Raw genomic sequence first — 42,123 nt, 5'->3', positions numbered from 1 at the left:
CGGTTGTCGGTGGATGAGACGCGGGTGCTGGCCCGGCAGTGGGCCGCCTACGCCGACCCCGACGCCGACGACCGCGGGTACGTCGAGTCCGGCGACCGCGAACACCTCGAGCTCTCACGCATGGCTGACGGGTACCACCTGCAGGGGCAGCTCACGATCGAGCACGGCCAGACGTTGAAGGCCGCGTTGGCCGCGGTCACGCCGGTGCCGGCGGTCGACGACGACCGCACCCCCACCCAGCGCCGCGCCCACGCCCTCGCGGACCTGGCCGCGCTCACCCTGCACCGCGGACTGGTCGGGACCGGCCGGGCAGTGCGACCCCGGGTGACCGTGCTGGTCGACGAGCCGACCTTCCGCGCCCGCGCCGCCGCCGCACTGGCCCGACCCCCGCACGGCACGCCGCCCGCGCAGAAGCAGGGCACGTTGCTACTCGAGAAGGCTGCCCACGCCGACGGCCACGACACCGCTCCCAGCACCCCGCCGGCGGTGACCGCGGCGATGCTCACCGGTCAAACGGTCGCCGGTGGGCCGCAGTACGAGGACCGCACCCCCGTCCCCCGCGCGCTGCTGGACCGGATCGCGTGCGACAGCGAGATCAACCGCATCATCTTCGGACCCCACGCAGAGGTCCTGGACGTCGGACGCGCCGAACGCACCTTCACCCGACACCTACGCGCTGCGATCACCGCCCGCGACAAGCACTGCCAATACCCCACCTGCACCGCACCACCACCGGTGTGCGAAGCCCACCACGTCCAGCACTGGGCCCGCGACCACGGCGCCACCAAGGTCGACAACGGAATACTCCTGTGCACCTACCACCACAGCCTCATCCACCGCCGCGCAATACAGATCCACCGCCACGGAACGCGCTGGACATTCCACGACACCCACGGAACCCAGATCGAACCCGAACGCGACCGGAATGGGACACGGCGACCATTCGGACGCAGGACGACGAACGCATGACTGGGGGCGAGGTGTCGCGATGGGTCGGCACCGAGGTCGCGACTCGTCGGGACGATGTGCGGCACGGGCCACCCCGGCTGCGCGGGCCCACGCGCGCCGCGGCTCACCCCACGATCACGTCCGGTGCGGCAGCGTGAGGATCTCGGCACCGTCCTCGGTGATCGCCACCGTGTGCTCGCTGTGCGCGGTCCGGCAGCCGGTCGCACTGCGCAGCGTCCAGCCGTCCCGGTCGGTCACCAGGTCGGCCGTGTCCGCCATGACCCACGGCTCGAGCGCCAGCAGCAGGCCGGGACGCAGACGGTACCCGCGACCCGGCCGCCCGGTGTTCGGCACGTGCGGGTCCTGGTGCATCGTGGACCCGACGCCGTGACCGCCGAACTCGGTGTTGATGGGGTACCCGGCGCCGCTGAGCACCGACCCGATCGCGTGCGAGACGTCACCGATGCGGGCCCCCGGACCGGCCGCGGCGATCCCGGCCTCGAGCGCGCGCTCGGTCGCCCTGATCATCGCCACGCTGCCCGATGGCGCGACGTCCCCCACGGTGAAGCTGATCGCCGAGTCGGCGACGACCCCGCCGAGGGACACGGCCAGGTCGAGCGTCAGCAGGTCGCCGTCGGCCAGCGAGTAGTCGTACGGCCGCCCATGGAGCACGGCGTCGTTCACCGACGTGCAGATGTAGTGACCGAAGGGTCCCCGGCCGAACGACGGGGCGTAGTCGACGTAGCAGGACACCGCCCCCGCGTCGAGGATCATCTCGCGGGCCCACCGGTCGATGTTCCGGAGGTTCGTGCCCACCTCGCTGCGGCTCCTCAGCGTCTGCAGGATGTCGGCGACCAGCCGGCCCGTGGCCCTGGCGCGTGGCAGCTCCGTGGGAGCCAGGATCTCGATCATCGGACTTCTCTCGTAGCCAATAAGTATCCCGGCCATGTTATCCCGGTACTAGGGTCGGGGCCATGGTCCGGTTGCCGCTCAGCCCCGCAGAGGTCCACCGCGGCCAGCGCCTGGGCGCCCTGCTGCGACGCGCCCGCGGCGACCGCTCGATGCTGACCACCGCGCTCGACGCCGGGGTCTCCCCCGAGACGCTGCGCAAGATCGAGTCCGGTCGCGTCGCCACGCCCGCCTTCCCCACCATCGCCGCGATCGCCGGGGTCCTCGGGGTGTCGCTCGATGCCGTCTGGGCGGAGATCAACCAACCGGACGACACCGTCGAGCTCACGGCGTCGGGCCGCGACACCGCCGGGCGGCCGGCCTCGTAGGGCCGCCCGCGCCGGTCCCCGCCGGCACGGCCAGGCCGAGACGTCGGCGACCGCACTCAGTCCCGGGTCCAGTCCCCCGACTTCCCGCCCGACTTGGCCAGCAGCCGGACGTCGGCGATCGACGTGCCCTTGTCCATACCCTTGACCATGTCGACGACGGCCAGGGCCGCGACGCTGACAGCGGTGAGCGCCTCCATCTCCACGCCGGTCCGGTCCGCGGTGCGCACGGTGGCGGTGATCGCGACGCCGTCGTCGGCGACCTCCAGGTCCACGGTCACGCCGTGCACCCCGATCACGTGGGCCAGGGGCAGCAGCTCCGCGGTCCGCTTGGCGCCGCTGATGCCCGCGATACGGGCGACGGCGAGGACGTCACCCTTCGGCACGTCGCCGGCCCGCAGCGCGGCGACGACGTGCGGGGCGCACCGCACCGAGCCCGCCGCCGTGGCGGACCGGACGGTCGGCACCTTGGCGGTCACGTCGACCATGCGGGCGTGACCGGCGGCGTCGAGGTGGGTGAAGGTCATCGGTCGACTCGCATGACGCGGACCCTATCGCCGGGCCGGACCTCCTCGACGTCGGCGGGCACGACGGCGAGCGCCTGCGCGCGTGCGAGCCCGCCCACCAGGTGCGACCCCGAGCCGCCGCCCACCGCGCGGCGCACCCGGTCGCCGTCGGGACCGGCGTGGATCGTCACCGGCATGTACTGCTCGCGACCCGGGGGCGTGCGCCAGGCGTCGTCGACCACGGCCGACCCGGGCTCGGCGACAGCGGCCGCCAGCCCGCGCAGGCGCTGCAGCACCGGGCGCACGAACACGTGGAAGGACACGAACGCGCTGACCGGGTTGCCGGGCAGGGCGAGGACCGGTGTGCCGCCCGGCAGCCGGCCCAGACCCTGCGGCTTGCCGGGTTGCATCGCGACCGCGACGAACTCCATCCCCGCCTGCTCGGCAAGCACCTCCTTGACCACGTCGTACGCGCCCATGCTCACCCCGCCGGAGGAGACGACGGCGTCGACGCGGTCACCGTCGGGGGCGCCGTCCCAGGTCGACAGCAGGGACCGGAGCGTGGCGGCGTCGTCGGGCACGGCCCCCAGGCGGACGACGTCGCACCCGGCGGCACGCACGAGCGCGGCGAGCAGGAAGGAGTTGGAGTCCGGGATCTGCCCGCGCCGCAGCGGCTCCCCCGGGCCGACCAGCTCGCTGCCGGTCGACAGCACCGCCACGCGCGGCCGCCGGTGCACTGCGAGAGTCGCGCGGCCGACCGACGCGGCGGCCGACACCTGCGCGGCACCGAGCAGCGTCCCGGCGTCCAGCACGCCGTCCCCCGCGGCCAGGTCCTCGCCCACCCGGCGGATGTGGACGCCCGCCCGCGCCGACGAGCGGATCCGGACCTCGACCGTCCCGGCGTCGGTCGCCTCGACCGGGACGATCGCGTCCGCGCCGGGCGGCACCGGCGCACCCGTCATGATCCGCGCGGCCGCGCCGACGGTCACCTGCGGCTCGGCGTCGCTGCCGGCGGCCAGGTCGGCCAGCACCCGCAGCGTCACGGGCTGCTCGGGGCTGGCGTCGACGACGTCGTCTGCGCGTACCGCGTAGCCGTCCATCGCGGAGTTGTCCCACCGCGGCAGGGCAGTGGGCGCGCGGACGTCCTCGGCGAGGACGTACCCGTCGGCGTCCTCGAGGGCCACCCGGATCACGGGCAGCGGACGGACCAGCGCCAGTGCGGCCCTCTGGTGCTCGGGGACGGTGCGCACGCGGGACCTCCACACGGGTCGGGACGTCGGACGGACAGGCAGGGGCAATCGGGGGCGGGGGGCGGCGGGTCACGCCGCCGGGGGGTGGACGCTCAGTACGTGGGCAGGGACGGGTCGACGTCGGCCACCCACGCGAGCACGCCGCCGTCGACGTGCCGCACGTCGCGGTAGCCCGCACCCAGCAGCGCTCGGGCGGCCTGCTCGGAACGGACCCCGCTGCGGCAGTGCAGGACGAGCGGCACGTCGCGGGGCAGCTCCGCGCGCCCGTCCAGCACCGTGGCGAGCGGAGCCGGCACGGCCCCCGGGATGGCGACCACCGTCCGCTCGCCCGGCTCGCGCACGTCGACGAGCAGGAAGTCGTCCGCCCCGCGGCCCCGGGCGCCGAGCCGCTCGGCGAGCTCGCCCGCCGTGACGGTGGGCACCGGCGCGGGCGCCGGGCAGGACGCACCGTCCGACGAGGCGCCGTCCGACGACGCACCGTCCGACCGGGACACGTCGTCTGCTGCGCTCACCCCGTCCCCGTCGCCCACGTCCTGCCCCGCGGCCCACCGCTGCGGGTCACCGACGAGCGGGACCTGCGACCACCGGGCGGCCAACGCGTCCAGGACCAGCACGCGGCCCAGCAGCGGCTCACCGGTCCCGGTGATGAGCTTGACCGCCTCAGTCGCCATGACGGAGCCGACCTGACCGCACAGGGCACCGAGCACGCCGCCCTCGGCGCAGGAGGGGACGCTGCCCGGTGGAGGTGCGGCTGGGAACAGGTCGCGCAGCTGGACCGGCGCGACGCCGTCGGGCGGGCTGCCCCAGAACACCGACACCTGCGCGTCGAACCGGAACACCGAGCCCCACACCAGCGGCAGGCCGAGCCGGACGCATGCGTCGTTGACCGCGTACCGGGCGGGGAAGTTGTCCGTGCCGTCGATCACCAGGTCGTACCCGGCGAGCACCGCGTCGGCGTCGTCGGCCGTGATGCGCCCCCGGTGCACGACGACGTCCAGCGCCGGGTCCAGCGCGTGCACGGCGTCGCGCGCACTGTCGACCTTGGGACGGCCGACGTCGGCCGTGGTGTGCAGCACCTGGCGCTGGAGGTTGCTGAGCTCGACGACGTCGTCGTCGACGACGCCGATCCGGCCGATGCCGGCCGCGGCGAGGTAGGCGAGCACGGGAGCGCCCAGCCCACCGGCACCGATCACGCACACGCGGGCGGCGGCGAGCCGCCGTTGGCCCAGCTCCCCCAGCTGCGGGAGCAGCAGGTGACGCGACCAACGCTGCACCTGCGCGGGGGTCAACGGCGGGCCGGGCTCGACGAGCGGGGGCAGCGGCACCACGCCAGCGTAGACCGCGGACCGTCGCACGCCGGGCACCAGGCCCGGCCCGCCCGACCCGGGAGCCGCCCCACCCGGGAGCCGCCCGGCCCAGGCCCGCTCAGGCCGTCGTCGGCCCGTCCCCGTCCCCGATCTCCATCGGCAGCGACGGCGCCAGGCGCCGCAGCGACGTGAACGCGGGCACCATCGCGTCGTACAGCTCGCTGAACACCGGCAGCAGGGACGCGTACACGGCGGCCGCGGACGGCTGCGGGCGGACGGTGTACTCGATGTCCACCATGTCGGCCACGACGTCGATCGACTCGATCAGCCCGAGGGCCTCCATGCCCAGCAGCGCCGCACCGAACCCGGACCCCTCCTGGCCGTGCGCGAACTCGATCTCCATCCCCAGGGCGTCGGCCAGCATCTGGCGCCACAGCGGGCTCCGCATCACGCCCCCGGTGGCCCGCACCCGGGACACCTCCAGACCGGCCGCGCGCATCGAGCCCAGCACCAGCGCGAGCTGCAGGCACACGCCCTCCAGCGACGCCCGGATCAGGTGCTCGCGCCGGTGGCCGCGGGTCAGCCCGACGTACGCCCCACGCGGGAGCGAGCTCCAGTGCGGGGCCCGCTCGCTGAGCAGGTACGGAAGCATGAGCAGGCCGCCGGACCCCACCGGCGCCCGCGCCGCCAGGGCGAGCAGCTCCTCCTCCGCGCCGTCGCCCAGGTCGGGCGCGAGCGCGTCGCCGGCCCACCCCAGCACGACGCCGCCGTTGTTGATCGCCCCGCCCACGACCCAGCGGGTCGGGGTGAGCGCGTAGCAGAAGACGCCGCCCAGCGGGTCGACGGCCGGCTGCTCGACGGCGACCCGCAGGGCGCCGCTGGTCCCGATCGAGCAGGCCGCGACCCCGGGCCGGACCGCGCCGACGCCGAGGTTGGCGAGCGGGCCGTCGGACGCGCCGACCACCACGGGCGTCGTCGGCGGCAGGCCGGTCGCGCCGGCGCCATCGGGCGTCAGGCCCGGCAGGACGTGCGTGGTCGGCACCAGCTCGGGGAGCTGCTCGGGCAGGATGCCGGCCTCGGCGAGCGCCTCGCCGTCCCACTGGAGGGTGAACATGTTCATCAGTCCGGTGGCCGAGGCGATCGAGTGGTCGACCACCAGCGCACCGCACAGGCGCAGCAGCACGTACTCCTTGATGCCCACCCAGAATCCGACCCGCTCGCACAGCTTGGGCTCCTGCTCGTGGAACCACACGAGCTTGGGCAGCGGCGACATGGGGTGCAGCGGCGTCCCGGTCCGTCGGTGCAGGGCCAGACCGCCGGGTGCCGCACGCAGCCGCTGCGCCTGGACGCTCGAGCGCGTGTCCGCCCAGGTGACGACCTCGGTGAGCGGCTGCATGGTCGGCGACAGGCCGATCAGGCTGTGCATCGCGGCGCTGAAGGACAGCGCGGCGACCGGCCGCCCGTCGAGGTCGTCGACGACCCGGCGGACGGCCTCGAGCACCGCGGCGAGGATCTCCTGCGGGTCCTGCACCGCGTGCCCGGGGTGGGGCTCGTACAGCTCGTAGCCGGCGGAGTGCGAGGCCAGCAGATCCCCCGCGGTGTCGAACGCCACCGCCTTGGTGCTCGTGGTGCCGATGTCCACGCCGACGACGACCGGCCGCTGCTCCGTGCTCACGCGCGGCCCCCTCAGGCGACGACGAAGATGACGGAGACCAGGGCGAACGCCAGCACCGACTCCAGGGCCTGCTGGACCGTCCAGGTCTTCAGCGTGGTCTTGACGTCCATGTCCATGAGGCGGCCCACGAGCCAGAACCCGGAGTCGTTGACGTGGCTGGCGAACACGGAGCCGGCCGCTGTGGCGAGGACGATGCACGCGATCTGCAGCCCGGTGTAGTCCCCGGCCGCGACCGCGGGAGCCATCAGGCCGGCCGCCGTGACGAGGGCGACCGTCGCCGAGCCCTGCGCGAGCCGCAGCACCACCGCGATGACGTACGCCGCGACGATGACCGGCAGGCCGATGGACTCCAGCGACGTCGACAGGGCGTCGCCGATCCCCGAGGACCGCAGCACGCCGCCGAACATCCCGCCGGCGCCCGTGATGAGGATGACGGACGCGACCGGCCCGATCGAGGAGTCCAGGACCTTCTCCAGCGCGGACCCGGACTCACCCCGCCGCGTGCCGAGCACGATCGCGGCGACGAGCACCGAGATGAGCAGGGCCACGCCCGAGGTGCCGATCAACGTCAGCGCCTGCACCCACGTCGCCTCGCCGTCGACCGCTCCCGCGGTCTCGGCGGCGTCCAGCCCCGTGTTCATGAAGATCAGGACGAGCGGGAGCAGCAGCACTGCCACGACCGTGCCGACGGACGGCGGGTTGTGCGGCTGGTCCTCGTCGATGGAGCCGAACAGGCTGGGGACCCGCAGCGGGTACGCCTTGCCCACGCGCTTGCCCCACAGGTAACCGGACACGTACCAGACCGGCAGCGCCAGGACGATGCCGACCAGCAGCACCAGACCCAGGTTCGCGTCGTACAGCTCGGTGGCGGCGACCGGCCCGGGGTGCGGCGGGACGAAGACGTGCATCACCGAGAAGGCGGCCGCGGCGGGGATCCCGTACAGCAGGACGTTGTCGCCGCCCAGGCGACGGGCGACAGCGAAGATGATCGGGAGCATGACGATCAGCCCGGCGTCGAAGAAGATCGGGAAGCCGAGCAGCAGGGAGGCCAGGCCGAGCGCGAACGAGGCCCGCTTCTCACCGAACACCGAGACGAGCTTCTCGGCCATCACCCGGGCGCCACCGCTGTGCTCGACCAGCTTGCCGAGCATCGCACCGAGGCCGATGAGCAGGGCGACCGACCCGAGCGTCCCCCCGAACCCCGAGATGAGGGTCGGGAAGATCAGCCCGAGCGGGATGCCGGTGGCCAGCGCCGTCAGGAGCGAGACCACGATGAGGGTGAGGAACGCGTGCAGCTTGAACCTGATGACCAGCACCAGGATGAGCGCGATCGCGGCAGCCGCGATCGCCAGCAGGGGCCCGGCCCCGAGTGTCTGGGTGAAGTCGTCCACGGAGGTCTCCGTCGTGTCGTGGGGCCGCGCCGGCGCGGTGGCTCGGTCGGGCGGGGGTGACCGCCCGCCACCCGACCGCTCGCCACCGTGAGACTGTCACGTCCGGGTGGTCCGCGTCCGCGCCCGCGCCCGGCGTGGCGCGCTCAGCGCTGCAACCTCAGCGTGCGCCCGTCGCGCCCGACCGGCAGCGGGTCCGCGATCTCGCCCACGAACCGGCCGTCCTCGGTGTCCCGGAACCCGAGCAGCGCCCAGCGTCCCGGCTGCTCCTCCACGAGCCGGGCGGCGTACAGGCTGGCGTGGTCGAACGGCGTCGCGGCGTCGAGGTCCCACGGACCCGTGAGCGACTCGCCCGGCGCCACCCACACGCCGCCGCGGGCCCAGCCGGCGCGACGGTCCGGCGCCATCCGGTCCGGCCAGCACGAGAACACCAGGACCGGCAGTCCGTCCACGACCACGGCCTGCGGGACCTCGAGCTGGCCGAAGCCCGCCGGGACGCTGAGCGGCGGCTGCACCGCCCACGCGTCCAGGTCCGGGCTGGTCGCGTGACCGATCACGCTGCGGCCGGCGGGATCGCCGTCGGGCACCCGGGCGGTGAGCAGCATGTGCCAGCCGGCGCCGTCGGGGTCGGCGAACACGAACGGGTCGCGCCATGCCTCGTCGATCCACGCCGTGGTGTCCAGCTTCTCGTACCACCGCGGGTCGGCCTCCAGCAGCGGGCCGTCGCCGACCCGGTGCCAGGTGGTCAGGTCGTCCGACCGCGCCATCCCGACCCGCTGGACGAGCCCGCCCTCGGCCCGCCCCACCCCGGTGTAGAACATCCGCCAGGAGCCGTCCGGCGCACGCACCACGGATCCGGTCCAGGTCGCCTGGTCGTCCCAGGCGGGGCTGTCCGCGGCGACCAGCGCATCGGGCAGCAGCTCCCAGGTGCGCAGGTCCGTCGACCGCGCGTGGCCCACCGACGCCCGCAGGTGGCGACGGTCGGGATCGTGCAGCGCGCGCGAGGCGCGCAGGAAGAACAGGTGGTGATGGGTGCCGTCGTGAGCTCCCCAGCTGTCCCAGACCCAGTGGTCGGCAAGCCTCAACATGTGGTCCCCTAACCCTTGACGCCGCTCGAGGCGATGCTGCTGACGAAGGCCCGCTGGAAGGCCAGGAACATGACCAGCACCGGCAGCGTGATGAGCGAGGTGTAGGCCATGACCTCTCCCCAGGCGGGATTGACCTGGAAGAAGTACTGCATCCCGACCATCACCGGCCGCAGGTCTTCCTGCTGGACCACCATGAGCGGCCACAGGTACTGGTTCCAGGCCGGCAGGAAGGTCAGGATCGCGACGGTGGCGAACGCCGGTCCGGACAGCGGGACGATGATCCGCCGGTAGATGGTGAACCAGCCCGCACCGTCGATCCGGGCCGCCTCGTCGAACGACCGCGGGATCGTGGAGAAGTACTGCGTGAACAGGAAGATCGAGAACGCGTTCGCGATGAACGGCACGATCTGCACGTGGTAGGAGTTCAGCCAGCCGAAGTCGTACATCGGCAGGCCGTTCTCGAGCACGACCGTCGGCAGCTTCGAGACCCAGTAGACCATCGGGATCGCGATGGTCTCGAAGGGCACGATGAGGGTCGCGATGATCATCGTCAGGACCACCTTGCGGCCGGTCCACTCCAGCCGTGACAGGGCGAACCCGGCCATGCTGTTGACGACCAGGCCGAGCCCGACGATCAGGGTCGTGACGAGCACGGAGTTGAGCACGAACCGGACGACCGGCACCCGGTCGAAGACGTCGACGTAGTTCTGCCCGCTGATGTCGCCCACCGGCAGGAACGCCTGCGGCGACCCGATGTCGCTGAGGATCTGCGCGTCCGGCTTGAGGCTCGAGACGAACATGAACACCAGCGGGAACAGGAAGAACAGGGCGAGCAGCACCATGGGCACGTAGCCCACGAGCAGCCGGCGGCGCCGACGGGTCGCGGCCGCGTCGGCGTCGCCACCGTGCCTGCGCTCGCGGGCCGCACCCTGCCGGGCGGCGATGGACGTGGACATGGTCAGTCCTTCTCTCGGGTCAGGAAGCGCTGGACCAGTGCGATCACGAGCACGATGACGAAGAAGATGAGCGAGATCGCGGCGCCGTAGCCGGTCTCCTGCTCGCGGTAGCCCTTGCGCACCGCGTGGAAGACCAGGGTCGTGGTGGCGTTGCGGGGACCGCCCTGCGTCATGACGTCGATCTGCACGAACAGGCCCAGGGCGGCGATGGTGATGGTCACGAGGATGAACACCATGGTCGAGCGCAGGCCGGGCCAGGTGACGTCCTTGAACTGCTGCCAGGCGTTGGCGCCGTCCATCCGCGCGGCCTCGTAGAGCTCCTCCGGGATCGTCTGCAGCCCGGAGAGCCAGATGATCATGTGGAAGCCGACGGCCTGCCAGATCGAGAGCACGATGATCGCCCCGAGCGCGGTGCTGGGGTTGCCGAGCCAGTCCGTGCCCTGGAACGCCCCGAAGGTCAGCGTGTCGATCATCGAGTTGATGAGGCCGTCTCCCTGGTACATGAAGTCCCAGAGGATGGAGATCACCACGATCGACGTGACGACCGGGACGAAGAAGATGACCCGGAACCAGGTCACCCCGCGCAGCTTCTGGTTGACCAGGATCGCCATGAACAGCGCCAGGGCGGCCTGCACCGGCACGACGACGGCGGCGAACACGAAGGTGTTGATGAACGACCGCACGAACGTGGGGTCGCTGGTGAACGCGCGCACGAAGTTGTCCAGCCCGACGAACCGGGGCGGGTTGGGCGAGATCAGCCGCGCGTTGGTGAAGGACAGCCCGAATGCGAGCAGCACCGGGATGACCAGGAACAGCACGAGCAGGAAGGCCGCTGGCGCGACCATGGCGTAGGCGGAGCGGGAGCCGCCGCGGGCGGCGGCGGCACCGCGCCGCCTCCGGCGGGACGGCGGCGGGCTGCCCGGCAGCGACTGCGGGGCGACCTGCTGGGTGGGAATGGCCATCGTGCACATCCGTTCCGGCGGCCGGGCCGCGCCGGGCCCGGGCAGACGTCGTCCGGCCGCAGCCGCACGCCGTCCGCGCCGGGGGTGTCGCCGCCCGGCCACCGCTCGAGACGTCGGCTAGAAGCCGTACCCGTCGTTGGACTGGATGTTGGTGTCGATCTCCTGGACGGCGTCGTCCAGCGTCGACTGGACGTCCGCGCCGTTCATGATGTCCTTCGCGGCGCGCTCGAAGACGCTCGAGATCACCGGGTAGGCGGGCGTCGGGGGCCGCTCGACCGCGAACTCCTGGGAGAGCTCGACGAACGGCTGCAGCGGGTCGCCCTCGCCGAACATCTCGGACAGCTCCTCGGCCTCGGCCGTCGCGGGGATGACCACCTGGTTGTCGGCGAACTGCGCGATGTACTCGGGCTTGAAGCTGAACTCCAGGTACTCCCGGGCGCCGTCGGCCGCGTCGCACGAGTCGGAGATCCCCCACTGCCACGACGCGCCGCCGATCTTGGGGCCCTCGCCGAAGTCCGGCGGCGGGAGGATCAGCAGGTCGTCCCCGACCGCGTCGAGGGAGTCCATCGCGTTCCACACGCCGGTGTAGCTGAGCGCCACCTCGTCGTTGTTGAACTCCTCGTTGCCGATGGTCCCGGAGTCGCTCGCCAGGCCGCGCTCGAACAGGCTCTGGAACCAGTCGAAGAACTCCACCGCCTCCGGGCCGTTGAGCGCGCCGTCGGCGGTGAGGAAGGTGTCCCGGTCGATGAGGTCGCCACCGGCGCTCTGCAGCATGGGCGAGTACGCGTAGGGCCACCACTCACCGGTGTCCTCGGCGCCGATGTCGAGCGGCGTCGCGTAGCCGGCGTCCTGCAGGGTGACCAGGGCGGCGTCGAACTCGTCGACCGTCCACGGCTCGTCGACGGTCGGGACGCGGATGCCGTTCTCGGTGAGCACGGACTCGCGGGCGAACACGGACAGCGCGGCGTCCCAGTAGCCGGCCGAGTACACCTCGTCCTGGTAGCGGCCCACCGCGGTCGGCAGCAGGCTGTCGATGATCTCGTCGGAGATGCCGAGCGGCTGGATGTACCCGGCCCAGGCCCAGTTGGGGACGATCGGACCGTCCATGTCGAGCAGGCACGGCAGGTCACCGGCCGCCGCCCCGGCGACGATCGCGTCGTTGTACGCGCCCTGCGGGAACGACTCCATGACGACCTCGTACTGGTCCTGCGAGGCGTTGAAGTCGGCGATGATCTGCTCGTAGACGGCGAGCTCGGCCTCGTTGCCGGCCGAGTGCGTCCACATGGTGAGCTCGGTGGTGCCGTCACCGCCGGCGTCACCGCCCCCGCCGTCGTCGTTCTGACCGGCCTGACCACAGGCTGCGAGCACCGTCGCGGAGGCGGCGGCCATCGCTAGCATGGTGAGGGAGGACTTGCGGCTCATCGTGATTCCTCTCGTGGAGGCCCGACTGGCAGGTCGGGCCTTCGGGTTGGTGGGCGTCTGTCGACGCCCGTCTGCTGTGTCAGTCCCCGTCGTCGGTCGGCGTGTCGTGTCAGGCCGGCGGCGGGGCGACGGAGTCCCGGCGGACGAGCGGGCAGGGCATCAGCACCACGTCGTCGTCCGCGGGAGGGTCACGGAGGCCCAGCAGGGTCTCCATCGCCCAGCGACCCATCGCGTAGTGGGGCAGGGCGACCGTGGTGAGCGGTGGGTCGAGGGCTGCGGCGACGAGATCCTGGTCGTCGAAGCCCACGATCGAGAGGTCCCGGGGGATCTCGAGCCCGCGATGGCGCGCGGCGCGGTAGGCGCCCATCGCCACGCGGTCGTTGAAGCAGAACAGCGCGGTGGGGCGGTGGCCCCGGGGCAGGTCGAGCAGGACACCGGCGGCCTGCGCCCCGCCGGCTGCGGTCGCCACCGGCACCCGGACCACCAGCTGCGGGTCCGGCTCGATCCCGGCCCCCCGGAGCACCTCGCAGTACCCCTCCCAGCGCAGCCGGGACGCGATGGGCCGGGGGTGATCGTCGGAGGCGAGGTAGCCGATCTGGCGGTGCCCCTGCTCGACGAGCTCGCGGACCGCCGCCACCGCACCCCCGTGGTCGTCCGGGACGACCGCGGGAAACCCGCCCGCGGACGGGCGCGCGTCCAGGAACACCGTCCCGGCGGGCAGACCCGCCGGCGGCTCGACCACCTGGTGCCACATGCACGCGTACACCAGGCCGTCGACCTGGTGGGCGAGCAGGGCGTCGATCGATGCACGCTCGACGGCGGGATCAGAGCCGGTGTTGACGAGGAAGAGCAGGAACCCGCGCTCGCGGGCGACGTCCTGGGCCGCCTCGATCATGCGGACCGCGTACGGGGTGGTGGCGATCTGGTCCGACACGAGGCCGATGGTGTGGGTGCGGCGGGTGCGCAGCCCCCGGGCGAGCGAGTTCGGTGCGTAGCCGATCTCCGCGGCGACGCGGTGCACCCGTTCCCGCGTGGCCGCCGGGATGCGCGCCTGGGTCTTGCCGCTCAGGACGAGGGAGACGGTCGCCGTGGAGACGCCCGCCTCCCGTGCCACGTCCTTGATGCCGACCCGCGCCATCGCGACTCCCGAGAGCTTGGTAAACCGTTTGAGCAGGGTTCGATCGTGGCGCGGATCACACGACGGTGTCAACGGTCGTGATGCAACCGTGTCCCGCGGCGGGGCAGCGCGGACCCGCGCGGCCGCCGCGGCTTGCCTTCCGGGTCCATCGGGGTTGGACTGCGACCACGACCGACGACCACCCGCAGGGAGAAGTGAGCGAGCAGTGAGCGAGCAGTGACGCAGGCAGCGAGCAGCACCGGCAGCGCAGACACCGGGCCTCCCGTGCCCGGTCCGGAGCCGGCGGACGGTGGCTCGGTCGACGCCGTCGTCGACGCGCTACGTCGCGCCGTCCCCGACGGGCGCGTGGGCGTCGCGTTCTCCGGCGGCGTCGACTCCTCCGTGCTGCTCGCGCTCGCGGTCCGCGCGCTGGGGGCCGCCCGGGTGGTCGCCGTCCTCGGCGTGTCACCCAGCCTGGCTCAGGACGAGCGGGCGGCGGCGCACGACGTGGCCCGCGCCGTGGGGGCGCCCGTGGTCGAGGTCCGCACGCTCGAGGGCGACAACCCCGACTACCGGCGCAACGGGCCCGACCGCTGCTACTTCTGCAAGGACGAGCTGTTCGCGACCATCGGCCGCGACGTGGTCCGGGCGCACGGCCTCACCGCGGTGGCCTACGGCGAGAACGCCGACGACGCGCGCCGCCCGGACCGCCCGGGGTCGCGCGCCGCGAGCGAGCACGCGGTGCTGCGCCCGCTGGCCGACGCCGGGATGGACAAGGCAGCGGTGCGCCGGGTCGCCCGCGCGCTCGGGGTGCCCTCCGCGGACAAGCCGGCCTCACCGTGCCTGGCCTCGCGCATCCCGCACCACCAGGAGGTCACCCCCGAGAAGCTCGCCCAGGTCGAGGTCGCCGAGGCGGAGCTGCGACGACTGGGGCTGGGCGACCTGCGGGTGCGCCACCACGGCGACGTGGCCCGGCTGGAGGTGACGGCCGACCAGATCGCCACCGTGGTGGCCGAGCCGCTGCGCGGGGAGGTGCTGCGGGCGGTGCGGGCCGCGGGCTTCCGGTTCGTCGCGGTGGACCTGGGCGGCATCCAGTCCGGCGCCTTCACGCTGCCGCTGGTGACGGCGCGTGGCTGACGGCTGGGCCCCGCCCGAGTCGCTGGCCGAGTACGCGACGCTGGACCACGACCGGTCGGCACGACGTGGCTTCGCCGAGGCCGTGCTGTGCGAGAGCAAGACCGTCGACCAGGTCGCCGGGATCGCGCGCGACATCGCGGGCCGCGGGACACGCACGCTGTTCACGCGGGTCCCGCCCGAGCAGGTCGACGCGCTGCTGGGTGAGCTGCCGGGAGCGGCCCACGACCGGGACGCGCGTGTCGTGGCCTGGCCCGGTGAGCCGCCCCCGCCGACCGGGGGTCTGGTCGTGGTCGTCGCGGCCGGCACGTCCGACCTGCCGGTCGCGCGCGAGGCCGCGGTCACCGCGCGCCATCTCGGCCGCCCGTGCCGGACGGTCGTCGACGTGGGCGTCGCCGGGCTGCACCGGGTGCTGGGGCAGCTCGACCTGCTCCGCTCCGCACGCGCGATCGTGGTGGTGGCCGGGATGGACGGCGCGCTGCCGGGCGTCGTCGCCGGGCTGGTGCCTGCTCCGGTCGTGGCCGTGCCGACGTCGGTCGGCTACGGCGCCTCCTTCGGCGGGATCGCCGCGCTGCTGACGATGCTCAACGCGTGCGCTCCGGGCGTCGCGGTCGTGAACATCGACAACGGGTACGGCGCCGGGCACCTGGCGGCGCAGATCGCCGCACCGGTGGGTGCCGACGGTGGCCCGGCTGGTGGCACGGCGGGCAGGACAGCCGGGTCCTGACCGCGGCCTACCCCCTTGTGGCCCCGGCACCCGGTCGTGGGGACGACCCCGGGCCTGCGACGTCAGTCTGCACCGTCGTCCGACCCCGGCACCGGCCAGGTGCCGCCCACCACGAGCCCCGCGTGGGCGGCCCCGGCGTGCGCGGCGGACAGCACCTGGCGCACCGGCAGACCGGTGGCGGCGGCGACGGCACGGACGTCGTCGTACTCCGGCATGGCCTGCCGGATGCGGCCGGCCCGGTGCCCGACCTTGACGCGGACGTCGCCGTGGGGCGTCGTCACGTGCACCCAGGCACGCGGCAGGACGTCGCGGCGTACCGCCGTCGAGCGCACACCCAGCGTCGTGGTGTGCTGCAGCACCAGGTCGCCGAGGGGCGCCACGAGATGCGGCTCGGCGAGCACGTGCAGGGTGTGGGCCGGGCGTCCCTTCTTCATGAGGACCGGCGTGAGCCAGGCGTCCGCCGCCCCGGCGGCGAGCAGCGTCGCGACGACGTCGGGCCACAGGCGGGGGTCGAGATCGTCGACGTTGGCCTCGAGCAGGACGTGCTCCTGCGTGCCCCACACGCCCGCGGCCGACCCCGCGGCGTCGTCGGCGATCTTCCGGTCGGAGGGCGATGACGGCGTACCGACGGCGATCCGCACGACGTTCGCCCGTCCGGGCACGTCGCGCGTGCCCGCGCCCACACCGATGCGCTCGACCCGCATCGGCGGCAGGGCCGACGACCGCTCGGCCAGGCCCGTGACGAGCGCGAGGCCCGTCGGCGTCGCGAGCTCGCCGCCGCCGCCGGCCAGCACGTCCCACCCGCGCGACAGCGCCAGCACCGCCGGCGGCGGGACCGGCAGCACGCCGTGGTGGGCGGTGATCGTCCCCGAGCCGAGCGCGACCGGGGACACCAGGGAGGTGGTGACCCCGAGCGCGTGCACCCCCGCGCACGTGCCGACGACGTCCGCGATGGCGTCCAGCGCGCCCACCTCGTGGAAGTGGACGTCCTCGGGCCGGACGCCGTGCACCTGCCCCTCGGCCTCGGCGAGCCGGGCGAACACCTCGAGCGCGGCCGTGCGGACGGGCTCGTCGAGGTCCGCGGCGTGCAGCGCGGCGCGGATGGTGGTCCAGGTCCGGTGCGGCGGGTCGTCGACGAGCACGTCGACATCGACCTTGGTCGCGTGCAGGCCGGCCCGGGTCACGTCGGTGCTGCGCAGCCGGACCGAGCCCGGGACCACCGCCTCGACCGCGGCCTGCAGGGTGGTCAGGGGGACGCCGGCGTCCACGAGCGCACCGAGCAGCATGTCCCCGGCGACCCCGGCCGACGCGTCGATCCACATGAGCCCGGCAGTCATCGTGCGCCCTCCTCGTCCGTGAGCACCGGCGGCGCTCCCCCGCCGGGACGGTCCCCGGGCGTCCCGAGGGTACCGGCGACGACGGACCGAACCGCACCGGCTGGGAAGCCTTTTCCACTAGCCTGAGCGCATGGCAGGACCCGTCACCCTGAGCCAGGTCGCCCGCGAGGCCGGTGTGTCGCTCGCGACCGCATCCCGTGCGATCAACGGCAGTGCGAACCGCACGGTGCGCGACGACCTGCGCGAGCGCGTCCTGGCGACCGCCGAGCGGCTGCGGTACTTCCCCGACGCGAACGCCCAGGCGATGGCGCGTGGGCAGACGACGTCGATCGGCCTGATCGTCCACGACATCGCCGACCCCTACTTCTCGTCCATCGCGGCGGGCGTGTCGCTCGCGGCGGAGCGTGCCGGCCTCGCGGTCACCCTCGCCAGCACGCAGCACACGGCCTCACGCGAGCCGCGGTTCGTCGAGGTGCTCACCCGCCAGCGGGCGCGCGCGATCATCATCGTCGGCGGGCGCCTGGACGACCCCGAGGCCAACGACCGCATGCGCAGCTCGCTGGTGGACTTCCGGCGTTCCGGCGGCTCGGTCGCCCTGGTGGGTCAGCCCCTGCTCGACGTCGACTCCGTCGTCATCGCGAACAGCCAGGGCGCCGCCGCGCTGGCCCGGGCGCTGCACGGGCGCGGGTACCGCCGGTTCGCGGTGCTCGGCGGGCCTGCCAAGCACCTGACCGCGCGGGACCGGCGCACGGGCTTCGCCGGCGCCCTGGAGGAGCTGGGGACGCCGATCGACCCGGCGCTGGTCGTCGAGTGCGACTTCACCCGGGACGGCGGCTACGAGGGGATGCGCGCACTGTTCGCGGGGTCGCCGGACGTCGATGTCGTGTTCGCGGTCAACGACGTCATGGCGGTCGGCGCGATCGCCGCAGCGCGGGCCCTGCGCATCTCGGTGCCCGGTGACGTCGGGATCGCAGGCTTCGACGACATCGTCACCCTGCGTGACATCACGCCCGCGCTCTCGACCGTGCGCATCCCGCTGGTCGACGTCGGCGTCACCGCCACGGAGCTCGCGCTCGCCCCGCCGGCGGCGGACCCGCGACAGGTGCACGTCGAGGGCACCGTGGTGCTGCGCGAGTCGACGCCGGAGCGCGTGGTCTGACGGTCGCACTGCCCCGCGGCGGGCGATGCGCCCTGCGGGTGGGGACGTGCCCGGCACCGGGACCGGGTCGCGATGCTTGACGGCGGCGACCTCGTATCCGTAGGCTCGGGAAAGCGCATTCCTCGACGGAGAGAACTCGGCCGGCCCGGTCCGCCCTCCGTCGGGACGCCTCACCAGTGCCGGTCAACGTTTCGGAGACACACCATGGCCTCGACAGTCCTTCGCATCGCGATGAACGGGATCACCGGTCGGATGGGCTACCGCCAGCACCTGCTGCGGTCGATCGTCCCGATCCGCGAGGCCGGCGGCGTCGAGCTGCCGGACGGCACCCGGGTGCAGGTCGAGCCGATCCTCGTGGGGCGCAACGAGGCCAAGATCCGCGAGATCGCCGCGCAGCACGGCATCGAGCACTGGACCACCGACGCGGACGCCGTCATCGCCGACCCGACGGTCGACATCTACTTCGACGCCCAGGTCACCTCCCGCCGCGCGGCGGCGCTGACCGCGGCGATGAAGGCCGGCAAGCACATCTACACCGAGAAGCCGACCGCCGAGACGCTGGACGAGGCCGTCGAGCTCGCCCGGCTCGCCCGCGACGCGGGCATCACGGCCGGCGTCGTGCACGACAAGCTCTACCTGCCGGGGCTGGTCAAGCTGCGCCGCCTGGTGGACGAGGGCTTCTTCGGGCGGATCCTGTCGCTGCGCGGCGAGTTCGGCTACTGGGTGTTCGAGGGCGACATCCAGCCCGCCCAGCGGCCCAGCTGGAACTACCGCAAGGAAGACGGCGGCGGCATGACGGTCGACATGTTCTGCCACTGGAACTACGTGCTCGAGGGCATCCTCGGGGACGTCAGGTCCGTCGTCGCGAAGACCGCGACCCACATCCCCACTCGCTGGGACGAGCAGGGCAACGCCTACGACGCCACCGCCGACGACGCGTCGTACGGGATCTTCGAGGTCGAGACGCCCGCCGGTGACCCGGTGGTCGCGCAGATCAACTCCTCGTGGGCGGTGCGGGTGTACCGCGACGAGCTCGTCGAGTTCCAGGTGGACGGCACGCACGGGTCGGCGGTGGCGGGGCTCAACAAGTGCGTGGCGCAGCAGCGCGCGCACACCCCGAAGCCGGTGTGGAACCCCGACCTGCCGGTGACCGAGTCGTTCCGCGACCAGTGGCTCGAGGTGCCGGCGAACGGCGACCTCGACAACGGCTTCAAGCTGCAGTGGGAGGAGTTCCTGCGCGACGTCGTCGCCGGCCGCGAGCACCGGTTCGGCCTGCTGTCGGCCGCTCGTGGCGTCCAGCTCGCCGAGCGCGGGCTGCAGTCGTCCGCCGAGGGTCGCCGGATCGAGATCCCCGAGATCTCCCTGTGAGTGCCGGCGCGATCATCGAGGCGTTCTCCCCCGCCGGTCACGGCGCCCACGACGACGTCTCCCGGCTGTCGCTGAACACCGCGACGACCAAGTCGTGGACGCTCGCCGAGGCCGTCGACGGCGCGGTCCGGGCCGGGCTCGGGGCGATCGGCCTCTGGCGTGACCGCGTCGCCGAGGCCGGGCTCGCCGAGGCGGCGGCGCGCGTCGCCGACGCCGGGCTCCGGGTGTCGTCGCTGTGCCGGGGCGGCTTCCTCACCGCGGCCGACGAGTCCGGGCGCGCCGCCGCGCTCGCGGACAACCGCGCCGCCGTGGTCGAGGCGGCGACCCTCGGCACCTCGGAGCTGATCATGGTGGTCGGCGGCCTGCCGGCAGCCAGCGCACCCGGTGGGCCCGCGCTGCCCGACGGCGACCGCGACCTCGTGGCGGCGCGCGGACGCGTCGCCGACCGGATCGCGGACCTCGTGCCGTTCGCCCAGGAGCACGGCGTCCGGCTCGTGCTCGAGCCGCTGCACCCCATGTTCGCCGCCGACCGTGCCGTGATCTCGACGCTCGGACAGGCGCTCGACCTCGCCGAGCCGTTCCCGGCCCAGGCCGTCGGCGTGGTCGTCGACACCTACCACGTGTGGTGGGACCCGGAGCTCGAGTCGCAGATCGCCCGCGCCGGGTCCGACGAGCGGATCGCCTCCTACCAGGTGTGCGACTGGAACCTGCCGCTCGCCGCCGACCCGCTGCTCTCGCGGGGGTACATGGGCGACGGGTACGTCGACTTCGGCGCGATCGGGCGCTGGGTCACCGCCGCCGGGTACACCGGCGACGTCGAGGTGGAGATCTTCAACCAGAGCATCTGGGACACCCAGGGCGACGAGGTGCTGGCGATCGTCAAGGAGCGGTACCTGCGGCACGTGCTGCCCGGTCTGGTGGCGCACGGCTGAGCTGCCGGGCGGACCTGGTGGGGGCTGAGCTGGTCTGCGCTGTCGGGCGGAGGCGTCGAGGTGGTGGCCGGACTCGGCGGATCCGGCGACCGTCCCTCGTCGCACTCCGTAGCTGCTCACACCCGCTGGTCGCATGCTCCGCGGGCTCGTCGGCCGCAGTCATCGAGCCCGCTCACCCGCGCGAGGCGCCCGCGGCGTCCGCACCTCGCTGTCGCTGGTGATCTGGCTGCCACGTCTGTCGACGAAGAGCCAGCGGTTCCTATGGCGCGCGATGGTGGTGTCTCGGCGGCGGGTGAGGTCACGGTGGTGCCGGCACAGCAGTATTCCGTTGTCGGTGCTGGTGGCGCCGTGGTCACGAGCCCAGGGCTGAGGGTGGTGGCCCTCGCACAGGACGGGTGGGGCGGTGCACCCGGGGTAGCGGCAGTGTTCGTCGCGGGCGATGATCGCGGCGCGCAGGTGGTGGGTGGAGGTGCCTCGAGAACGTCCGACGTCGAGGATCTCGGATGCGGGGCCGAAGATGACGCGGTTGATCTCGCTGTCGCAGATGAACCGGTCCAGCAGGGCCCGTGGGACCGGGGTGGCGTCGTCGAACTGGGGCCCGCAGATCGGTGACTGACCGGTCGGCGATGCCGCCGTAGGGCTCGCGTCGATGGCCACCGCGCGGGCGTGCGCTGGTTGGGGTGGTGTGCCGCTGATCAGGCCGCCGGCCGTCCCCTACGGGCAGCGTCCGCCGCCGGTCGCCGGACCTGCTGGCGCGACCGGCGCGACCACCGTTCGGTGTGCCGCTTCCCGTGCTGCTCCCCGTGCCGCGGGCGGTGTCGGTGTCGGACGTGCTGGTGTCCGTGGCGGTGAGGACGGTGTCGGGGACCAGGACGGTGATGCGGGGCCGGACGGGGCGCGGTACCCGCGGTCGTCCGGGTCCGGGTCGGCCGCCGCCGCGCCCCGCGCCGCTCACTCCTCGGCCGGCACCAGCAGTCCCGCGTCCAGCGCGATGGTGGTGTCGAGCGTGACGTAGCCGCGGTCCTCGAACAGCACGGTCACGCGCTCGGCCTCCACGACCGAGACGGTGCCCGGCCCCCACTCGCGGTGCTCCACGGTCTGCCCGGCGCGCAGCGGCGCGTCGTCGACGTCATGGCTCGTGCCCGCGTCACAGCTGTCGCACAGCCCGCACCGCTCGGGCCGGTCCTCGCCGAGCAGCTCGAGCAGCAGGCGCCGGCGGCAGTCGCTCGTGTCGGCGTACGTCCGTACGAGCTCGACCCGCGACCTGTCCATCGCGTGCGCGTGCTCGCGCGCCTCGGCGACCGCGTGCAGCACCGCCGTGACCGGACGCTGACGCCCCTCGCGGTGCTCCGGCTGCAGGACGCCGTCGTGCTCCTCGACCGCGCCGGTGCTGACGAGCGCCCCCAGCGCGCGGGACAGTGACCGCGCCGAGATGCCGGTGCGCTCGGCGAGGTCCTCCCGCGTCCCCGGCCGGTCCCGCGCCGCCTCCAGCACGGTGCGCAGCGTCGCCGGACGAGAGCCACCGCCCGAGCGCAGGTAGTGGTTCAAACCGAAGTCGTCCGGCCGGTAGAACAGCACGGCGAGCGACGGCTCCCCGTCCCGTCCGGCCCGGCCGACCTCCTGGTAGTACGCGTCCAACGACGTCGGCGGGCCGGCGTGCAGGACGAACCGCACGTCCGGGCGGTCGACCCCCATCCCGAAGGCGCTGGTCGCCACCACGAGGTCGGCGTCGCCCTGCAGGAAGCGGTCCTCCGCGTCCTCGCGGGCCTTGCGCGCCAGGCCCGCGTGGTACGTCACCGCGGGACGTCCGGCTCGCGCCAGCGCCTCGGCGAGCTCCTCGACGTGCCGGTGCGTGCGCGCGTAGACGATCCCCGCCCCCGCGGTCGCCACCGCGGCCTCCACCACCGCCGCGTCGCGCTCCTCCGGCGAGGCCGACGCCCGCGCCCCGAGCCAGATGTTGGGCCGGTCGGCATCGTGCACGAGGACACGCGGCGACCTCATCGCGAGCCGGTCGACGACCTCCTGCCGCACCTGGGCGGACGCCGTCGCGGTGACCGCCAGCACCCGGGGACCGCCGAGTCGCTCGACCGCCGCACCGACGTGCAGGTAGTCCGGGCGGAAGTCGTGGCCCCACTCGCTCACGCAGTGCGCCTCGTCCACCACGACCAGACCGACCGTCGCCTCGGCGAGCGTCTCGACCACCGTCGGCCGGACCAGCTGCTCCGGGCCGAGCAGCAGCACGTCCAGCCGCCCGTCGACGGCGTCCTGCAGCGCCTCGCGCTGCCGGCGCGGGGTGAGCGCCGAGCTCACCGCCGCCGCGCGCAGCCCGTCCTCCTCGAGCGCCGCGACCTGGTCGCGCTGCAGCGCGAGGAGCGGAGAGACGACCACCGTGAGCCGGTCGGACGTCAGCGTCGCGACCGCGTACACCGCCGTCTTGCCGGCACCGGACCGCGCCACGAGCAGCGTGTCGGAGTCGGTGAGCCCGCTCAGCGCGTCGACCTGCGCCTCGCGCAGCGCGCTGCCCGCACCGAGCACGGTCCGCACCGCCTGGTCGAGCTCGAGCGGCCGGCGCGTCGGCGTCGTCGTCCCGCCCGTCGTCCCGCCCGTCGTCCCGCCCGTCGTCCCGCCCGTCGCCGCAGCGGTCGCCGTCGTCGTCATCATTCCTCCTGCTCGTCAGCGGCGCCCTCCGCGGCCGACCGGGCAACGCAACACCGGCCCCCCGGCGGCCGCAACCGCTCCCGCGGCTCCGTCCGGTTGCGGGGGTGGGGCACCCCGCCCACCGTGAGGGACATCACCCGCTCGAGCAGGAGGACCACCGTGACCGACGCCAGCGCACCGCGGGACGGCGCGAGCCCCGACCCCACCCGGCCGCCGGCCGCCCGCGAGCCCCACCGCGTCGTGGTCACCGGCGCCGACTCCGGGATCGGTCGGGCGTGCGCGGTGGCGCTGGCCGCCCCCGGACGCCGGGTCGGCATCACCTGGCACGCCGACGAGGCCGGCGCCGAGGCGATCGCCGCGCAGGTCCGCGCGCTCGGCGCCGAGGCGCACGTCCGGCACCTGGACCTCACCGACCCGCCGTCCGGCACGCGCGTGGTGGACGATCTCGCCGCGACGACGGGCGGGCCGGACACCCTGGAGATGTCGTCGGGGACCGGCTCGTCGACCCCGCTGCTCGACATGGACGACGAGACCTGGCGCGAGGTCGTGTCGGTCGACCTGGACGGCGCATTCTGCTGCCTGCAGGCGGGCGCGCGGCACATGGTGCAGGGCGGCGGTGGCCGGGTCGCGGCGATCACGAGCGTGCACGAGCACGCCCCCCGGGTGGGCGCCGCGCCGTACTGCGCGGCCAAGGGCGGACTGGGCCTGCTGGTCAGGACGGCGGCGCTCGAGCTCGCCGACCACGGCATCACCGTCAACGCCGTGGCTCCCGGCGAGATCGCGACCCCCATGACCGGCCAGACGGACGAGTCCGTGCTGGTCGACAAGGACCGCCCCGGCATCCCGGTGGCCCGCCCCGGGGAGGCCCGCGAGGTCGCCGCCGTGGTCCCGTTCCTGTGCTCGGGCGCAGCCGGCTACGTCACCGGGGCCTCCTGGCCCGTCGACGGCGGCATGCTCACCATGGGGCCGATGGCCGGGTCGCACCTGACGTCGCACGACTGGCGCCGCCCGTGACCCCCGGCCCGACCGCGCGGCTGGCGGGCCTGGCCGCGGCCGCCGCAGGTGGCGTCGTGCTGGGCACCGGCATCGCGGCGGTGTCCGCGCTGCGCCAGGACCGTCCGATGCACGCCGTCGGCCGGACGTACCACGCCGTCGTGCGCTGGAGCGGGACCGGGGAGCCGTCCGGAGTCCCGTGGCTCGACGCGCCCCGGGAGCGGCCGGCGCTGGTCCGGTTCTCCCGAGGCGCGGGGCTGCCCGCGTGGGCGCCGGACGTGCAGGGCGTCGCGGTGCGGGTCGTGGAGGACGACGGCGGTCGCACCGACGTGCTGCTCAGCTCGACCGGGCTGCGGGGCGCGGCGCGCTACGGGCTCGTCCCCCGCCGGTCGCCGTTCTCTGGACCGTCGAGCACCCTCATGCCGTTCCGGGGGCCGCGCGGCCCGCTGGTCCTCGCGGTGCAGCCGGCAGCGGCCTCGGCACGCCCGCTGCCGGCCGGCTCGTCCGGGCGGCGGGACGCGGCCACGGCGCTGCCCGGGTCCTCCTGGACGCTGCTGTGGTCCGGCACCACCGGTCCGTGGCGGCCGTTCGCGGTGCTGGACGTGCTGACCGACGCGGGGAGCGACACCGACCGCGGGACCCGGTTCCACCCGATCGGGGCGAGCCCGCCCGGCCTGCCGTCGTACCGGTGGGCCGCCGCCCTGCGCGCTCCTGCCTACCGCGCGGCCCGCCTGCTGGGCCGGCCCGCCGGGTGACCGGTGCCCCGGCGTCCGCTCACGCCGGCGCCGGGCCGAACGCCACCAGGCCGTCCTCGGTGAGCCCGAGGAGCCGGTGGTCGAGGACGATGAGCTGCTCCAGGCCGTCGGCCACGGGTGAGCTCCAGCGCAGTCGACCGTCGTCGAGCCCCCGCGCGGCCAGCACCGTGCGCCGGTCGGCGTCCACCTCCGTCCGCAGCACCAGCCGGCCGTCCGTGTACAGCCCGTAGAGCGACCACGTCGGCACGTCGGCCTGCCAGATGGTCGTCCCCGTGGCCGCGTCCATGGACCGCAGCAGGCCTTCCTCGACCCGCAGCACCCGGCCGTCGATCACCAGCGTGCCGCCGGTGTCGTCGCCGGGCACCGCCCACACGACGTCGCCCGACCCGAGGCGCTGCGCCATGAGCCCCTGGCCGCGCGACCCCTGCACGAGCACGAGGTCGCCGCTCGAGCCGTCATCGGTCCACGGGCGCAGCGGGAACCCGTCGGTGGTGAACGCGCGCCCGGTCGACAGCTCGACCACGTCGGTCCGGCCGATCAGGTCGCGCAGCGGACGCAGCATCACCGCGCCGCGCTGCACGTCCGCCCACGCCGCCGCGGCGGGGCGCCTGGGCTCCCACGCGTGCACGACCTCGCCGTCGCCGGTCAGCACCCAGCCCTCCGCACCGGGGACCACCACGAGCCCGTCGTCGACGAGCACCGGGCTGTACTCGCGGCCGAGGATCCGCGGGTCGGTGTGGAACGTCCACCGCGTGTGCTCGCCGGTCGGGTCGGTGCGGGCCACGCGCAGGCGGCCGTCGGCGAGCGTCTCCTTCACGACGATGTCGGTGCCGAGCGCGTCGATGCTGATCGAGGGGTCCACCGTGCGCTCGGCGAGCACCGTGCCGTCGGCCACGTCGAGCACCAGCAGCCGAGCCGCCCGTGGCTCGATCCGCGACAGGTCGCGCGGGGAGGGACCGAGCTCGTCGACGCTGTGGCACACCACGACGCGCTCGTCCTCGCGGACGCCGACCCCCGCGTCGGGGACCACGCACGTCGCCCTGCCTCCCGTCGTGGCTCCCGTCGGGACCAGCGTCGTGCGCCAGCGCGTCCGGCCCGTGGCGGCATCCAGCGCGGCGACGGCGACGTCCTGCGAGCGCTCCCGGGGCGCCGTCACGCCGACGACCAGGCCGGCGACCGCGGTCAGGCTCGCGCGGACCCCGTCGTCGCTGCGCCACAGCTCGACCAGTGGCGCCGTCACCGGCGCGATCACGCCGGGCACGTCGGCGAGCGCGGTCAGCCGGGCGGTCTCCTGCCGCTCGGAGGCGACCGACGCGGTCCCGACCGCGACGGCGGCCACCACCGCCGCCGCCGCGAGCAGACGCCGTCGCCGGGGCGGCCCGGCCGACCACGGTCCGCGCGCGGCACCCGAACCGCCGGCTCGACCCGCGGCACCGTCGGAGGCGGCCGCACCCGACGCGTCCGGCGCCGCGTCGTGCGGCGTGCCCGCCGACCGCCGGGCGGACCACGCGCCGACCGGCCGGGGCTGCCGGGACTGACGGGACTGCCGGGACTGACGGGACGGCGAGGGCGGCCCGGGGACGAGCGCGGCGTCGTCCGCGTCGACCTCGACCAGGTCGACGGGCTGCATCTCGGGGCTGCGCGCTCCCATGCCCGGACCTTACTGGCCTCGCGCCCGCTCGGCCGTGCGCCCGTCGGTGCCCTAGCGTGATCCCGCGCCGGGCCGGGATGGTCCCGGCGCACCCGACCCCGGAGGCCACGTTGCGCCCGTCCCTCGCCGTCCGTGAGCTGGTCGACGACGCCCTGTGGTCGGTGCACCGTGACGGGGCCGCGGAGGTGCTCCGGGACGACGACCGCGCCCGGTCGGCGACGACACGCGTGGACGACGCCGAGTGGAACGGGGTGCTCCGCGCGCGGCCCGCGCCGGGTCAGACCCCCGACGAGCTCGTGCAGGAGCTGCTGGCCCCCTACGTCAGGACCGCCACCGCGATGCTGTGGCACACCGACGGGGACGTCGATCCCGGGCTCGAGGCCGCCCTGCGCGCGGCGGGGCTCACGGTCGTCGAGCAGGAGCCGGCGATGGTCGCCGACCTCGACCCGATCGCGGTCGCGGTCGAGGCACCGCCCGGCGTCGTCGTCCAGGAGGTGGACGACCTCGTCGGGCTGCGGGCCTGGATGTGCGTGCTGCTCGGCCTGGACCCGCGGGCGGAGGCTGCCGTCCCGGAGCGTGTGCGGCCGCGGCTCAGCGCCCTGGTCGCGGCGCGCGCCGGGGTCGCCCTGCCCGGCGGCGACCGCCACGCCCCGCACCTGCTGGCCACCGCCGACGGGCTGCCGGTGGGCTGCGCCGCGGTGTTCACGTCGGGGCCTGCGGCGGTCGTGGACCACGTCGTCACGGCCCGCCCGTGGCGCGGTCGGGGCATCGGCACCGCGCTCACCCGGGCCGCGATGGCGGCGGGCAGCGCGGCAGGCCACGACCGGGCCGTGCTGACCGCCTCGCCCGACGGCGTGGGCATCCTCCGGGCGCTGGGCTTCACCCCGGTCGGCGACGTGCGGCGGTACCGCTGGTCACCGGGCATGCGCACGCCGGTCCGCTGACGGCCACCCGGACCACCGGTCAGCCGCCGAGCAGACCGCCCAGTCCGCCGCCCCCGCGGTTCGCGCCGCCGGCCTGGTGGCCGCCGTCCACGACGGACTCGCTGGGCTGGACCACCACGTACCCCTGCCCGCGGAACGCCATCTGGAAGGTCTCCCCCGTCCCGCCGCGCACCATCGAGCGCAGGCCCCCGGTGTCGACCCGGATGTCCATGCCGACGCCGGACGTCCACAGCACGACGGCCTGCGGGTCGCCGAAGGTGGGCGCGGAGGCGACGTCGAGCGCGACCGGCTCGCCCTTGGTGGTGACGGCGACGTACCCGGTGCCGCGCAGCGAGACGTTGTAGAGCCCGCCGGTCATGGCCGCGCCGCGTGCCTGCAGCCGGTGGATGTCCCATTCCACGGAGGAGGAGAACGCGAGCACGTTGCTGCCGTTGACCGAGATCTCGTCGTTCTCCAGGTACATGATCTGCACCTCGGCCGCCTGGTCGGCGACGAACAGCTCGCCCTGGCCCGAGCACTGCATCATGTCGACGCCCTCGCCGGTCACGGCCGCCTTGAACATCTTGCCGAGACCGCCGGCGCCCCGGTTCTCGAATCGGATGTCGCCCTGGTAGGCGACCATCGAGCCACTGCGGGCCCACACCGGCCCGTACCCCATCTGGATCTTCAGCAGCTTCTTGCCCTGCAGCGAGAACGGGTCCGGCGAGGCGTTCTCGCGGAAGTCGGTGAACAGGGTCCCGTGGATGGTCATGGTCGGTGTCCCCTCAGGCGTGGCCGGTCGGATGCGGGCGGACGTCCGGTTCTGCGCGTCGGACGGCCGCCACGCGCCGACCCTATCGACGGCGCGGGGAGCCGGGGGCGGTCCCGGTGCCTCGCGTCGCCCACGTCCCGGTGCCAGGGTGGGCCCATGACCGAAGACGCACGCAGCACCGCTCGCCAGGCCGGCCACCACCCCGTGGTGGAGAAGGGCGCGCGGCTCGGGTACGCCGCGAACGGCCTGATCAACCTCGTGATCGGGTGGATCGCGCTGCAGCTGGCCCTGGGGAGCGGGACCGGGGGGGAGCAGGCCAGCGCCAGCGGCGCGCTGCGCACGCTGGCCGAGCAGCCGTTCGGCGCCGTCCTGCTGTGGGTCATCCTCGCCGGCTTCGTGCTGCTGGGTCTGTGGCAGGCGGTGTCCGCCTTCCTCGACGGCGAGACCAAGGAGCGCGTCAAGGCGGCCGCCAAGGCGGTCACCTACCTCGTCCTGGCCGGGCTGACCTGGACGATCGTGGGCAGCTCCGGGGGCGGCTCCGGCGGCGGGTCGGCCGGGCTCACCGCGACGCTCATGCAGCAGCCGTTCGGCCGGGTCCTGGTGGCGCTCGTCGGCGTCGGCGTCGCTGCCGTCGGCGTGTACCACGCCATCAAGGGATGGACCAAGAAGTTCCTGCAGGACCTCCAGGAGCGCCCCGACCACTGGGTCGTCGTGGCCGGCCGCGCCGGCTACATCGCCCGCGGCATCGCCCTGGTCGTGGTCGGCGGGTTGTTCGTGACCGCGGCGTGGACGGCTGACCCGCAGGAGGCGCAGGGGCTCGACGGCGCCCTGCAGGCCATGCTGCAGGTGCCGTTCGGACGCGTGCTGCTCGGGCTGGTGGCGCTCGGGTTCGTCGCGTACGGCGTCTACTCGTTCGCCCGGGCCAAGTACGCCGACATCTGACCCCCGTCACCGGATCGCGTACCCCGCACCGCGGGGCCACAGTGGACCGGTGGCCAACCGACTCGCGACGAGCACCAGCCCGTACCTGCACCAGCACGCCGAGAACCCCGTCGACTGGTTCGAGTGGGGCGAGGAGGCGTTCGCCGAGGCCCGGCGCCGCGACGTGCCGGTGCTGGTCTCGACCGGCTACGCCGCCTGCCACTGGTGCCACGTCATGGCGCACGAGTCGTTCGAGGACCCGGCCGTCGCGGCGTTCATGAACGAGCACTTCGTCAACGTCAAGGTCGACCGCGAGGAGCGGCCGGACGTCGACGCGGTCTACATGGAGGCGACCCAGGCGATGACCGGGGCCGGCGGCTGGCCGATGACCGTCTTCGCGACCCCCGACGGCGACCCCTTCTACTGCGGCACGTACTTCCCGCCCCGGCCGGTGCAGGGCATGCCGTCGTTCCCCCAGGTGCTCGCGGCCATGGCCGCGGCGTGGACGGGCCAGCGCGGCGACGTCGAGTCCAGCGCCGCCGCGATCCGCGAGGCCCTCGCCGAGCGCGGGTCGCTCGCACCGGCGGCGCCGGGCACCGGGACAGGCACCGCCACGAGCACCGGTACGGGCACCGGCACCGGCGGCCCGGCGGGACTCGGCCCCACGGTCGAGCTCCCCGTCGACCCGGCGGCGGTCGAGGCGGCGCTGGCCGGCATCGCCGGGAGCTACGACGCCGAGCGGGGCGGCTTCGGCGGCGCACCGAAGTTCCCGCCGTCGATGGTGCTGGAGTGGCTGCTGCGCCACCACGCCCGCACCGGACGGACCGATGCGCTGGCGATGGCCGAGCGGACCCTGGACGCGATGGCGCGGGGTGGGATGTACGACCAGCTCGGCGGCGGCTTCGCGCGGTACTCGGTCGACGCGTCGTGGACGGTCCCCCACTTCGAGAAGATGCTCTACGACAACGCCCTGCTGCTGCGCGTGTACGCCCACTGGTGGCGGGCCACCGGTGCACCGCTCGCGCACCGCGTCGTCACCGAGACGGCCGACTGGATGCTGCGCGAGCTGCGCACCCCCGCGGGCGGCTTCGCCTCCGCGCTGGACGCCGACAGCGACGGCCACGAGGGCGCGTTCTCGGTGTGGACGCCGGCCCAGCTGGTCGACGTCCTCGGCGCCGACGAGGGCGCCTGGGCCGCCGAGCTCCTGGGCGTCACCACGGCCGGGACGTTCGAGCACGGCAGCTCGGTGCTGCAGCTGCTCGCCGATCCGCCGGAGCACGAGACGGCGCGGTACGCCGGCGTGCGGGCGCGCCTGCTGGCGGCCCGCGAGACCCGGCCACGTCCGGGCCGCGACGACAAGGTCGTCTCGGGCTGGAACGGGCTGGCCGTCGCCGCGCTCGCCGAGGCCGGTGCCCTGCTGGGGCGGACGGACTGGGTGGACGCCGCGGGCGACGCGGCCCGGCTCCTGCTCGATCTGCACGTGCGCGCTCCCGGCACGGCGGCGGGCCGGGAGGGAGCGCGGCTGGTCCGCACCTCGCGGGACGGCGTCGCCGGGTCGGCGGCCGGGGTGCTCGAGGACTACGCCGACGTCGCCGAGGGCCTGCTCGCGCTGTGGTCGGTCACGGGTGAGGCGCGGTGGTGGCGCGGTGCCGGAGCCCTGCTGGGCACCGTGCTCGACCACTTCGGTGACGGTGCGGGCGGCTTCTTCGACACCGCCGACGACGAGACCGACAGCGTGCTGGCGCGCATCCGCCGACCGCGGGACCCCGCCGACGGACCGGTGCCCGCCGGCCAGTCCGCCGCCGCGGGGGCGCTGCTGACGTTCGGGGCGCTGACCGGCTCGCTCGAGCACCGCGAGGCCGCGCTGGCGGCGCTCGCCGAGCCGCTGCGGATCGCGACCCGGTACCCCCGCGCGGCCGGTTGGGCGCTGGCCGTCGCGGAGGCGGTCCTGGACGGTCCCCGGGAGGTCGCCGTCGTCGGGCCGCCGGACGACGAGCGGACCCGCGCGCTGGTCCGGGCCGCCCGGGGGGGCACCGCGCCGGGGCTCGTGGTCGCGGTCGGCCGGCCCCAGCCCGCGGATTGCGACGAGCTGCCCCCGCTGCTGCACGACCGGCCGATGGTCGACGGCGGCGCGGCGGCGTACGTGTGCCGCGGCTCGGTGTGCGACCGGCCGACGACGGATCCCGAGGCGCTCGCCCGGCAGCTCGGGTCCGGCGGGCGTAGCGTCGTGGGCGCCCGAGCCCGCGACCTGTGAAGGAGAGACGATGACCGAGGACACGTCCGTCCCCGTCCCCGAGACGCCCGCCGAGGACCCCGACGCCGCCTACGCCGAGCCGGAGAACGACGACCTGGGCCTGACCGACCGTCAGGACGCCGTGGACGGCCGCGGGTTCGAGCTCGAGGAGGAGCGCCCGTGAGCGCCCACGACACCGGCGGCACCAGGCACTCCGGCGGCCGGGACACGGCCGGCGTGCCGCCCGAGCCCGACATCCCGGCCGACGCCGCCTCGGAGGGCTTGCTGCCGGCCGACCCGGACAACACCGACCCGACGCCGGGGTCCGACAACGACGGCATCGAGCCGGGCTACACCCCGCCGCCGGACCTCCCGCCGTCCCGCCCGTAGCCGCCTCGCAGGGAGCCGTCCCATGGCAGCCGGTCGGCGACGTCGCCGCGCTGCCGGTCGGGCGCCGCGGTCCGGGCCCCGCCCCCGGTAGGGTGCGGCGACGCGTCCCCGCGTCGCCCCACCTCGCCACCGGGCCGCGGCCCGCACCGGCGCCGGGGCAGTCAGCGGCTCCGGCGGGCGACCTGTGCGCACGCGTGGGCCCGCGAGGAGAGAGAGACCCGTGACGAGCACGCCGACGCGCACCCGCACCGAACGCCTCGATTCGCTGCCCTTCACCCCGCAGCACCGCAAGCTGCTGGTGGGCTCCGGTCTGGGGTGGGCGTTCGACGCCATGGACGTCGGCCTGATCTCCTTCGTCATCGCGGCGCTCGGCGTCCAGTGGGGCCTCGACGACGGGCAGCGGTCCTGGATCGCGTCGGCCGGGTTCGTCGGGATGGCGGTCGGCGCGAGCCTCGGCGGGCTGCTCGCAGACCGCATCGGGCGCCGCCAGGTGTTCGCCCTGACGCTGCTCGTGTACGGCCTCGCGACCGGTGCCTCCGCGCTCGCGGCCTCCGTCGGCGTGCTCATCGCGCTGCGCTTCGTCGTCGGGCTCGGGCTCGGCGCCGAGCTGCCGGTCGCGTCCACGCTGGTCAGCGAGTTCGCCCCGCCGCGCATCCGCGGTCGGGTCGTCGTCGCGCTCGAGGCGTTCTGGGCCATCGGCTGGACGCTGTCGGCGCTGATCGGGTACCTCGTCGTCCCCGGCAGCGACGACGGCTGGCGGTGGGCGCTGGCGATCGGCGCCGTGCCGGCGCTGTACGCGGTCGTGGTGCGCCGGGGCCTGCCCGAGTCGGTGCGGTTCCTGGAGTCACGCGGGCGGCACGCCGAGGCCGAGGAGGTCGTCGAGCGCTTCGAGGCCGCAGCCGCCGGCACCCGGCCCGCACGGGCAACCGCGGACGACGCCGCGCGCCCGGCCGTCGTCGACCGGTCCACCGCGCCCGGCCGCGCCCCCCACGGCCGCACCCGCAGCAGCGCCGACGGCCCCACCGACGAGCCCGCGGCCGTCGCCCCGCGGATGGGCGACCTGTGGTCGCGCCGGCTGCGCCGCCGCACCGGGATGCTGTGGCTGGTGTGGTTCGCCGTGAACTTCTCCTACTACGGCGCCTTCATCTGGCTGCCGAGCCTGCTGTTCGACTCCGGCTTCTCGCTCGTGCGCTCCTTCGAGTACACGCTGATCATCACCCTCGCCCAGCTGCCGGGGTACTTCGCCTCCGCCGTGCTGGTCGAGAAGTGGGGCCGCCGCCCGACGCTGGTGACCTTCCTGCTCGGGTCGGCCGCGTCGGCCGGGCTGTTCGCGCAGGCGGACGGCAGCACCCAGGTGCTCGTCGCCGGCATGCTGCTGTCGTTCTTCAACCTCGGGGCCTGGGGGGCGCTGTACGCCGTCACCCCCGAGCTGTACCCGACGCGGCTGCGGGCCACGGGCGCCGGGTCGGCGGCCGCCTTCGGCCGGCTCGCGTCCATCCTCGCGCCGCTCGCCGTGCCGCCGCTGCGCGACCAGGGCGGCACGGGCCTGCTGTTCCTGGTCTTCGCCGTCGTGTTCGTGATCGCCGCCGCGGGCTCGCTCGGCCTGCCCGAGCGCCGCGGCGCGACCCTCGAGGACTGACCCGGCGACGTCGTCCCGCCTCGCCTTGCCGGTGCCCGTGGAGCGGGGCACGCTGAGGCGGCACGCCGCACCGCCCCACGCGGCACCGACCCGAGAGGCGCAGACATGACCAGCCAGGACGACTCCACCACCCCCGACGACGCCCGCCCCACCGACGTCGAGCCCGGAGCGGTCCCCAACACCGAGTCCGGTGCGGGACTGGGTGCCGGCCAGCCGTCGACGTTCGAGCCCGAGGAGGACCCCGACGCGGTCCCCGACGCCCCGTGAGCACCCTCGGCGCGCTGCCGGCGTCCGTCCGCCTCGAGCCGGGCGCCGGCGGCCTGCCGCGGTTGGTGGTCACCGGCCCCGCCGCGTCGGCCGAGATCTACCTGCACGGCGCGCAGGTCACCCGGTGGCAGCCGTCCGGGCACGACGACGTCCTGCGGCTGAGCCGGCAGAGCCGGTTCGCCGAGGGCACCGCGATCCGCGGCGGCGTGCCGATCTGCTTCCCGTGGTTCGGCGCGCTCGACGGGCACCCTGACGCGCCGTCGCACGGGTTCGCCCGGGTGACGCCGTGGACCGTCCACGGCGCGGAGGAGACCGGGGACGACGTCGTCGTGACCCTCGGCCTGACCGACTCCGCGGCCACCCGGGCCTCGCACTGGCCGCACGCGTTCCACGCGACCGCCCGGATCACCGTCGGGGCACAGCTGGCCGTGGCGCTGACCGTTCGCAGCACCGGCGACCGTCCGGTCACGTTCGAGGAGGCGCTGCACGCCTACCTCGGCGTCGGCGACGTCCGCCGGGTCGAGGTGACCGGCCTCGAGGGCGTGCGGTACGTGGACAAGCTCGGCGGGCCCGAGCCGGTCGACCCGGTGCCCGGCCCGGTCCGGCTGACCGGACCCACCGACCGGATCTACCTCGCGCCGAGCGGCCCCACGACCGTCGACGACCCCGTCGGCGGACGCCGGCTGCGGATCACCGGTCAGGGCTCGGGCACCACGGTGCTGTGGAACCCGTGGGCGGCGAAGGCGGCCGAGATGGCGGACCTCGGCGACGACGAGTGGACCGGGATGCTGTGCGTCGAGACGTCCAACGTCGGCCCGGCCGCGGTCCGTCTGGAGCCCGGGGCGAGCCACACGATGACCGCCACGTTCGCTGTCGCACCACGCTGACCCACCCGCGCCGACCGACCCGGCGCTGAGCCACCCGCGCCGGCCGGCCGTCGCGCGCCCCCGCGACCGCCCGGCTAGCGTGGCGACGCCACTGCCGTCCAGCACCGGAGCGCGTCATGCCCCCCACGCTCACCACCGAGGTCGCCGACCGCGTGCATCGCCTGGAGCACGCGCACGTCAACGTGTACCTGGTCGAGGACGGAGGACGGGTGCTCCTGGTCGACACCGGCCTGCCCCGGGCGTGGGACCTCATCGGGCGTGCCCTGCGCGAGCTCGGCCGTCGCCCCGCCGACGTCGCCGCGGTCGCGCTCACCCACGCCCACTTCGACCACACCGGGACCGCCGCCCGCGCGCAGGGACGCCTCGGCGTGTCCGTCTGGGCGCACCCCGACGACTTCTTCATCGCGCGCCACCCGTACCGGTACGCCCACGAGAACCTGCGGGCGGTGTACCCGCTGAGGTACCCGGCCAGCCTCGGCATCCTCGCCGCGATGATGCGGGCCGGGGCGCTGCGCGTGCCCGGCGTCGACGGCCTCGTGCCGTATCCCGGTGAGGGCCCGCTCGACCTGCCCGGCACCCCCCGCGTGGTGCTGACCCCGGGTCACACCGTCGGGCACGTCGCCCTGCACCTGCCCGAGCGCGACGCGGTGATCAGCGGGGACGCGCTCGTGACGCTGGACCCGTACACCGGGCACACCGGTCCGCAGATCGTCGCCGGCGCGGCGACCGCGGACAGCGGCCAGGCGCTCGCCTCGCTCGACCGGCTGGCCACCACCGGCGCGTCCGTGGTGCTGCCCGGGCACGGTGCCCCCTGGAACGCCGGGGTGCGGTCGGCCGTCGAGCTGGCGCGCGAGCGCGGCGCGCACTGACGCGGCGCCGGCCCGACGGGTCGGACCGGTGGCCACCCCGGGGTGCAGCACCGGCGGGAGGTGGGATGATCGACGCGTCACCACCCCGGCCTCCGCGGCCGGGACGACGTGACGGTCCGCAACGGCGCGGCGCAGGGAGCGACCATGGCCACCGACCTCCACACCTTCCCGTCGGGCCCGGTGCCCGTGGCCGACGACGCCCTGCTGGACGAGGTGGCCGCGCTGGCCGCCGACCTCGTCCGGCCGGACCTGCAGTGCGGCATCACGCTGCGCGAGTTCCGCAGCGTGCGGATCGCGGGCAGCAGCGACGTGTCCGCCCGCCGGTGCGAGGCGGTGCAGCAGGCCGAGCGGTTCGGTCCCGGCCTGACCGCCCTGGAGGAGAACCGGGTGGTCGTCGTCGCGCACACCGGCCGGACCCGCCGCTGGCCGGCGTGGCGCGACGCCGCCGTGCACGAGGGGTTCCGCACCGCGGTCGCGCTGCCCACGCCGGTGGGGCGCGGCGTCGACGCCGCGGTGGTGCTCTACGACGCCGCACCGGCGCCGTGGGAGCGCGGCGAGCTGCGCCGGGCCGCCGCGTTCGTGCGACAGGTCGCCCGGGTCGCCGCGCTCGAGATGGAGGTGGGGCGGCTGCACTGCCTGACCGAGGAGCTGTTCGCCGGCGTCTCGGCGCGGGACGCGATCGGTCAGGCGACCGGGATCGTGATGGCGCAGCGCAGCTGCGGACCCGAGGAGGCGCTGGGGGTGCTGCGCCGGGCGGCGGAGCACCGCGGCGTCCAGCTGCGGGACCTGGCAGCGATGATCATCTCGGAGGTGGCACGCGCCGACACGATCCGCTCGTCGATGTTCGACGAGTCACCCGCACCGCGTGAGGTCGTGGGGACCCGGGCGCGCCAGCTGCCCTGACGCATCCCGACCCGTCCCGGTTCGCCGGTCGCACCGCGCAGGGTCGGACCGGGCACGGTCGGGCCCGCCGCGCTCACACCGGTTGCAGGGGGATGTGCGGTCCCTCGGGCAGGTCGATGGCGACCGGGTCACCCGCACGCACGGTGCCACCACGCAGGACCACCGCCATGACGCCCGAGCGGCGCACGACCTGCCCGTCCGGGAGCCGGGTGACCATCTCGCGCATGAGGCCGGGCGCGAGGCCGTCGATCTGCACGCACGGGTTGCGCAGCCCGGTGAGCACGACGGCGGCGTCGGCACCGAGCCGCAGCACCGTCCCGGTCGGCAGGCACAGCAGCGCGATGCCGCGGGTCGTGATGTTCTCCCCCATCCGGCCCGGCGTGACGGCGAAGCCGCGTCCGGCGACCTCCTCGAGCAGCTCCTCGTGCAGGAGGTGGACCTGGCGCAGGTTGGGCGCGTCGGGCTCGCGCGCGGCGTGCGACCGGTGCTTGACGGTCGCCCCGGCGTGGGCGTCGCCCTCGACCCCCCAGTTCTCGACCAGGGTGATGTGGTCGACCACCGGCTTGGTGAACCGGTGCCGGTCGTCGCGGCTGACGGAGACCACGCTGCCGTTCGTACTGCCGGCCGTGCTGCCGGTGCTGATGGTGGTGGTGCTGGGCACGCCGTGAGTCACGGGCACATCCTCCCCCGGCCAGCCGCGCGCCCGCGCCGATGACTCGGCGGCTCGGGTGCGGTCCACCGTGCATGACCGACCCCGGCTCGCTGGGTAGGACCGACCCCGGACCGTTGACCCTCGACGGGGCTGATCTGCTCGCCGACGTCGGCGGCACCTGCGCGGCCGCCACCGCGGAGATCCGGTCGGCCGGCGCGCGGACCGTCGTGTGCGACCTCGCCGACGTGCCGCCGGCCGACCTGGCGGGCGACCTGGCGGGCGTGGACGCGCTGGCGCGGCTGTGCGCCGCAGTCGAGCGGTCCGGCGCCCGCCTGCTGCTGCGCGGTGTGCCGCCCGGCCTGCAAGCGCTGATCCGGCTCGCCGGCCTCACCGACGTGCTGGCGGCCGAGGCGCCGCCGTCGGGCCGAGACGTGCCGGCGCCGCGCTCGGACGTGCCGGCGCCCTGCTCAGACGTCCAGGTGCAGCGGCAGGCCGAAGGCGCGGAAGACGTCCTCCCCGACGAAGTTCGTGATGCTGCTGATGCGCCTCTCGCGGATCTCCAGCAGGTGCACGGCCCACGGCACCAGCCGTCCGGGCGTGCTGCTCGGCTTGTACTGGGCGAAGGCAGGTGAGCCGTTGGCCCGGACGCGCACCATGCGCGACCCGCGGCAGCCGGCTCCCGGCCCCAGGTGCCAGCGCCCGATGTCCTCCGGACCGCTGATCCACAGCGCCCAGGGCGGCATGGACTGCGTCGCGTCCTGGTGCAGCAACGCGACCAGGGCCTCGATGTCGTAGGCCTCGAAGGCCTCGACGTACCGGGCCAGCAGCGCGGCGTGCTCCTCGTCGAGCGGGTCCGGCGCCTCGCCGGCGTCGGCCAGGCGCGTGCTCGCCAGGGTGGCGCGCGCCCGCTGCAGGGCGCTGTTGACCGAGGCGACCGTCGTGCCGAGCAGCTCCGCGACCTCGTCGGCCCGCCACCGCAGCACCTCGCGCAGGATGAGCACGGCGCGCTGCCGCGCGGGCAGGTGCTGGAGCGCCACCACGAAGGCCAGCCGGACCGACTCACGGGCCACCGCGAGCTCCGCCGGGTCGGCCGTCTCGGGCATGATCCGGCCGTCCGGCGCCGGACCGACCCACGTCTGCTCCGGCAGCTGGGCACCGAGCGACGACGCGACCGGCGGGGAGGCCCCCGGGGACAGATCCATCGGCAGGGCGCGGCGCCGGGTCGCCCCCGTGACGTCGAAGCAGACGTTCGTCGCGATCCGGTAGAGCCACGTGCGCAGCGACGAGCGACCGTCGAACCGGTCGACCCCGCGCCAGGCCCGCACCATTACCTCCTGGACCGCGTCGTCGGCGTCGAAGGCGGAGCCGAGCATCCGGTAGCAGAACCCGGTGAGCTCGCGGCGATGGGCCTCGAGCTGCTGCTCCATCTCCCTCGTCACCCGCGGGGGCGTGGCGACGGAGGCTGACGGGGACGCGGGACCGGCCATGCCGGCCTCCCTTCACACGCTCGGGGCGGAGCCCCGCGGAGCGGCAGGCCCCGCGGCACGACGGCGCGACCGGGCAGCTGCGCTGCGCGAGCGTGGCGGCTGGTCAGCCCGGGATCGGCCGTACCGGCATCGTGGCAGCCGCCACCCACACGCCACAACCATCTGCCGCGTCCGCGTACCGGCGCCGCCGGCGACCGCGCGCGAGCGGGCGACCCTGCGCCGTGACCCGCACCCCGGCGGCCGCACTCGTACACTTGTTCGAATGCAGGAGGTCGACTGGTCGCGCTGGCGACGGACGCCCCGCGGGTACGAGCTGATCCCTCCCCGCGGGTGCCCGCGCGGGCACCGCTGGACGGTCGACGGCCCCGGCCGACCCGCGCAGCGATCGGTCACCTGCGGCTGTACGCCGGACCGCCGCCACCTCGTCTGGGTGTGCCCCACCTGCGCGACCTACTGCGCCCAGGGCTGCACCGATGTCCGCGCGTGGGCGACGTCGACCGTGCCCGTCGGTGTCTCACCCGACCGGCGCGCGGCCCTCTAGGGTGCGCGTGGAGCGGCGGTGCGCCTCGACCGCCGTCCGGGTCTCCTCCAGGACGAGGTCGGCGTTGATCTGCGCCCCGGCCATCGCGCCCGCGGCGGCGGCCGCGCCCACCTGCGCGGCCAGGTCCGTCACGTTGCCCGCGACCCAGACGCCGGCGACCTCCGTGCGGCCGGTCGGGTCGCACGCGAGGTGCTGACCCATCCCGCTCGGGTGCTCCTGCGGCACCAGACCGAGACCGGCCAGCACGGCGCCGCGCGCGACCATCCGCGGTGCGACGGCGACCACCTCACGGTCGACGACGCCGCCGTCGGCGAGCCGCAGACCGGTGATCCGTCCCGCTGCGGTCCTGACCGACGCCACGGGCCCCGGCACGACCCGGATGCCGCGCGCGGCGAGCTGCTCGAGGTCGTCGTCGGACGGCGACGGCTGCGCGTGGGTGAGGAGGACGACGTCGGGGCTCCACTGGCGGAACAGCAGCGCCTGGTGCACCGACATCGGCCCGGTGGCCAGGACGCCGATCGCCCGGTCCCGCACCTCCCACCCGTGGCAGTACGGGCAGTGCACGACGCCGTGCCCCCACTGCTCACGCAGCCCCGGCACGTCCGGCAGCTCGTCGACGAGGCCGGTCGTCACCAGCAGCCGGCGCGCCCGCACCGATCGGCCGTCCGCGAGGGACACCGCGAACCGGTCGCCGTCACGTACCGCCCCGGCCACCACGCCCGTCACCACCCCGCCCCCGTACCCGCGCACCTCCTGCCGGCCCCGCTCGAGCAGCTCGGCCGGCGGCGTCCCCTCCCGGCCGAGCAGGCCGTGCACCGCGTCCGCCGGCGCGTTGCGCGGTTGACCCGCGTCCACCACGACGACGGACCGCCGGGCCCGGGCGAGCATCAACGCCCCGTTCAGTCCGGCCGCTCCCCCGCCGATCACCACCACGTCGCACGCCTGCTCCAGCCGATCGGTCACCATGACCACCACCTCCGCCGCCGACCCTGCACCCGTTCCGCCATGCCGCGCAAACATCCTTGCCGCAGTGGCAAATTCGGCGGATGGACGCCGACCTCTCCGACACCCTGACCACCGTCGGGCCGCGGCTGCGCGCGCTGCGCCAGGCGCGCGGCACCACGCTGACCGACGTCTCGGCCCTGACCGGGGTCTCGGTCAGCACCCTGTCCCGGCTCGAGTCCGGGTCACGTCGGCCGACGCTGGAGCTGCTGCTCCCGCTGGCCCGTGCCTACGGCGTCACGCTGGACGAGCTCGTGGACGCCCCACCGACCGGGGACCCCCGCGTCCACCTGCGGCCGGTCACCCGTCACGGCATGACCGTGGTGCCGCTGACGCGCCGACCCGGCGGCATCCAGGCGTACAAGCACGTGCTCGCGGCCGGGGCCCGCGGGCCCGAGCCCGACCCGCAGACCCACGAGGGGTACGAGTGGCTGTACGTCCTGGACGGGCGGCTGCGCGTCGTGCTCGGCGAGCACGACCTCGTGCTGTCCCCCGGTGAGGCGGCCGAGTTCGACACCCGGACGCCGCACTGGTTCGGGCCCGTCGGCGACGAGCCGGTGGAGTTCCTCAGCCTGTTCGGCCGGCAGGGCGAGCGGGCGCACCTGCGGGCGCGCCCCCGCGCGCGCCGCGCCGACGGGTGACCGCGCCCCCGGGTCCGGTCGGAGGCGGCGCCGTGCGACCTCGGTCGGGCGGTCAGTCCGCCGGCCGGCGCCCCGCATAGCGTTCGATGGAGTCCACCGCGTCGAGGAACCAGTAGTCGCCCCACATGACCGACTCGTCGACGCCGAGGTCCTTGCGCTCGTGGTAGACGCCGTGCTTGAGGACCCCCTCCCAGTCCTCGTCCGGGTCGGCCAGGAACTGCGGGTCACCGAGGGCGAGGACGGTCCGCACCGCGTGGTCGGCGTACACGCGGGACCGCGCCGGGTCCTGCACCAGGCCGGCCAGCTGCCACAGGCCACCCGCGGCGGCCGCTGCGGCCGAGCTCTCCCACGGGCGCGGCGGGTCCGGCTCCTCCCAGTCGTTGGGCGGCACCAGGGCCGTCCGGGTCCGCTCCACCCAGAAGTCGGCGGTCGCCTGCGCGGTCGCCAGGAAGCGGCGGTCCCCGGTGAAGCGGTACACCGTGCCGAAGCCGTACAGCGCCCAGGCCTGCCCCCGCGCCCACGAGCCCGCGTCGGACCAGCCCTGCTGGGTGGTCTGGGCCACGAACCGTCCCGTGGCCAGGTCGAACATCGCCTCGTGGGATGCCGACCCGTCACCGCGCACGAGGTGACGCCGGGTGGTCAGGCAGTGCTGCACCGCGACCCGGGCGAGATCCTCGTCGCCGGTCTGCGCAGCGGCGTACAGGGCCAGGTGGATGTTCATCATGATGTCGATGAACAGCGAGTCCGGCCGCCGGAAGCTCGGCATGTAGCCGCCCACGGGGCGGTAGCGGCTCGCCGTCGTCCGGCCTGCCGCGACCAGCACGTCGTTCAGCCGCGGGTCCCCGGTGAGCTCGTACCAGCGCCGGTAGGTGGACCAGAACAGGAACCCGAGGTCGTGCACGGTGTCGTCGGCGGTGCGGTGCTCGATCAGCGTGGAGTAGTGCTCGGCCTTCGCACGGAACCGGTCCCGTGCGGCCGCGTCACCGGCGCGCTCGGACAGCATCCACAGCTGTCCGCCGAGGAACCCCTCGCACCAGTTGGTCCACGCCTCGCCGTCGACCACCCAGCGGCCGCCGCGCGTGTACAGGGGGAAGGCGTCCGGGTGGCGCTCGGTGAGGGCGTCCACCTTCGCGGCCGCCGTCGCCCACGCACGCGTGGCGACCCCGGCGAACGCCGGGTCCACGCGCAGGTCGTGCGGGAGCACGACCGGCAGCATCGTCGGCAGCACCTGCGTCACCCCGCCGTCGACGTCAGCAGGCCGCGGACGTACGCGGCCTGCCCCGCGTGCTGCAGGTCGTCGCTCAGCACGCTGACCAGCCGGACCCCGAGGGTGACCGGCGGGTCGTAGGACGCGTCCACCACCCGGTCCAGGTCCTCGTCGGTGACCGC

Annotated in this window: 41 protein-coding genes (1 of these 41 running past the window's edge); 20 read left to right on the top strand and 21 right to left on the bottom strand. The window is 74.8% G+C overall.

The genetic code is table 11. The features are described 5' to 3' along the window. Positions 1-969: HNH endonuclease signature motif containing protein (locus Q0840_RS05480; RefSeq protein ID WP_298457203.1), on the top strand; the 969-nt coding region annotated here is incomplete at its 5' end. 114 nt (positions 970-1,083) lie between these two features. On the opposite strand, the gene map is transcribed toward Q0840_RS05480, so the two are convergent. Further along, positions 1,084-1,860 carry a type I methionyl aminopeptidase gene (gene map, locus Q0840_RS05475; RefSeq protein WP_298457200.1) on the bottom strand — a complete coding sequence of 259 codons (777 nt, stop codon included), beginning with the start codon at positions 1,858-1,860 and terminating at the stop codon, positions 1,084-1,086. A gap of 62 nt (positions 1,861-1,922) precedes the next feature. Between map and Q0840_RS05470 the strand changes: the two genes are divergently transcribed. Beyond that, positions 1,923-2,225, top strand: coding sequence for a helix-turn-helix domain-containing protein (locus tag Q0840_RS05470; protein WP_298457198.1), 303 nt, complete (start codon positions 1,923-1,925; stop codon positions 2,223-2,225). Between the two features lie 56 nt (positions 2,226-2,281). Here the strand turns inward: Q0840_RS05470 and moaC are convergent, their stop codons facing one another. From moaC to Q0840_RS05420, 10 genes are all read right to left on the bottom strand, one after another. After that, positions 2,282-2,749, bottom strand: a complete 468-nt coding sequence (gene moaC, locus Q0840_RS05465) for a cyclic pyranopterin monophosphate synthase MoaC (RefSeq protein ID WP_298457196.1) — start codon at positions 2,747-2,749, stop codon at positions 2,282-2,284. Then, the gene (gene glp / locus Q0840_RS05460) at positions 2,746-3,978 is read right to left on the bottom strand and encodes a gephyrin-like molybdotransferase Glp (protein WP_298457194.1); all 1,233 of its coding nucleotides are present in this window, start codon (positions 3,976-3,978) and stop codon (positions 2,746-2,748) included. The genes moaC and glp overlap by 4 nt, the downstream gene beginning before the upstream one ends. A gap of 92 nt (positions 3,979-4,070) precedes the next feature. Then, positions 4,071-5,303 carry a ThiF family adenylyltransferase gene (locus tag Q0840_RS05455; RefSeq protein ID WP_298457192.1) on the bottom strand — a complete coding sequence of 411 codons (1,233 nt, stop codon included), beginning with the start codon at positions 5,301-5,303 and terminating at the stop codon, positions 4,071-4,073. 100 nt (positions 5,304-5,403) lie between these two features. Then, positions 5,404-6,960, bottom strand: coding sequence for a gluconokinase (locus tag Q0840_RS05450; protein ID WP_298457190.1), 1,557 nt, complete (start codon positions 6,958-6,960; stop codon positions 5,404-5,406). Between the two features lie 11 nt (positions 6,961-6,971). Further along, positions 6,972-8,351 (bottom strand): GntP family permease, encoded by a 1,380-nt coding sequence (locus Q0840_RS05445; protein WP_298457187.1) that lies wholly within the window; start codon positions 8,349-8,351, stop codon positions 6,972-6,974. A gap of 143 nt (positions 8,352-8,494) precedes the next feature. Then, the gene (locus Q0840_RS05440) at positions 8,495-9,436 is read right to left on the bottom strand and encodes a glycoside hydrolase family 68 protein (RefSeq protein WP_298457185.1); all 942 of its coding nucleotides are present in this window, start codon (positions 9,434-9,436) and stop codon (positions 8,495-8,497) included. 8 nt (positions 9,437-9,444) lie between these two features. Continuing rightward, positions 9,445-10,278: a carbohydrate ABC transporter permease gene (locus Q0840_RS05435; RefSeq protein WP_298457258.1), complete on the bottom strand. Its 834-nt coding sequence runs from the start codon at positions 10,276-10,278 to the stop codon at positions 9,445-9,447. Positions 10,279-10,394: 116 nt separating this feature from the next. Beyond that, positions 10,395-11,354 carry a carbohydrate ABC transporter permease gene (locus Q0840_RS05430; protein ID WP_367183071.1) on the bottom strand — a complete coding sequence of 320 codons (960 nt, stop codon included), beginning with the start codon at positions 11,352-11,354 and terminating at the stop codon, positions 10,395-10,397. A gap of 117 nt (positions 11,355-11,471) precedes the next feature. Beyond that, complete coding sequence (locus Q0840_RS05425; protein WP_298457179.1) at positions 11,472-12,776, bottom strand: extracellular solute-binding protein; 1,305 nt, start codon at positions 12,774-12,776, stop codon at positions 11,472-11,474. 109 nt (positions 12,777-12,885) lie between these two features. After that, positions 12,886-13,914, bottom strand: a complete 1,029-nt coding sequence (locus Q0840_RS05420) for a LacI family DNA-binding transcriptional regulator (RefSeq protein ID WP_298457176.1) — start codon at positions 13,912-13,914, stop codon at positions 12,886-12,888. 264 nt (positions 13,915-14,178) lie between these two features. Here Q0840_RS05420 and larE point away from each other — a divergent pair, with 264 nt between their 5' ends. Both larE and larB read left to right on the top strand, forming a co-directional pair. Then, positions 14,179-15,030 (top strand): ATP-dependent sacrificial sulfur transferase LarE, encoded by an 852-nt coding sequence (gene larE, locus Q0840_RS05415; protein ID WP_298457173.1) that lies wholly within the window; start codon positions 14,179-14,181, stop codon positions 15,028-15,030. Beyond that, positions 15,023-15,754 (top strand): nickel pincer cofactor biosynthesis protein LarB, encoded by a 732-nt coding sequence (gene larB, locus Q0840_RS05410; RefSeq protein WP_298457170.1) that lies wholly within the window; start codon positions 15,023-15,025, stop codon positions 15,752-15,754. The genes larE and larB overlap by 8 nt, the downstream gene beginning before the upstream one ends. A gap of 62 nt (positions 15,755-15,816) precedes the next feature. On the opposite strand, the gene larC is transcribed toward larB, so the two are convergent. Continuing rightward, entirely contained in the window at positions 15,817-17,091 is a 1,275-nt protein-coding gene (gene larC / locus Q0840_RS05405; protein ID WP_298457167.1) for a nickel pincer cofactor biosynthesis protein LarC, read from the bottom strand. A 130-nt stretch (positions 17,092-17,221) separates the two neighbouring features. Here larC and Q0840_RS05400 point away from each other — a divergent pair, with 130 nt between their 5' ends. The 3 genes from Q0840_RS05400 (at position 17,222) to Q0840_RS05390 (ending at position 20,550) form a co-directional block, all read left to right on the top strand. Continuing rightward, positions 17,222-18,250: a LacI family DNA-binding transcriptional regulator gene (locus tag Q0840_RS05400; RefSeq protein WP_298457164.1), complete on the top strand. Its 1,029-nt coding sequence runs from the start codon at positions 17,222-17,224 to the stop codon at positions 18,248-18,250. 204 nt (positions 18,251-18,454) lie between these two features. Beyond that, positions 18,455-19,618: a Gfo/Idh/MocA family protein gene (locus Q0840_RS05395; RefSeq protein ID WP_298457162.1), complete on the top strand. Its 1,164-nt coding sequence runs from the start codon at positions 18,455-18,457 to the stop codon at positions 19,616-19,618. Beyond that, entirely contained in the window at positions 19,615-20,550 is a 936-nt protein-coding gene (locus tag Q0840_RS05390) for a sugar phosphate isomerase/epimerase (protein WP_298457160.1), read from the top strand. The genes Q0840_RS05395 and Q0840_RS05390 overlap by 4 nt, the downstream gene beginning before the upstream one ends. A 159-nt stretch (positions 20,551-20,709) precedes the next feature. Here Q0840_RS05390 and Q0840_RS05385 read toward each other — a convergent pair whose 3' ends face one another. Together Q0840_RS05385 and Q0840_RS05380 are read right to left on the bottom strand one after the other, a co-directional pair. Further along, a complete protein-coding gene (locus tag Q0840_RS05385; RefSeq protein ID WP_298457157.1) occupies positions 20,710-21,207 on the bottom strand; it encodes an HNH endonuclease signature motif containing protein in 498 nt (165 codons plus the stop codon). A gap of 294 nt (positions 21,208-21,501) precedes the next feature. Next, a complete protein-coding gene (locus Q0840_RS05380) occupies positions 21,502-23,208 on the bottom strand; it encodes a RecQ family ATP-dependent DNA helicase (RefSeq protein WP_298457155.1) in 1,707 nt (568 codons plus the stop codon). Between the two features lie 240 nt (positions 23,209-23,448). On the opposite strand from Q0840_RS05380, the gene Q0840_RS05375 reads away from it, so the two are divergent. Together Q0840_RS05375 and Q0840_RS05370 are read left to right on the top strand one after the other, a co-directional pair. Then, the gene (locus Q0840_RS05375) at positions 23,449-24,222 is read left to right on the top strand and encodes an SDR family oxidoreductase (RefSeq protein WP_298457255.1); all 774 of its coding nucleotides are present in this window, start codon (positions 23,449-23,451) and stop codon (positions 24,220-24,222) included. Next, on the top strand, positions 24,219-24,956 hold the full coding sequence (locus Q0840_RS05370; protein WP_298457154.1) for a hypothetical protein: 738 nt from the start codon (positions 24,219-24,221) through the stop codon (positions 24,954-24,956). Before Q0840_RS05375 ends, Q0840_RS05370 begins: the two co-directional genes overlap by 4 nt. Before the next feature lie 19 nt (positions 24,957-24,975). On the opposite strand, the gene Q0840_RS05365 is transcribed toward Q0840_RS05370, so the two are convergent. After that, positions 24,976-26,607: a PQQ-binding-like beta-propeller repeat protein gene (locus tag Q0840_RS05365; RefSeq protein WP_298457151.1), complete on the bottom strand. Its 1,632-nt coding sequence runs from the start codon at positions 26,605-26,607 to the stop codon at positions 24,976-24,978. Between the two features lie 56 nt (positions 26,608-26,663). Here Q0840_RS05365 and Q0840_RS05360 point away from each other — a divergent pair, with 56 nt between their 5' ends. Beyond that, positions 26,664-27,551, top strand: coding sequence for a GNAT family N-acetyltransferase (locus tag Q0840_RS05360; RefSeq protein WP_298457148.1), 888 nt, complete (start codon positions 26,664-26,666; stop codon positions 27,549-27,551). A gap of 19 nt (positions 27,552-27,570) precedes the next feature. On the opposite strand, the gene Q0840_RS05355 is transcribed toward Q0840_RS05360, so the two are convergent. Beyond that, positions 27,571-28,302 carry an AIM24 family protein gene (locus Q0840_RS05355; RefSeq protein ID WP_298457146.1) on the bottom strand — a complete coding sequence of 244 codons (732 nt, stop codon included), beginning with the start codon at positions 28,300-28,302 and terminating at the stop codon, positions 27,571-27,573. Positions 28,303-28,458: 156 nt separating this feature from the next. Here Q0840_RS05355 and Q0840_RS05350 point away from each other — a divergent pair, with 156 nt between their 5' ends. The 9 genes from Q0840_RS05350 (at position 28,459) to Q0840_RS05310 (ending at position 36,411) form a co-directional block, all read left to right on the top strand. Next, entirely contained in the window at positions 28,459-29,244 is a 786-nt protein-coding gene (locus Q0840_RS05350) for a DUF1206 domain-containing protein (protein WP_298457145.1), read from the top strand. A gap of 49 nt (positions 29,245-29,293) precedes the next feature. Continuing rightward, on the top strand, positions 29,294-31,477 hold the full coding sequence (locus Q0840_RS05345; protein WP_298457143.1) for a thioredoxin domain-containing protein: 2,184 nt from the start codon (positions 29,294-29,296) through the stop codon (positions 31,475-31,477). A 10-nt stretch (positions 31,478-31,487) separates the two neighbouring features. Further along, the gene (locus tag Q0840_RS05340; protein ID WP_298457142.1) at positions 31,488-31,640 is read left to right on the top strand and encodes a hypothetical protein; all 153 of its coding nucleotides are present in this window, start codon (positions 31,488-31,490) and stop codon (positions 31,638-31,640) included. Further along, complete coding sequence (locus Q0840_RS05335) at positions 31,637-31,846, top strand: hypothetical protein (RefSeq protein WP_298457140.1); 210 nt, start codon at positions 31,637-31,639, stop codon at positions 31,844-31,846. The genes Q0840_RS05340 and Q0840_RS05335 overlap by 4 nt, the downstream gene beginning before the upstream one ends. Positions 31,847-32,066: 220 nt before the next feature. Then, the gene (locus Q0840_RS05330; protein WP_298457137.1) at positions 32,067-33,485 is read left to right on the top strand and encodes an MFS transporter; all 1,419 of its coding nucleotides are present in this window, start codon (positions 32,067-32,069) and stop codon (positions 33,483-33,485) included. Between the two features lie 105 nt (positions 33,486-33,590). Next, entirely contained in the window at positions 33,591-33,752 is a 162-nt protein-coding gene (locus tag Q0840_RS05325; RefSeq protein WP_298457134.1) for a hypothetical protein, read from the top strand. Then, entirely contained in the window at positions 33,749-34,639 is an 891-nt protein-coding gene (locus Q0840_RS05320; protein ID WP_298457131.1) for a D-hexose-6-phosphate mutarotase, read from the top strand. Before Q0840_RS05325 ends, Q0840_RS05320 begins: the two co-directional genes overlap by 4 nt. A gap of 116 nt (positions 34,640-34,755) precedes the next feature. Then, the gene (locus Q0840_RS05315) at positions 34,756-35,508 is read left to right on the top strand and encodes an MBL fold metallo-hydrolase (RefSeq protein WP_298457129.1); all 753 of its coding nucleotides are present in this window, start codon (positions 34,756-34,758) and stop codon (positions 35,506-35,508) included. 144 nt (positions 35,509-35,652) lie between these two features. Continuing rightward, positions 35,653-36,411 carry a GAF and ANTAR domain-containing protein gene (locus tag Q0840_RS05310; RefSeq protein ID WP_298457127.1) on the top strand — a complete coding sequence of 253 codons (759 nt, stop codon included), beginning with the start codon at positions 35,653-35,655 and terminating at the stop codon, positions 36,409-36,411. A 73-nt stretch (positions 36,412-36,484) separates the two neighbouring features. On the opposite strand, the gene Q0840_RS05305 is transcribed toward Q0840_RS05310, so the two are convergent. The 3 genes from Q0840_RS05305 to Q0840_RS05295 form a co-directional block, all read right to left on the bottom strand. Beyond that, positions 36,485-37,015: an MOSC domain-containing protein gene (locus Q0840_RS05305; protein WP_298457253.1), complete on the bottom strand. Its 531-nt coding sequence runs from the start codon at positions 37,013-37,015 to the stop codon at positions 36,485-36,487. A gap of 515 nt (positions 37,016-37,530) precedes the next feature. After that, complete coding sequence (locus Q0840_RS05300; RefSeq protein WP_298457124.1) at positions 37,531-38,502, bottom strand: sigma-70 family RNA polymerase sigma factor; 972 nt, start codon at positions 38,500-38,502, stop codon at positions 37,531-37,533. A 562-nt stretch (positions 38,503-39,064) separates the two neighbouring features. Continuing rightward, complete coding sequence (locus Q0840_RS05295; RefSeq protein ID WP_367183070.1) at positions 39,065-40,057, bottom strand: NAD(P)/FAD-dependent oxidoreductase; 993 nt, start codon at positions 40,055-40,057, stop codon at positions 39,065-39,067. Between the two features lie 80 nt (positions 40,058-40,137). Between Q0840_RS05295 and Q0840_RS05290 the strand changes: the two genes are divergently transcribed. Then, complete coding sequence (locus Q0840_RS05290; protein ID WP_298457122.1) at positions 40,138-40,734, top strand: helix-turn-helix domain-containing protein; 597 nt, start codon at positions 40,138-40,140, stop codon at positions 40,732-40,734. Between the two features lie 52 nt (positions 40,735-40,786). Here Q0840_RS05290 and Q0840_RS05285 read toward each other — a convergent pair whose 3' ends face one another. Continuing rightward, positions 40,787-41,971, bottom strand: coding sequence for a glycoside hydrolase family 88 protein (locus Q0840_RS05285; protein ID WP_298457121.1), 1,185 nt, complete (start codon positions 41,969-41,971; stop codon positions 40,787-40,789). Continuing rightward, positions 41,968-42,123 carry the 3' end of a mycothiol transferase gene (locus Q0840_RS05280; protein ID WP_298457110.1) on the bottom strand. Its footprint extends 357 nt past the window's final position, so 156 of the gene's 513 nt are visible here — the last part of the coding sequence; its start codon lies off the right edge, out of view; its stop codon occupies positions 41,968-41,970. Before Q0840_RS05280 ends, Q0840_RS05285 begins: the two co-directional genes overlap by 4 nt.

Origin of the sequence: uncultured Cellulomonas sp., from assembly GCF_947494015.1 — a bacterium.
Taxonomy (GTDB): domain Bacteria; phylum Actinomycetota; class Actinomycetes; order Actinomycetales; family Cellulomonadaceae; genus Pengzhenrongella.
This window is presented reverse-complemented; position numbering and strand designations above follow the sequence as displayed.

Excerpts from the sequence above, each read along its gene's own strand:
- larC (WP_298457167.1), bottom strand. The coding sequence starts at position 17,091 with ATGACTGCCGGGCTCATGTGGATCGACGCGTCGGCCGGGGTCGCCGGG.
- Q0840_RS05295 (WP_367183070.1), bottom strand. The coding sequence starts at position 40,057 with ATGGTGACCGATCGGCTGGAGCAGGCGTGCGACGTGGTGGTGATCGGC.
- Q0840_RS05440 (WP_298457185.1), bottom strand. The coding sequence starts at position 9,436 with ATGTTGAGGCTTGCCGACCACTGGGTCTGGGACAGCTGGGGAGCTCAC.
- Q0840_RS05325 (WP_298457134.1), top strand. The coding sequence starts at position 33,591 with ATGACCAGCCAGGACGACTCCACCACCCCCGACGACGCCCGCCCCACC.
- Q0840_RS05425 (WP_298457179.1), bottom strand. The coding sequence starts at position 12,776 with ATGAGCCGCAAGTCCTCCCTCACCATGCTAGCGATGGCCGCCGCCTCC.
- Q0840_RS05420 (WP_298457176.1), bottom strand. The coding sequence starts at position 13,914 with ATGGCGCGGGTCGGCATCAAGGACGTGGCACGGGAGGCGGGCGTCTCC.
- Q0840_RS05350 (WP_298457145.1), top strand. The coding sequence starts at position 28,459 with ATGACCGAAGACGCACGCAGCACCGCTCGCCAGGCCGGCCACCACCCC.
- map (WP_298457200.1), bottom strand. The coding sequence starts at position 1,860 with ATGATCGAGATCCTGGCTCCCACGGAGCTGCCACGCGCCAGGGCCACG.
- Q0840_RS05340 (WP_298457142.1), top strand. The coding sequence starts at position 31,488 with ATGACCGAGGACACGTCCGTCCCCGTCCCCGAGACGCCCGCCGAGGAC.
- Q0840_RS05400 (WP_298457164.1), top strand. The coding sequence starts at position 17,222 with ATGGCAGGACCCGTCACCCTGAGCCAGGTCGCCCGCGAGGCCGGTGTG.
- moaC (WP_298457196.1), bottom strand. The coding sequence starts at position 2,749 with ATGACCTTCACCCACCTCGACGCCGCCGGTCACGCCCGCATGGTCGAC.
- Q0840_RS05310 (WP_298457127.1), top strand. The coding sequence starts at position 35,653 with ATGGCCACCGACCTCCACACCTTCCCGTCGGGCCCGGTGCCCGTGGCC.
- Q0840_RS05395 (WP_298457162.1), top strand. The coding sequence starts at position 18,455 with ATGGCCTCGACAGTCCTTCGCATCGCGATGAACGGGATCACCGGTCGG.
- Q0840_RS05470 (WP_298457198.1), top strand. The coding sequence starts at position 1,923 with ATGGTCCGGTTGCCGCTCAGCCCCGCAGAGGTCCACCGCGGCCAGCGC.
- Q0840_RS05435 (WP_298457258.1), bottom strand. The coding sequence starts at position 10,278 with ATGGTGCTGCTCGCCCTGTTCTTCCTGTTCCCGCTGGTGTTCATGTTC.
- Q0840_RS05430 (WP_367183071.1), bottom strand. The coding sequence starts at position 11,354 with ATGGCCATTCCCACCCAGCAGGTCGCCCCGCAGTCGCTGCCGGGCAGC.
- Q0840_RS05290 (WP_298457122.1), top strand. The coding sequence starts at position 40,138 with ATGGACGCCGACCTCTCCGACACCCTGACCACCGTCGGGCCGCGGCTG.
- Q0840_RS05355 (WP_298457146.1), bottom strand. The coding sequence starts at position 28,302 with ATGACCATCCACGGGACCCTGTTCACCGACTTCCGCGAGAACGCCTCG.
- Q0840_RS05315 (WP_298457129.1), top strand. The coding sequence starts at position 34,756 with ATGCCCCCCACGCTCACCACCGAGGTCGCCGACCGCGTGCATCGCCTG.
- Q0840_RS05365 (WP_298457151.1), bottom strand. The coding sequence starts at position 26,607 with ATGGGAGCGCGCAGCCCCGAGATGCAGCCCGTCGACCTGGTCGAGGTC.
- Q0840_RS05380 (WP_298457155.1), bottom strand. The coding sequence starts at position 23,208 with ATGACGACGACGGCGACCGCTGCGGCGACGGGCGGGACGACGGGCGGG.